Genomic DNA, 57,671 nt, shown 5'->3' with positions numbered 1-57,671 from the left:
CGTGTGTCCCAGTCTAGCGCTAATTCATAGTCAGGAATCTTTTTGTTCAAGTAGCTATCTAAATAAGTAATCATGGTCTCTTTTGCCATTTTCAGTTCCTCCAGCCATTGTTTTCTTCTATTAAATTCTTTCGTTGATTGGTTATGTAAGGATTCCCGCGAACGACAAAGCGCAACAGTTTTTCCGTCCAGAGCCCTTTATTCGGAATCCCAATACGGGGCAGTGCCATTATTTCCTTTGGCAGCCGTCTCTTTTCTGGAACAAGATGCAGCGAACTAGAAAAAATCGATTCGCCATATAAGTCACGAGTGATTCCCAGCGCTTCAACTAATTTGCCCGGGCCATCCGAAACGACAGCACCCATTCTGCCATGACGATTCAGAACCATCTGTTCAATGCCTTCCACTGGTTCAAATCCGCGAATCATTACTCCTTGCGGCATCCCGATAGGCTGTGTGATCATGTTCAAAATCAAATGCGTATGCATCGTATATAAATAGATCGTTCCCGGTTTTTCGTACATCGCTCGAACCCGAGGCGTATCACGCATGCCGTAACTGTGAGCCGCTTCATCATCAGGACCTAGATACGCTTCGCAATCTACGATATAGCCGCCTAGTTTTCCTTCGGGTGTCTCGTGTTCCAGATACATTCCCAGTAAATATTGGGCGATATTTTCAGTTGTTTCGGTATTAAAATAATTGATTACCTGTTCCATTTTTCTCACCTTCTCCATGATACACAATAATCCTGCCACACGCTACGCCCAGCGATCAAAACTCAGCAAACACAAAGGAATAATGCTATAATGAGAACATACATTTGCTAATTAAGAGTCCTATTCTCTACTGTTAATTGAAAGTGGACCTGTATACTACTATAATAAATCAATTTCAAAAAAGGAGGTTCCTAATGCAACAGCCTTTAGCCTATCGCATGCGTCCTCGCAACTTGGATGAAGTTGTCGGACAACAGCAATTAGTTGGATCAGGGAAAATCATTCGCCGGATGGTCGATGCGCGGATGCTTTCTTCCATGATCTTATATGGACCCCCAGGTACAGGAAAAACTAGTATCGCTAGTGCCATTGCAGGTTCAACTAATTACGCTTTTCGGATGCTGAATGCGGCAACCGATACCAAAAAAGATTTGCAGATTGTCGCCGAAGAAGCCAAAATGAGCGGCACAGTCATTTTATTACTAGATGAAGTCCATCGTTTAGACAAAACTAAACAAGATTTTCTGCTGCCTCATTTAGAAAGCGGTCGAATCATTATGATCGGTGCCACTACGGAAAATCCCTATATCACGATCAATCCCGCGATTCGCAGCCGGACACAAATTTTTGAAGTAAAGCCCTTAGATGAGGATGATATTATCACAGCCGTCAAGTCGGCATTGGAAGACAAGGAACGCGGACTTGGAGAATATCCAGTTGAACTGGATGCAGAGGCATTGAAGCATTTAGCTCGGGCGACAAACGGTGACTTGCGAAGTGCCTTGAACGGCTTGGAATTAGCAACAAAATCCACGCCGAAAAATGATGAAGGGAAAATCCATTTAACTCTTTCAATCATCGAAGAGTGTGTACAGCGAAAAGCCCTAACCCACGATAAAGACGGTGATGCCCATTATGATGTAATCTCAGCCTTTCAAAAGTCAATTCGCGGCAGTGATGTTAACGCGGCGCTGCATTATCTTGGACGATTGGTCGAAGCCGGCGACCTCCCGATTATTTGTCGTCGCTTAATGGTCATTGGCTATGAAGATATCGGCTTAGGAAATCCAGCCGCTGCTGCTCGAACGGTGCAAGCAGTCCAAGCTGCCGAAAAATTAGGCTTTCCTGAAGCACGGATTCCTCTGGCAAACGCTGTCGTCGATCTCTGTCTCTCGCCCAAGTCCAATTCAGCTTATTCAGCCTTGGACGCGGCGATCACGGATATTCGCATGGGAAATGCTGGCGAGGTGCCGGATCATTTGCGCGACAGTCATTACAAAGGAGCCGAAGCATTGAATCGCGGTGTCGGTTATCAATATCCTCATAGCTTTGAAAATGCTTGGGTCGATCAACAATATCTACCTGACAAGATCAAAGACGCTCATTATTACGAACCAAAATCCACTGGGAAATATGAACAAGCACTTGGTCAGCAATACCAGCGGATCGAGGAATGGAAGAAGAAGAAAAAGTAATTGTCTTCGGTCAGTTAGATTTCCTTCTCAAAATATGAATACATTACAAAAAGCGGGTATCGGAATACTCGCTTTTTTACATTATTCAAATCATGTCTGTTTTTGAGCAGCACAAATAAACCTGGCGCATTCGAACTTTATCCATACTAAATAAGCGTGATCATCCTGCGATTTTTTCACTGAACACTCTGAATATTCACTTATAGAAGCACTAACACCTAGGCATCACTTCCATTTCTTGCCTTTCTTATTCATTTTGTTTTTCTTTTTCCTCTTTTTCTTCTTAGGATCTAGCTGGGGCTGCCCTTTACTTTTCCCCTTACTCTGAGAAGTGGCGGCTTTTGAGGTAGGCGGCTGCTCTGTTTCAGCTGGATTAGGTGCGGCGGACCATCCTTTTAGCTCCGTCTGCGGTGCTGCTTGCGCTAGCTGGTACATCGCCTCTGCTTTATCCATGTACTTCTCATAGGATAATGTGCTTTTTCCTGTGCCATTTGCTGTGGTAGTAGTTTCTTTTTGAAGCATATTGCCAGTATTAATAGTAGAATCTGGCGTTGCATGTGTTTCTTCTGGCGTGCTTATAATTTGCGGATCTTGGGCAGATTCCTCCGATTCTGATTGCGCTTTTTTCGCTTTACGCTTCACGCCGCTGCGTCTTAGAGGACATTCATATTCAAAAAATTCCGTAAAGCGACGATTTCCTTTAGCATTCTGAAAGATCGTTAAAGTTGTCATAATAGGCAATAATTCAGCAACCTCATCAGCTTTATTTGGTGAATCATCGGAAATTTCCTTCGTATCTCGCAAGATCCATTTATATTTTTTCCCACTCGCGTCTGTAAAAGTCGATACGATATCGAATGTAAATTCAGATGATCCAGGTTCCTCACTGGTTATTTTCTCTAAAAGCTCTTTATATCTACGCGATTCCTTGGTAAATTCGCGGTATTCTGCTTCATTCGTGAAAAGTCGGTCGATAACAGTTGTCCATTCTTCCTTACCATCCGCCGCTTTGCCCGTAAAGAATTTTTCAAAATATATACAATGCTTCCGCAATGTATTATTGGGTTCGGCCGTAAGGAAAATTTGGTGGATGAGGTCTGTCAACAGATCAATAGAGTAATCTTTACGGCACAAAGCGTTCCTCAGCAGGATAGCAACAAGTGCTTCCACGACCTTTGAGGCATTTTGGGTTTGTTCGAAATACTGCCGAACTCTTTTCATAAGATTTTCCTTGGTCATTCTTCCAAAAATCTGAATAAAATCCAATTTGACTATTTCCATACTGAACACCCTTTCATTTTCCACTTGAACATAATACGATTACACACTTTTCATATAGACAGAGTACCAGTTAAATAACCGATCTGTAAATAGCCTGAATTGGCAAACATTTTAGAAAAATTAAAAACTTTGAGTAATATAAGCAATTATTACCTATCACTATGATTGGAATATACTAAATAGAGAACATAAAATAACTATAATTAGCAATTATCATTTATTGTGATTAATAGCGGAAGCATGTGCATTTGATTTTTTCGAATTTATGCTAATAACTGAGTACGCGGAATGATTATAATTTTTTTGCAAAAAAAGTGATCATCCGTAAGAAAGATGATCACTAAAGAATTGTCTAATTTCTCTTAGAAACCTTTTTTTCTGCTTATCTCTACCCTTTGAAGGCATTCCGATTATTCGTTGATACTTTTGGCTTTATTCGTCAGAAAAATACTAGGAATAAAGATCAACGTCAGAACAACAACTGAAACGAAAAAGCCGGCATGATAAGCAGATAGTTCGTGGGCAATGGTCGGTTGTGACCCCTGTAATGCGGTCGCCACGACTGTTGCGATCATCGCTGAACCGAAGCTTGAACCTAGATTTTCGATAATATTGATTCCGACGCCAGCATCCGGCAGCTCTTCATCAGCAAGTCCAGTATAGGCATCGCTAGTCAATGGCAGATTGATCCCACCAAAGCTGGTCCCACGAATGAATAAGATCAACGCGATCCAGACCATACTCGTCTTGTCTGTGACAAAAACAAGTGGAATCGTACCCACTAAAGAAATGATCAGGCTAACGATCACGACATATTTCGCACCAAGTCTATCAATCAGCTTCCCAATCAATGGACGTGTAACCAGCATACCGATCCCCTGGGGAATTAGGGCGATCGCTGCCTCCATCGCAGAAAAGTGACGGAAGTTTTGGAAGAACAGTGGCAGAATCAGCATTGGGCCCATGATGGCAATGTTCGCGAAGAATAGACCCACACTCGATGCCTTGAAGCTTCTGTGAGAAAAAATCGTCAGCGGCAACACCGTTTGATGATTTTTTCTGCGGTCGTAAAGAATGTAGACAATTAGCAACGCAAGACCGACACCCGTCCAAATCAATGATTCACGATTATTGAAGGTCGCATGATCCGCAGCTTTCGTAATACCATAAATCAAGACCGCGCTCATCATGGATAGGTCAAGGATACCAAAAACATCCAGTTTGCTTTCACGATTGAATGGTTCAAAGTTTGGCAATGTGCGCGCCATCAACGGTGCAGCAGCTAACACGATGAAAACATTGATAAAGAATATCCAGCGCCATGAGGCTGCCTGAACAATAAAGCCGCCTAGTACCGGGCCAAGGATCGGACCGAAGATCATTGGTGTACTGACGATCGCCATCACACGGCCAATATTTTCTGGTCCTGCCGTCTTAACTAGTAGAGTTGACATCAATGGTGTGATGATCCCAGCAGTAAAACCTTGAAGCAAGCGAAACAAAATAAAGCTAGTGACATTCCAGCTGATACCAGCAAGGACAGAGGTGATACCGAAGAGAATCACGGTACCGATGAAGATCTTTTTGCCGTCAAAGCGATTCATCAGCCAGCCAGCGATCGGCACAGCAATCGCCAAAGCTAGGACATAGCCAGTGATCGCCCACTGGATGATCGATAGTGTCGTGTGAAAATTCTTTGTTAATTGATCGATAGCGATATTCACCATCGTAGAGTCGAGCATTGGTGCAATGGCGCCAAGAGCGATCGCCCAAGCAGCCGATAAAACTTCTTTAGGTAATTTATTTGATTGAGTCATATACGGACTCCTTTCATGTAATTGTTGGATTTATACTCTGTTTTCAAACGCTAAACAGATTCTCGAGGCTTCTCTTTGCTGCAGTCGAAAAGAAGCTTTTTTGTTTCCTAGGAAACTATACAATTATTTTGTTTCCTCGTCAACAATAATGTTACGAAAAAAGACAGCCTCTTTTTGAGACTGTCACCAATGCTATTTGATTGTCAGATTTTGTTTTTTGATTTCTTGGTCCAGATGTTGATTATAGCGTTCAAGAAATTTTAGAAAGGCATCATATTGTTCATCCTTGATGGGTTCAAAAACGACTTGATCGCGATCTTCAAATTCTTTATGCAGCCGTTCATGGATATCAAAAACTTTTTTTCCTTCAGCTGTCAGCTTAAAATAGATTTCTTTTTTGTTATCCGCTTTTTGATAGCTTTCAATATACTGCTTTTTTAACATTTTCTTCGTTAATTTGCTGATAGCTCCACGAGTCATATACATCGATTCTGCCATCTTCGTGACATTCGGATCTTTATGCTTCCCAATAAAATCAATGCAATGAACCTCGGAGGCTGCATATCCGGCTAACTCCTTCTCCATCTTGACCTTATCCAGCCATGCTCGCTTATTGAACACCTCAGCAAAACCGTCTAGGACTTCCTTTTTTTTATTCATAATTTTTCTCCTAGTATATAATAATGAATTTATTTCTCTAAAAAGAACAAACGAACTTTTATCCGCTTTGTTTCTCGATTAAGCGCAAGACCATTCTAGATTGTTTTTGTTTCTTTTTCAACAAAATTATTCAATATTCTCCAGCATCGCTCTCTATAATAGCCCGTAGGAGTGACGTAAGTAGGTAAAATTTTCTCTTTCTATTTCGCCTCAAAAAAAACGTACAAAAAGATTTTTATCCAAAGCGAAAAATAAGTAATTTGTTTTGACAGACTTGCCTCTTTTTTTATACAATGTACCTATAGAAGACGTAAGTAGTTTGAGTTGATTCGATTTTATCGATGGAGGCCACTTCGTTGCGTCTCAATAATGACTGTGCTATGATTGAGATGGAAATTCTGTGATGTGCGCGTTGCCTATTTCAGTGTTGACCGAACATTTTTATTGATATCTTGGGATCTGTCTTGTGTCAAAGTTGGTAACATGCCTTTACATTTGGTAGTTCAATGCTTAGACCATGGAACCCACCTGCTAGATTTTGCGGGATCAATACTATCGGGTGAATAACGGCATCGACGGAATTTTCCATTTTTATGGAATGAAAGCAATTTGCGTACTGCAAATTGCTTTTTATTGTATAGGAGGAAAAAAATGATCCGCATTTTATTATTTTTACTAGCACTTATTTTATTATTCTGCAGCTATTATTTGATTAAAAAGCCACAAGGATTGCTCGTTCTCTTCAGTAAAGAGTCCCAAACTGAGTCCCGCAGCTTTTTACGCCAATTTGGAATTATTTATGCCGTACTAGGAATTATGGCAATTTTGGTCGGCGTGATAAATAACCGCTCCTATTCAATGATGTATTTAATCCTACTCTTGGTGGTCGCAGCTGTCTTCGCCTTGTTGATGGGTTCAAAAACAAAAAAAGGTTAACAGTACCATTTTCAAGAAATTTGATTTAAAATAAAGATGTGAAAAGAATATCAGACCAACTATTTACAGTTTTCATATGTGCTTGTAAAAAAGTTGAATGATACGCATCTTGAATTTGAGATTTATTTTTCTAAACGGAAAAACAAATACTCTGAAAAGAAAAAAGGAGTTGGAAACGATGGATCAAGAATACAGTAAAATCATGGTAGCAGTCGACGGTTCTAATGAAGCAGAATTAGCATTTAAAAAGGCAGTAAATGTTGCTAAGCGTAACCAAGCGGAATTATTACTTGCTCATGTCATTGATACACGTGCGTTTCAAACAGTTTCTTCTTTTGATAATGTGCTTGCTGAACAAGCCACAGACATGGCAAAGCAAACCTTAGATGATTACGAAGCTGAGGCTCAAAAAGCTGGTGTCAAAAATATCAGTAAAGTTATTGAATATGGCGCACCAAAAGTAATGATCGCCAACCAAATCCCTGAGAACAATCAAATCGATTTGATTATGCTGGGAGCAACTGGTTTGAATGCTGTTGAACGCTTATTTATCGGTTCAGTTTCTGAATATGTCATTCGCAACGCAGACTGTGACGTATTGATCGTCCGGACAGACTTAGACAACAAGGTTCCTGAAGAGGAAGACTAGCTTTAAAACGATCAAAGAGGGTGTGCCGCTTGGCACACCCTCTTTTTCTTGAATATGAATTTAATCCAACATTGATTTGTAAAGTCCAACGATCTCTTCCACTGTCGCATCGCGCGGATTCCCTGGTGAGCAGACATCGCGGAAAGCATCTTCTGCGATTTTTTGGACATCTTCTTCCTTCATGCCAATCTCAGTCAGGCTTTGCGGAATACCAACATCGATTCCTAATTGCTTCACTGCTTGAACGGCCGCGTCGCGAACTTCTGCCAACGGCATATCCGCTGCGCCCTCTACGCCCATGGCAACAGCGATCTCGCGGTATTTTTCGCCAGTATAATCCTTATTAAAGTCCATGATCAATGGAAGTAGTGTCGCACAAGCCACCCCATGAGGCGTATCATACCAAGCGGATAATGGATGCGCCATTCCATGAACTAAACCTAATCCAACATTAGAGAAGCCCATACCGGCGATATATTGACCCAACGCCATTTTTTCCCGCGCTTCCTGATTACCAGCAACAGAATCCCGCAACGCATGGCTGATAATTCCGATTGCTTTGATATGGAGCATATCTGTCATTTCCCAAGCGCCTTTGGTAATGAAGCCCTCGATCGCGTGTGTCAATGCGTCCATTCCTGTTGCGGCACATAATGCGGTCGGCATTCCCATCATCATATCGCTATCAACGAAGGCTACGACTGGAATATCATGCGGATCGACACAAACAAATTTACGTGAATTGGCTTTGTCAGTGATCACATAATTGATTGTTACCTCGGCAGCTGTTCCCGAAGTGGTCGGTACTGCTAAAATTGGTAGAGACGGTTTTTTCGTCTCAGCTACTCCTTCAAGACTGATGACATCCGAGAACTCAGGATTGGTAGTAATAATTCCGATTGCTTTGGCTGTGTCGATCGGTGAACCGCCGCCAATAGCTACAATATAATCCGCTCCGGCTGCTTGACAAGCCTTGACCCCAGCTTGAACGTCTTCAATAGAAGGATTCGGTACGATTCCGTCAAAAATCTCGTAGCTTAACCCCGCCTTGTCTAAAATCGCTGTGACTCTCGTTGCTACTTCAAATTTCAATAAATCCTTATCTGTCACAACTAATGCTTTTTTGAACCCACGTTTTTTGGCTTCGTTGGCCACCTCTTGAATCGCGCCTTTTCCAAAATAAGACGTTTCATTCAAAATCATTCGATTGACTACCATAGTATCTCTCCTTTTGTTGTGTTTTATTTCACAATCGATTATCCCATAAAAAGTAATCGCTTTCTATGACATCTAATTGTAAATTTTTGCCCTAAACTTCGTTAAGCTGCTATCTTTTGCTAACATAAAATTATAATGAGGAAATTATCTGAATTTGTCTTCATCAAAGCTTACATAACCCTCGTATTCTCTGGATTAGAAAAGAGAATAATTAATCGCCCCATGAGCCCTTAACAACTCGCATATTTCTGATCATGATTCATTGGGGCATTTAGATTCTTCTATACTCTTAGAAAAAAGCTTCAGACGAATCTTTTTTCATACGTTCGTTATCCCATAAAAAAATCTGGATTCGGTGTTACACCGAATTGCTTTGCCAACGCGATAAAGTTTTCATCAGTAATGCTTTGCTTCACACCACCTTGTGCTTGTACGTAAGTATAGACCTGAGCAGCTTTTTCCGCCGTTTCGATCAAACCGAATGTTTCATCCATCGTACGTCCTGCGCCATATACACCGTGGAAAGACCATAGAACCAAACGAGCCTGTTTCATTTTTTCTGCCGTCGCTTCTCCGATTTCATTAGAGCCTGGAATGAGCCAAGGCAAAACTTGTACTCCTTCAGGGAAAACAACCATACATTCCGTACACATTTCCCAAAGTGTTCTGCTAATTGCTTTTGAAGTCAATTCATGGCTGAAGGTCATCGCTAATAAATGAGTTGCGTGGCAATGCATAACGATTCTATTTTCTGGATCAACTTCTAATCGAGCGATATGGCTCATCAAATGCGCTGGCAATTCGCTGGTAGGAACGCCTCCATCAGTGTAGCCCCAGAGCAGGTCAACACATTGTCCGTCTTCTGCCACACGCAGCACGCCTAGATTATTTGCTGGATCTGCAGCTACATTTTTGAAATATTTGCCTGATCCTGTAACGATAAAGTATCTCCCTTTAAGCGCCGAACCATCAAAAGCCATTGGAATATTGCGTAGAATATTCGTTGTATCTAAATAGGTGCTGACTGCTTCTTCATCTAGCAAATACGAGATATTCCCGCCATTTCTCTCATCCCAGCCTAAGCGATATAGATTGCTGGTTACTTCCACCATTTCTTGTACAAAAGGTGCTTCTAAAATATTTTTCACGATTGATTCCTCCAAAATTTTATCTACAACTACTGACCCGCCAATTAATTAGTCAATTGATGTGATCAATTCTTTTTCGCGAGCAGATAACACCTCACGCTCATAATTCATCACTTCGTCGTACCAGTTCATGCCAACGGGTACATTGTTTACTTCACAGAAGTAGTTCCATACATCCGCATAAGGGAAGTCCTTCAATTCTTCTGTCAATGCTAGGCGTTTCGTATAATCACAATTCAATTCCATTTCTTTTAAATCGTTGATTGGTTCAAGTAACGCTTTTAATAAGGCTTTTTGGGTATTACGCGTACCAACGACCCATGCTGCTACACGGTTGATAGTTGCATCAAAGAAGTCTAATCCAATATTGGTTTTATCTAATAGATCATTCCGAACAATTTCTTTACCAATTTCCTGCAACTCATCGTCCATAATCACCACATGGTCAGAATCCCAACGAACAGGACGAGAAACGTGAAGCATGATGCCTTTAGAGAACAGTGCTAGGGAAGATAATTTATTTGAGATAACTTCAGTTGGGTGAAAATGACCCGCATCTAAACAAATCAATTTGTCGCGAGTTAGACCATAGCCCATATAAAACTCATGGGAGCCAACTGTGTAAGCTTCTGCACCTAGACCGAATAATTTACTTTCAACGGCTTCTTGGGTATATTCTTCGTTTAAATCCTCCGCAAAAATCGTATCTAATGACTCCATCATCCGTTTCCGCGGACTGTAACGATCGATTGGATTGTCCTTCATGCCATCTGGCATCCAGAAATTGTTGATACAGGTTTGACCAGTTTCTTTTCCAAGATATTCAGCAATCTTGCGGCTGCGTTTGCCATGCTCGATCCAGAAGTCTCGTACAGCTTGATCGGGGTGAGCCAAAGTCATACCGTCTTTCATCATTGGATGAGAGAAAAAGGTTGGATTGAAGTCCAAACCAACGCCTTGCTCTTTGGCCCATTTAGCCCAGTTTTCAAAATGTTTTGGTTCAATTTCGTTTAACTCAACCGCTTCATCTGTGTCGAGATAAATCGCGTGCAGATTTAATTTATGTGTTCCGGGAATCAAAGAGAAGGCCTTCTCAATATCTTGGCGCAATTGCTCAGGCGTATGCGCAGCCCCTGGATAGTTGCCAGTTGACATGATCCCGCCAGTTAACTCACCATCAGGATTCAAAAAGCCTTTTACATCATCACCTTGCCAGCAATGCATCGAGATTTTTACATCCTGCAATTTTTTTAATGCTGTGTCAGTATCCACACCAATCTCAGCGTAACGAGCCTTTGCATTTTGATACCGTTCTTCTACTGTTTTGCTCATTTTACTTTTCTCCTTTTATGAAATATTTTCTTTTATAATAATGATTTTGTTAACGCTCGATATTTTTCCATCGCTAAACAAGTGTCTGCTTTCGGTTGAAACTCCTTTAGCGGGAACGACTCCTTGATTGCCTCTCGCCCCTCTTCTAATGTGCCAAACCCTTCTGTAGCAACCATTTGAACAATGATATTTCCAATGGCGGTTGCTTCGCCAGGTCCTGCCAATACATTGATTCCACAAACATCCGCTGTTAATTGATTTAAGAAATCATTGTTTGAGCCGCCGCCAACAATGTGGAGCTGCGTGATCGTGCGTCCAGTTATTCTCTCAAGCTTTTCAAGCTCCACTGCGTAACACAATGCCAAGCTGTCGTAAATGCAGCGAGCTAATTCGCCAGCTGTTTCTGGTACTTTTTGGTTCTTTTCACGACAATAGTCTCGGATCTCTTCAATCATGTTCTTCGGGTTCATGAAGCGCTGATCGTTCACATCAATTAAGCTGACGAATGCTTCTTCCTGACTTGCCAATTCAGCAAGCTCAGGATAAGAATATTGATAATCCTGCATCCGAGCGACTTCCTGAATCAACCACATCCCCATGATGTTCTTCAGGAAACGGATTGTTCCTTGAACGCCCCACTCATTGGTGAAGTTGGCATCAAATGCTTCTTGGGTTGAGATGCCATTTTCGATTTCTACACCCATCAATGACCACGTCCCTGAGCTGATATATGCCCAATTGTCGCCTATTCCTGGTGTTCCCACTACTGCTGAAGCTGTATCGTGAGAAGCGATCGTGATAACTGTCGCATTTGGCAAATCATACTCAGGAAATTTTCCTTTCAAAATCGGTCCTAAAAACGATCCTGGCTCCACTGGATCAGGAAACAGCTTTTTATCAACTGCTATCGCTGTTAGAACGTCTTCATCAATTTTTCGTGTCTCCAAATTCATCAATTGCATGGTTGAAGCATTGGTTTTTTCCAATACGGCCTTTCCTGTAAGAACATATCCTAGGTAATCAGGCATCAATAAAAGCTGTTCTGCCTGTTTTAACTTTTCTCGATCTTCCTTAAACAATTGAAAAACGGTATTAAATGGCTGAAGCTGGATGCCGGTCTTTTCATATAAGACCTCTAAAGAGAAGATGCGATCAAAATCTGCCACCGCATTATCTGTCCGGCTATCTCGATAGCTAATGGGTTGACTCATAACTTGTCCATGTTTATTCAATAAACAATAATCAACACCCCATGTATCAATTCCGACATAACAGTTCTCTATTCCTTGCTGTTTCACCTTTTCCAAACCAATCAATAGTTCTTTAATTAAATGATCTGCATCCCAATAATCCGTCCCATCCATATTTGTAAAACCATTTTTGAAGCGATGAATTTCTTCCAACCCGATCTTACCGCTGGAATCCTTTTCAGAGAGAATCAATCGGCCGCTTGATGCGCCAATGTCTACTGCAATGTATGTTTCCGTCATGTTCAAGCTCCTTGTCTTTGAAAATACTCTAATTGCTACCAAACAAATTTATCAATCATTATTGTGCCAAAATTACATCAAGCGAAAAGAACGAAGCTTATCTCCATTCAAATAAATCGCTAATAGGTACAAGAACTGTCATTATAGATATTGATTCGTTATACAGCAGGACTTCTTTTGCTATAGTACAGCTGTAAACCGCTGCTATTTTTATTTACAGACCTATTATCGTAATTTTTGGTTGCGTTCTCAATGACGGGAAGATAGAATGATTGTAACGAATTTACAGGGATGTGTGATTATGCATAAAATTGTCGAAGATTATCTTCGCCATCATAACCAAATCGAAGAAGCGCAATTAAATAAAAAAGAATTCGTAATGGATATCCCATCCATCTCTTTTCAGACTGCTGAAGAAAATATGATCTTGCTCAAAGAGTATTTTCTAAAAAATAATTCTATTTATGTTAGTAAGCATCCTAGATTTGCATCCTATCCAGAGCATAGCCACCATTTCTTAGAATTGAACTATGTTTACTCTGGAAAATCTATCCAATATATCAATGGCCGCCGCGAAATCATTCGTCAAGGCGAAATATTACTAATGGACCGCGGTTCCTCCCATAGTATAGGCGAACACGGAGAAGATGATATTCTCATCAATATCATCTTTCCAAACGACAAGGTCGATATCGATTGGCTCTCTAGTCTGAATGATAAGAATAGCGTGCTCTTTAACTTCTTAGCCCAAACGATGGCAACACGCTCTCGTAAAGAATATCTGATTTTCCGCTGCTCAGAAAACGAACACGTGCAGATGATTCTCGATCAAATGATCGATAAATATTTCATTGAACCTGTCTTCGCTAATGAGATCATCTCCTTATACATTCCAATTCTATTTACGGAGCTGATCGGCAACTGTAAATATGACTTCTACGAGGAGAAAAAAGATAAGACCAACCATCAGGTCGTGATTGATACCTTAAAACTGATCGAGAGGGATTATGCGAATCTGTCTCTGGAAAGTGCCGCTCAACAGCTTGGCTACAATAAAAATTATCTAAGCAATATCATCAAAAAAAAGACCAATGAGACGTTTTCGGAGCTGCTAACCAAGCAGCGCATGAAGCAAGCGAAATTTTTGATTGAAGGTTCCACGCTCCCGATCAGTTCCATTATTGAAATGGTCGGCCTGAAAAACCGCAGTCATTTCTATAAGCAATTTAAAGAAGCATACGGCGTTCTGCCGAATGCTTTCAGAGAAAACAAAAAAGAAGCAGCGTCAAAAGTCTAAAAGACTTTTGCGTTGCTTCTTTATAGTTTGGATCCAATCACGATGCCGATAAAACTCAACAGCAAGCCTAATCCGTAGGAACCGAAAAAATAGCGGTAAAACATGGAACGATCATTCTTCCATAAAACAAATAATTCAAAGTTATAAGTAGAAAATGTCGTGTAGCCGCCCATAATCCCTGTGCCTAAAAATAAATAAACCGTATCGGATAAGTGCAGTCCAAAAAAGATTCCTAATAAGAGGCTGCCCGTCAAATTAATAAAGAAGGTTGACCGCGGCAAGCTTTTGGTCTGGGGTTCAAAATAATTGTTCAAGGTAAAGCGCAGCATCGCACCGATCGCTGCACCGCTGCCGACTAACAATGTTTCGATCATTGATCCGCCACCTTTCTGTGGTAGATTGCTTCACCTAGTACGGTCATGGCTAATCCACCGACAAACGATAGAACCAAATAAAGAAACGCCAATCCAATTTGTCCTGACTGGACTAGTTTCATCGTGTCCAAGGCAAATGACGAAAATGTCGTCAAAGCACCACAAAAACCAACGCCGATTCCTAAAACTAAACGCGCTGAAACATCGATATCACTTAGGATATGTTTGACAATCCAGCTAAAAATGAAGCACCCTAATAAGTTCACCAGCAGCGTCCCTAATGGAAAACCGCTCACAGCAGGAATCCACACGCCTAACCAATAGCGTGCTGTACCGCCGATAAAAGCAAAGAGTGCAATGACTAAGTAGTCCAACATGCTTTTCATCTCCATCTTTTTATTCTTACCTACTATAAAACGATTGATTTGAAGTTGCAAACAAACCTATCTTTTTCATCCGCTTTTTATAAAACATGATAAACTAGGGTTATCTTTGGAAAAAGTGAGGGGTATTTATGAAAGGCATTATTTTTGATTTTAACGGGACAATGTTTTTAGATTCCGATTTACATGAAGCAGCTTGGCTGAAATTGATCCAGAAATATGCGGATAAAGAAGTGACCGAAGAAGAAATCATGAAAAATTTCCATGGCAAAACCAACGATGTGATTTTGCGTAAGTTCGTCTCGTCAACGCTGACAAACGAAGAGGTTCAAAAATTATCGGATGAGAAAGAAAGCTATTATCGTGAAGCACTCATTGCCGCTCCTGATCGTAAACATTTTACGAAAGGGATTGAGGAAGTATTAGACTATTTGAAAGCAGAAAAAATCCCAACGACGATTGCGACAGCATCGCCAAAGGTCAATCTGGATTTCTACTATGACTATCTGGACTTAGGAAGATGGTTCGATTATGAAAAAATCGTTTACTTCAACGGTGAATTTCCGGGCAAACCTGCGCCGGATATGTTCTTGATTGCAGCAGAAAAGATCAAGATGAAGCCAGAAAATTGTCTCGTGATCGAAGATTCTTATTCAGGCTTGCAGGCGGCTCATAATGCCAAGATCGGTACGATCGTCGCGATTGATCCAGAAGGGAAAAACCGCGGAGTCTTTAAAGCAGAGGGTTTAGCACAGGATGGGATCATTGAGGATTTCACCACCTTTATAGCAGACTATTTAAAATAGAAAAAGGCCGTAAGAGTAAGATTACAAACTCTAACTCTTACGGCTTTTATTAAACGATTTTTGCGCCCAATGTATTTTTGAAATGACTCAGCGCCCACGTATGGCCCGTTGCATCGAAGCTGGCAACTGCTTTTTCTGGGATCACTAATTGATACCCCAGATTATAAGCATCTACAGCGGTATGCAGCACACAAATATCCGTGCAGACTCCTGTCAGGCAAAGCTCAGTAATCCCCCGCTCACGCAACCGGATGTCCAGATCAGTCCCGCTAAAGGCTGAATAATGACGCTTGTCGATCCAATAAACGTTTTTCTCTGCGTTGTTTGCTTGATAAAAATCAGCTAGTGATCCATATAAATCGCGACCGGCCGTACCGATCACATTATGTGGGGGAAAAAGTTTATTCTCAGGATGGTACTGATCGCTTGGATCGTGACCATCAATCGCAAAAACGATGAAATCGCCTTGATCAAAATATTCCTTCGTCACAGCTACTAAATCTTGTTCAATCGCCTGACCCGCTTCACCTGTAGTCAGCTTCCCGTCAGTGGCAACAAAGTCATTCGTGTAATCAATTGAAAGTAATGCACGCATCATAAGCTCCTCCTTGATCTAAAACATTTCACTTATCCTTAAACTAAATGATTAACAAATTCAATCACTAATTGAGCGGACAATTCGCCCGTGCGATTAACAAATTCCTCATGGGTTTCCGTCGCTTCACTGTCAGCTGTGTCGCTGATCGCTCGCACGATCAAGAATGGAATACCAAATTGAGCAGCCGTATGCCCAATCGCTGCTCCCTCCATCTCAACGGCTAACGCATCCGGAAAGGCCGCTTTGATCTCATAGATTTTTGAGGGGCTGCTGACAAATGTGTCACCTGAAACTACCAACCCAACGTGGGCAGTTTGATTCATTTTTTTGGTAGCTTCGAGCATCTCGCTTTTCAGATAGGTCGAGCTTTCAAAATACAACGGCATTCCCGGCACTTGACCAATTTTATACCCAAAGGTCGTGGCATCCACGTCATAATAAGCTACCTTATCCGCGACAACTAAATCTCCAACCGCCAGACCCGCACCGATCCCGCCGGCAGTCCCTGTGTTGATAACCATATTGACCTTGTATTGTTGGATCAAAACAGAGGTCGTGATTGAAGCCAATACTTTACCGATCCCTGATTGAACGACGATCACTTCATGATTGCCCAGACTTCCTGAAATGAACAATGCGCCTGATTGCTCCCAAGATAATGGATGCTCCAAGACTTCGCGTAGTGCCTTTACTTCTGGTTCCATTGCACCAATAATACCGATTTTCATAATTATCCCTCAATTTCTTTTAGTTTCATTTTACAGCTTAAATGAAGAAAACAGCCAGCATGACCACGATCAACAATAGTAATACTATGATTATCGCTTTATTCAAAAAGCTGCTGCGTTCCTTTTGCTTTACCCGCTCACTGCTGCGGGATTTTGTGACTGGCTTGTTCTTCTTCAGCTCTTTGCGATACACGTTGCTGATTTCTTTTTCTCTTTTTTCATAGGCTTGTTCCGCAGCTTTGCGTTGTTCCTCTGCCAAACGTTCCTGTTCTTCTTTTCGTTTTCTCAGCTCGCTGCGCGTCACCAAGGGTGATTGGCTCATGCGTGATCTCCCCTTCTACATTGCAGCAATTCCCAATAATTGACTGCAAAGATTGTTTTCGCGTCACAGATCGATCCCTCTTGAATCGCCTGCTTCGCCTCTTCCAATGTTAATTCATATAGCTCCAATACTTCATCATCATCTTGTGGTCGCGGATTTTCTACTTTGACCAGATCGGTCGCAGCATAAATATATAATTTTTCATTTGAAAATCCCGGTGATAGATACATTTCATTTATGTAGGTTAATTTCTCTGTGCGATAACCAGTCTCTTCTTCTAATTCCCGCAACGCTGTCTTTTCCGGATGTTGACCTTCACCAGGATCGATTTTTCCAGCAGGAATCTCCAAAACAACTTTTTCCAACGGCTTTCTGAATTGCTTCACCATAATGATTTTATTTTCTTTAGTAATCGGGATGATCCCTACACCGCCATGATGAAAAACCAATTCACGCTTTGCTGTCCCGCCCATCGGCAAGGCAACATCATCCAAATAAACTTCAATAATCTTTCCCTTAAACAATTCTTTACGATTTAACGTCTTCTCTTCAAAATCTTTATACTCTAACATAGCGACACCTTTCCTCCAAGTAGCTTCAACTCAACGGTTCTGCCTTATTGTATCACAGAAAATTCTTATGTTTTTTCTAAATCTGAAAAATCCATCTTTAGTCCGATACTATTTCTATAGAAATTCATGCTATGATGAGCGTGTAAAGAAATCAAGTAATTTGAATAAATAATGTGAAGGATTATTACTAGACTAGGAGGATTATTATGCGAAGGAAAATATTCCCTATCATCATCGCAGCAATCGGTATTCTCTCCTTTTTTGAAGGAGACTTTGGCGACTATATCGTCTTTTTAATGCTGGTCGTTGGTTTTTGGTTGATTTATCGTGGATTCAAAGGAAGAAAAATCCGTCCACAACAAAAAGAAGAATTACCATTTCTTACTAAAGAAAAAGAAGCTTATTATAAAAAATTGGGTATGAGTGAACGTGAGATCGAATTGTTCCGCGAAACAATGAATCTTTCGAAGCAGCAAGTCTTGCAATTGCAGCAAAATATCCAAAAAAATGCCAAGCTTAAGGCCATTGACCTTCGTCATGAAACATTGAAGGCGGCAAAAGCTTTGTTTAAAGAATTGGTAAAAGATCCAAAACGTTTACCAGAAGCAAGTCAGTTTCTTTATACGCACTTGCCGAACATCGTGGATTTAACGGACAATTATGTCGAAATTAACGGACATGAGGTCAAGTCAAAAGAAGTTTATGGTAAACTAGAGGAAAGCGCTCAAATCATTGATCAGATGGCGGATTTAATCGTAAAAGACTATCAACAATTCGTGGCCGAAGATTTAGAAGACATGGATGTTGAAATCTCGATCGCGAAGAAAAATCTTGACCAAGATCCTGATTTGACCACAAAATAAAAAATTAAAGCTAAACAAAAAAATCTAGCTTAAGCTAGATTTTTTTCGAACAGGAGGACACACAGTGGAACCAGAAAATAAACCAGAGACCAAACCGGTCGACAGCACTTTAGACGATCTACTTAGCAACCCGTTTGGCACCGACGCTTTAACCCCCGTTCAGCAACAAGAAATCTCCCACCTGCAGTCGCAAGAACAAGCAGACCGTTTAGTGGATAAATTGCCTGAAGAACGACAAGCACAAGCGCGGGAACTGGCCAAAAAAATCGATGTCAACGACTCACAGGCTGTAATCAGTTACGGTTCAACCGCTCAAACCAAATTGAGTGAATTCTCGCAATCGATGTTGAATACCGTATCTTCACAAGACATCGGTCCAATCGGCGACTCACTGAACCAATTAATGTATCGCTTAAATGAAGCCAATCCTGATGAATTACGTGTTGGCGAAGGCAATATTTTCCAAAAAATGTTTGGTAAAGTGAAGCAATCGATTTATGAAATCACGACGAAATACCAAAAAATCGGTGCACAAATCGATAAGATCGCAACAAAATTGAACGTCGAAAAAGATGGTTTGTTACGTGACAACCAAATGCTGGAAACTCTTTACAATAAGAACAAAGATTACTTTGATGCGTTGAACATCTATATCGCCGCAGCTGAATTGAAGGTCGAAGAAATGAAGCTGACGACGATTCCAGAAGCGACAGCCAAAGCCCAAAGCTCTGGTGATCAAATGGATGTCCAAGTCGTCAACGACTATACTCAATTCTTGGATCGTTTAGATAAACGAACCCACGATTTAAAATTGGCTCGTCAAATTACGATCCAACAAGCGCCGCAGATTCGCTTGATTCAGAACACCAACCAAGCATTGGCTGAAAAAATCCAAGCTTCGATCAATACAGCGATTCCTTTATGGAAGAACCAAGTAGCGATCGCTTTGACCCTGTTACGCCAAAAAGACGCTGCTACAGCGCAACGTCAAGTTTCTGAAACAACCAACGATCTGCTGAAGAAGAACTCAGAGATGCTGAAGATTTCAACGATCGAGACTGCCAAAGAAAACGAACGCGGGATCGTCGATCTGGAAACATTACAGCAAACTCAAAACGACCTGGTGGAAACACTGGAAGAAACCTTGCGTATCCAAAAAGAAGGTCGCGAACGTCGCCAATTGGCCGAGATCGAGATCGGTCATATGGAAAACGACTTGAAGCAAAAACTAATGGAATTGAATTCCGGACAATAAAAAGCTTTATCGGATATCTCTCTGGAGGTATCCGATTTTTTTATTTTCAAAAAAAGACCCGCCGGCTCAAAGCTGACAGGTCAATACTCAGCAGCAACTACATTTGCTGCTGCATTATGCTTTCATATAGCCTAACACGACACCGCCGACGATGATCAGCAGACAGCCGATAATGACATAGTACATTTCTTTTTTTGTCTTACGTTCGCCCAACAGGAAGATCCCGCCTAACGTTGAGATAATAATCCCCATTTGCGACAAGGAGAAACCAATCGCAAGGCCGATATTTTGAACACTTAAAAGCATGCAGACATTCCCGATGCCCCACAATAAGCCGGAAGCCATATTGCGCCAAACATAACGATCGACTTTCGCTTTACGAAAGGCAAAGAAGCTGGCTCCGACTAACATGCCGACACTTTGCGGCAAGATGATCGCCAACGGATCAAGACCTGCCCAAGTAATGATGATCGTGTAGACACCATAACCTAGTGTCGAGAAGATCAATGATCGGAAACCTTTGCCGAAGTTCAACATACTGTCATCTGTCTCTACACCGCTTTCGTCATCCTTACGCGCTGTTAAGTAGGCACCCAAGACAAGTAATGCTAATGCGATAAAACCAAAAATATAATCTTTAGTCTTTGTCCATTCATGAAAGAATACGGCACCGGCGACGGTATTCAAAATCAATTGAAACCCGGTTGAGATCGGCAGACCAACCGAAACACCCATATATTTCATCCCGTGAAACTGACCGTTCTGACCGATTGACCAAAAGAGACCTGACAAGAAACCAATTAACAAAATCCAACCGCTCATTGCCGGCTGTACGATAAAATAGGTCACTAATGCAAAAACAAAAGCACCCATCGTCATTCCTAAGGTTTGCTGATTGGCGTCGCCGCCTAATTTTCCACTCACCAAAGCAATGCTTCCCCATGCTACCATCGGTATTAGGGCAATCAAAATACTCATAAACTTACTCCCTTCAATTCACAACTGGAATAGTTTAGCGAAAAAAAGGAAATTTAGCAATCAAAAACAAAAAATTTAAAAAAATTAGCGTTCTTCATGATAATAATCTAATCGAGGGAAAAACAACGTCATCGTGGTTCCCTGATTCATTGTCGATTCTGCGGAGAGTTCGACCCCAAGTTTTCCCGCTAACGTTTTGGCTAGATACAATCCCAGTCCTGTCGAATGCTGTTGTGCTTTACGTCCATTTTCTCCAGTAAAGCCCTTATCAAAGATTCTTCCCAAATCCTCTGAGGGGATGCCGATTCCGCTATCTTGCAGCTTCAAGGCGATCCCGCCGCTTTTCTTCTCGATCGTGATATTGATCTGACCATGATCTGGTGTATACTTGATTGCATTACTTAAAAGCTGCCGGAAGATAAATTCGATCCACTTCGCATCCGTCAGTACTTTTGCATCCTCTTCTGTCAGGGTTAATTGCAGATTTTTTTGAATAAAATAGTTGGCTTGACTGCGAATGATCGGCTGAATGATTTTTTTCAATGAATACTCCTGAATCAAATAATCATTTACAAATTCATCGGAACGAGAATAATAGAGAACCTGCTCGACATACTCATCAATCTGCTGAATCTCATTCTGCAGCAGGACAAACTTGTCATCAGGAATGTCAAATTCAATCGAGTTCAAGATCAAATCAACCGCCGCTAACGGCACCTTGATTTCATGGATCCATGAATCCATGTAATCCTTCTGATCCTTTTGGCTGTCTAGCAATTGCTCAACCATTAGATGATGCTCGCGCACTTGTTGATTTACATACTCCTGAATCAGCTGTTCTTCATTGTTGGCGGCAGATTCTACAAAATGCTGCAGGTGCGACTCCTCTTGCTTATCAAAGGTTCGGAACCACTTTTTTCGACGATAAAAATCAATCGTAAAAAAGAGGAAAACCAAAAATAATTGCAGAATCAGCAAATAACTGAGATTGTCCCAAAAGCCATGCAGATCCGGCGTCAGCCAAACCATAAAGACCAGCAATAAGCTCAAAACTGCCCAGCCTAATAAGACTAGCAGCCGATCTTTTAAATACTTGATAAATGTCATAGCAGCACCTTATGGGACGATATAGCCTTGTCCGACTTTCGTTTGGATATAATCATCAATCCCGGCTTGTTCGATCTTTCGACGCAGCCGATTGATGTTGACCGTCAATGTATTATCATCAACAAAGCGTTCATCATCCCAAAGCGCACGCAATAACTTGTCCCGACTCAAGATTTTCCCATGCTGCTTCATCAAGATAAACAATAGACGGTACTCATTTTTACTGAGATCAACCACCTCTTCATTGATCGTCATACTGCTGTTGTCGATATTTAACGTGATTCCGTTGTGCTCTAATTCTTCGCCGCTTTCCGCATAATTGTATGAACGCCGCAGCAACGCGTTAATCTTGGCTACTAAGATATCGACCTGAAACGGCTTGGTAATATAATCATCTGCTCCCATATTCATCGCCATGATTTGATCCATATTCGTATTTCGGGAAGAGATAAAAATAATCGGTACCTTGGAGACTTCACGGATTTTCTGGCACCAATAATAGCCATCATACACAGGCAGATTGATATCTAACAAAACTAGTTGCGGTGCAATTTGTTCGAATTCCTCAAAGACTTGATTAAAATTCGTGGTCTGATAAACGTCGAACCGCCATTTCGTTAACTCTTCACCAATCAACTGACGAATCACTGCTTCATCTTCCACGATCATGATTTTTGCCATTTTATTCCCCCGCTTTTTTCTTTTCATCATATCAAAAATCAAGAAAAAAAAGAAAGACGATCCTTTAGAAATTAATTTTTGGTAAAATCGATAAACCCTAAGTTATCATCAATCATGCCGCCTTCACCAGATAAGCTGAAGGTGCTGAGACGTGGATTAAATTTGATTCGCATTTCCTCCTGCAAATCTTCCTTCGAATACCCTTTGATCCAAAAATCACCGATCTCTGATGGAATTTTTTCATCATAGTCGGTTTTGTTCATTTTGTTGGAAATAATGTTAATGGAAAACTGTGTCTGCATGTGAATCATGGCATGCTGTGAATACGGACCTACCCCGTCTTCAAATGTTAACAAAAATACTTTATCTGCTCCTAAATAAGTAGAAAGTTTTTCTTTTGCTGCTTCATCAAATGTAATTTGCATGATAATCTTTCCTCCTGAAAAAAGCTCCTTCGTTCTGATTCTTATCATCGAACGAAGGGGCTTTTTTTGCAAGGATTCTTACTTATTCAATTGCTGATCCAGTTTCGTTAATTCAATTTGCGAATCTTGTGCCAAAATCTCACGAAAGATTGGTAATTGTTTTTGTATTTGATCGGCTTGATCGTTTTCCACCTGCATCACTAATAATGGTTCATGCAAGCTCAGACGCAGCAGCATCCAGCCTTTACCATAGGGGTCTGTCACAGAAAAACGCACGCCCTCTTGATTCTCAAGATTCTCTGCAAACCCAGCTTGCTTCGGCAACTCGTTACGGAACTTTTCGATCATTTGCTGGCCGACTTCTTTATAGTTTTCACCGTTGATCGTATAGCGAATTTCTAAGGTTTCCACCGGCTGCTCCAGTTCGGCCATCAAATCAGTCAGCTCTCGGTTTTCTTTTTGTAATTTCGGCAACAACATTAAAACTTTCGCGATGACATAAGCCCCATCATCCAAGAAATAATTTTCTTTGAAGGCTGCATGAGAGCTGGTTTCGATCGCTAGTTGGCAATCGATCCCTTCCTCATTCAATTCGATCGCTTTATTGATGACATTGCGATAACCAGAGATATAACGATATTGCTTGCCGCCTTTTTCTTCAATGAAGTTTTTCAAATGATCCGATGTCGGCGAATTTGTCACGATCGTACTACCGGGATGTTCCTGCAAAACGATCGCAGATAATACGGCGATCAAGTTATTGCGGTTGATCATTTGACCATCTTTAGAAACAATTGCCGAACGATCGACATCCGTATCAAAGATCACACCAAGATCGGCTTTGTTCTCAAGCACTGCCTGCTTAATACTCGCCATCGCTTCTTTATTATCAGGATTCGGAATATGGTTTGGAAAATTCCCGTCAGGCTCCAGAAATTGCGAGCCGCTGGTATCAGCACCTAGAACCGCCAACACCTTATCCGCAAAATAGCCGCCTGCCCCGTTACCCGCATCAACAACGATCTTCAACCCCTTTAATGGCTGATCACTACCGCTGCCGCGTTGGATTTTTTCAACTAAGTCAGCCGCATAACGCGATAACAAATCCGCTTGCTTCACACTGCCAGCCGCTGCTTCACTTGCTTCGGTATGTGTCAAAATGTAGGCGATATCACTTTTCTCCGCGCCGCCTGACTGACTGAAGATCTTGATACCATTGAAATAAAACGGCAAATGACTCGCTGTCAGCATAATCCCCGCCTCGCAAGCAAACTCGTCAAACTGCGTTGCCATAAACAAAGCTGGCGTCGTCGCTAAACCGAAATCCAATACCTCACAACCCGCTGACTCAAAAACGGATACCAGTGCCCCCTTTAGCTCTGGTCCAGTCAGCCGACTATCATGTCCGATCCCAATTTTAAAAGGACGTTGCACACCTTTATCTGTTAACCAATTAAGAATCCCTTGTGCAATCACGCGAGCTTCTTCCACACCTAAATTTTTTACCTTATCCTCAGCCGTGATAGCGATTCCACGAATATCTGAACCATTTTGCAATTTCGTTAACTCCATTGATGAACCTCCTTCAATCCTACTTTTAGTTCATTATACCAAAAATCCCGAAAAAGAAAGCCTTTTCCGGGAAATTTTATCAATTTAAGTAATTCTTACTGTTTTAAATGACACGAGATTTAGGGTTCTTTTTCGCCTGCCGCTTCTTCTGCCAGCGAATTCGCCAATCTACTAATTTATCCATTACGAACGTTAACCCTTTAAACAGCCAGTAAATACCAAAGGTCAACGGAATCACAAAGAACAAATTCCGATTCCAAAGCTTGTCAAAATCGAAAAACTCTCTTAAGAATAGATAACAGCTTAGATAGGCGGTACTCAAGACAGCAATCAAAGCAATTTTCTTCTTATCTAACGGAAACGAAACTTTGTATAACACAAGCAAGCCGACACAGCCTGTCAAAAAGACCGACATAGTAGAAGTTGCCTGATAATCCAGATCAAATAATGCATTTGTCAGTTGGATGATCATTACCGAGCTGACGACTGTCAACGCTCCAGGGAGTGAGACACGCAAAATATTGTTTAAGAAATCTCCTTTGATTCGTTCATAGCTTGGTTTCAACGCCAAGAAGAAGGAAGGAATCCCTACCGTCAATGCATTGATTGGCGTCAGCTGAACCGGTTCGAAGGGATAAGGGCTAGTTAGGATCATGAAGATTACCGCTAACATTAAAGAATAGATCGTCTTTACTAAATACATTGAAGCCACACGCTCAATATTGTTGATCACTCGCCGACCTTCGTTTAACACATTCTGCATTCGGGCAAAGTCTGAATCCAACAGAATTACATCTGAGGCTGCGCGTGCGGCACTGCTTCCGTTTGCCATCGCCACACCGATATCCGCTTCACGCAATGCCAGCACATCGTTGACGCCATCACCGGTCATACAGACCGTGTGATTTTCCTTTAACGCGCGGATCAAGGATTGCTTTTGTTTGGGTGTCACTCGACCAAAGACGGTAGTAGTATCCACTAAAGCCTTGTAATCAATCGGCTCTTCTAAGCTGGACATATCAATAAAAGCTTCGGCATTTTTTATGCCGGCTTTTTGAGCGATTTTTGAGACGGTCAAGGGATGGTCTCCTGAAATCACTTTTAATTGCACATCCTGTTTCGCAAAGTAACCAAACGTCGCCCGCGCATTCTCCCTCAAATTATCTGATATGATCAACGTTGCTAGCAGACGCGGTTCGTAGACCAGCTCTTCTTCCAACGTTCCGGGATATTCCACTAATACCAAAACTCGCTGACCGGCTTCAAGATAAGGTTGGATCTTTGTTTGCATTTCGGCGGACATATTTTCGAAAATGAACTCTGGGGCGCCAAAGGCAAAACTACCTTGTTCTTTAAATGTTACACCGCTCCATTTCCGTGCAGAAGAAAAGGGAACGATTTTTTCCGCCTGCCAATCAGCCACAGCTGGAAAGGCTTCGCGTAAAGCTTTTGCAGTGGCATTTTGATCCTTTAACTGATCCATTAAAGCTCCCATGATCGTGTTCAGACGATGATCAGAGATTCCTTCAAGTAAGGCTTCTTCAAACTTCAATGTGCCGTCAGTGATCGTACCAGTCTTATCCAAACAGATCACATCTACACGCGCTAACGTTTCTATAGAGGGCAATGCTTGCACCAGCACCTTTTTCCGTGCTAAATTCGCCGCCCCTACAGCGAAGGCGACACTTGTCAACAGCATCAAGCCTTCAGGAATCATACTGACCAATGCCGCGACTGTACCTAATACTGCCTGTTTGATGGAATCTGAAGCTTGATATTGACTATAGAACAATCCTAATCCCACCGGAATGATCACAATCGTCAAAACAGCGATCATACGGCTCAATACTTTGGTCAACTCGGAGCTGCCTGTTTTTTTCGTTTTTGCTTCACTCGTTAATTGCTCAGCAAAATTGTCTTTCCCAACTGCCGTAGCTCGGTAAAAGCATTCGCCAGCCGTAACAAAGCTGCCGCTAAACAGCTTGTCACGCTTCGCTTTTTGAACCCGATCCGCCTCGCCGGTTAACAACGATTCATCGACTTCAATGCCGTCACCCGCCAGCAAATTCCCATCCACTGGAACCTGATCACCGTTACGCAGATAGAGCACATCGCCCAAAACGATCGCTTCCTGATCGATCTGCTTTAATTTTCCCTCGCGTAAAACGACCGCTTTTGTCTTCGCTAAGACTGATAATTTATCAATGGTGTGCTTCGCCCGTAATTCTTGAATGATCCCGATCAACGTGTTGATGACCACTACTCCGAAAAACAAGGTATTTTTTGGTGAGCCGACTAGTAGCACTAATAATGCCAAAACTAAATTCAGAATGTTAAAGATATTGATCGTATTTTCTTTGACAATTTCTTTATCCGATTTCAATAAGTTTTCTTCAACTTGATTGGTCTGACCTTGTTCAATTTTTAGTTGAACTTCTGAGGCTGATAACCCTTCAATGTCAGCTGGAATCTCCACCTCATCAAAATTTTCTTCCACCGTTTGAACGTCTTTCTTTTTTTTCATCCGGTTTCACCTCATCTCATTTACAACAATAAAATTTATTTCTATGTTTATCTTACCACTACTTCCATTTTAAATCGGGACAGAGCATTTCACTTAAGCAACTTGTAATCTATTGATTCTATATGTGGAACAAGCAGTTATCGACGTCTTAGCTTCGAATGGAATAGACATAATGAGGCATCTGAACCCCTCGATAATGCTTTACAAATTCACCACAACGCGTCATCCCATTTCTTTCAGCGACCTTTTGCGAGGCCAGATTCGTATCTCGGATGATCGAAAAAACCTCGGTCGCCTTTAGCTGTTCAAAAGCATAGTGCTTACAAGCGATAGCTGCCTCACTGGCATAACCATGGTGCCAAAACACTCGCTGAAATAAGTAGCCGATCTCTAAAACCCGACGTCCAGCAAAATCCTGCCAAGTCAGTCCACACTGTCCGATCATTTCTTCTGTTTCCTTTAGAATTACAGCCCATAGACCAAATCCGTCGCGACGATAGTTTCCGATTTGCTTCTCTAACCAGTCTTGAACCTCCTGATCGCTAAAGGCTCCCTCATAGGCATACATCGTTTGATCATCCTGCAAAATCTTGCTTAAGGAGCCAAGATCTGATGGCTGTAATTCCCGCAAATAAAGTCTTTCTGTTTCAATAATCATCTTTTCACCCCTCACAGCTAATTCATTTTAAAGTAGCCATTTTTCTAAACTCAAGAAAGCAGCTAATTCATTTTAAAGTATTCATTTTTCTAAACACCAGAAAAATGACTTTTATTTTCATTTCGCATACGATCCAACTATACTTCGTGTTCTATAGCTTGCTATCAAAAGTTTGTACTTGTCTCAAACAGAATAAACTGCGAAAAGTTGGACTCGCAAATAAGCCGCGAAAATTCGCGGCTTAGGCTTTATATATCTTTTGGTACATAGAAACTACGATTATCCATCCCGAAAATCCGTTCCGTATAGGTGCCTGGCTCAGCATTTTTCACGGCACTGGACATCATTTGCATCGATGCATCGATATTGTCGATTTGATGCAGGATCTCGGCTTCCATGATTCTTGGGCGTACTGGTGAACCATACTCTAACAAACCATGATGAGACAACACCATGTGGCGCAAGACCACGATGTCTTCATCCGCATCGCTGATCTTTAATTCTGCACAGGCTTTGGTGATCTCTTCATCCACTAAAACCAGATGACCAACTAGATTCCCAACAACAGTATACTCAGTCGAAGAAGGACCTGTCAGCTCAATCACTTTACCTAAGTCATGAATAATGATCCCCGCGTATAGTAATGACGCATTCAGCTGCGGATATTCCTTCACGATCGCTTTGCCAAGTCGCAGCATCGTCAATGTATGGAAGGCGAGTCCGCCGGCAAAAGCATGGTGATTACGTTTCGCTGCTGGAAACTCAAAAAATTCCTTTTGGTATTTATTTAGTAAAAAGCGGACGATTCGATTCCAATGGGCGTTCGTGATCTCAAACAAGGTTTTGTTGATCTCTTCTTCCATCTCATCCCGCTTGATCGGTGCACGCTCCATGTATAATGCAGGATCGTTAGGCTCTTCTGGCTTTGTTGTGCGAAGGTGCATGATCTTGACCTGCGGATTTCCCTGATAGATTTCCCGCTTGCCGTTCAGAAAGACGACCTGTCCTGCTTTATAGCGTTTGATCTCTTCTTCAGACGCGTCCCAAAACTTGCCGTCGACGGTTCCAGAAGTATCCTGGAACGTAAAGGCAATAAATTTTTTCCCGTTTTTGGCTAAACGAACATCGGCATTTTTGATCAACACATACATCTCAAACTGCTCATCGACCGTTAACTCTTTGATTTTTTTCATCGTTGGACTCCCTTCAATTCCCAGACTGGCTGGTGAAGCTCTTGATAATAGCTTACCATTTCTTGGTCAGATGACAAACAAATGACTTGATATTTTTCACTAAATTGCTGTAATAATTTGGCAAATTGATACTTGCGCTGATGATCGTAATGCAGCCAGCCATCATCGATGATCACTGGACACAGTGGATGCTTTTGCTGTAAAGCCAGATAGGCAAAGCGAAAAGCCATCATGACCTGATCCTTCGTTCCAGTCGAAAGATTGTACAGACTCAGTTGATCGACCGTCAACAGACCTTCTGAAAAATCCAACCGGCTATGGGCATTGTTGGTCAGCAATTGGAAATAGCTGGTCGCTTGCTTTAATAACTCCGGCAATTGCTGCTCTGACAATTCTGTCGCGATATCCTGTAATAATTGATTCTCTAATTTCGCCACCGCATAATCAGTCATCAATTTTTCTACCAATGCTCGCTGCTGACTCGCTTGCTGGTAAAGACTATCTAGTGTGCCATCTGATTGCATCTGCTGGATTTGCAAACGTGATCGTTGCTCTTGCTCCTGTAATTGATGGAGCTGCTGCTCACCTGTTTGATTCTCCTGTTGTAAGCTACGCAAGGCAGCCTCAATTTCTGCAAGTGTTGTCTCCTGTTCAAACAGCGGCGCAACACTTTCCGATAACTCTTTTAAGCGCATTTGCTTTTGGCGAACCTCTGTCTCATGCTGTAAAAAGGCCGGAATCTCTGATGGATAGGCCAAACGGAATTGCTCCAATAAGGCTTGATACCGATCTAAGAGTTGTTGCTGCTGCTTTTGCGTTTCGTGAATACGCTGCTGCAGAACAGTATTCTCTTGATAGGTTTGCGCAAAGCGAATCTGCTCCATTTCCTTGGCAAATTGCTCTAACGTCTCGAATTTTTCCGATAGATTTTTCTCCTGCAGCGGCAACCATTCTGACAAAAACTCAAAACGCTGCTCCTGCTGCATCAGATTTTGGCGTAACACCGATTGACGCTCCTGCAGCTCTTTACTAGCTTGAAGCTGCGCCAAATAATTTTGTGCTCGCTGATTGTCTTGGATCGCCGCAAACTCATTCTCGGCATTCGAAAGATTTCTTTGACGCAGTTCACTTTGAATCTGGTCAAATAGTCGTTGGACTTTTTGCTGGTTCTTGACAGTCTTTTCTGTCATTTCTGCTACTTGGCCTTCATACACATCTAATTGTCCTAATTTTTCCTGCCATGTGTCTTTATCCGCTGGCTTGTTTTGCTTAAGGGCACCGCCAATTCCACATAAAGCTGCCGCAACTATCAAAATATAGCGCAATGGTGCAGGTAAGAAGAAAGCGGCTATCAGTCCAACGCCTGCTGCAATAAACAGCCACGGCGAATTCTTCTTACTATTAAATAGTTCAGGATGTTTTTGCTCATAAGCATTCAGACTGGCCTCTGCTTGATCTCGTTGTTCCTTGACTAAGCCTAGACGTATTTTTTGTTCCTCCAGCTCCTTTTGCTGGGTCTGAAGCGGCGCAAAAAGTTTCTGAAGCGCGGCTTCATCAGCAAATGGCCGCGGCGGGTTTTGTTGCCAGTTTGTTGGGCTTGTAGCCGTTTGAGCTAGCTTGATCGCGATTCGCTGCTCTTCATCCAACATACGGGTGATGGCGACTTTTTCAGCTAATAGCTGCTGGATACGTGCTTCATTTTCTAAATAAAAATAATAACGGGCCGATTCTTGGTTGCCGCTATGCTGCTGCAGAGCCGTATGCAGTTTTTCCTGTTCCTTCATCAACTGCTGATACTCTTGATAGAAGGATTGAAGTTCCGCTTGTTCCGCTTCAGTCGCAGATTGGTGCAAGTCCATCTTTTGCAGTTCTAGATATTCTGCATAGCCTGACCAATTCATCCGCTGCTGCTCCAAAACTAGCTGCCGTTCCTGCAATTTGCGATTCTGGGCGGCCTGCTGGGCAACCTGTCGTTTTTCATTATCCGCTTGACGAACAAGTTGCTGAAAGCCTGCCTCTTGCGCCTCTTTTTCTTTGATCTTTTGCTGTAAACTTTGATAGCTCACTAAGGCTTGATTCAACGGTTGCTTACGTCCCCGCGGTCGATAAATTCCTTCATAATTATTTTTCAACCGGATTCTCTGCTCAAACAGTTCATTACTGCCGGATAAGCCTAAAGAAATCAGCGCTTCGTGCAGATTTTCTTCACTTAGCGCATCTAATTGCTGAAGCTGCTCCTGTTGAAAGGTAAAAACCTGACGAAACAGCTGTTGATTCAGTGGATAGAGAATCTTTTCCAATAAATCTTCTTCCCCCCGCTGTCCATCCTCCAGTAAAACTTGAGCTTTGCCTTTATTTTTGGCTTTATATCGTTCAACCGTTACCGCACCATAAGTCGGGTGGACAATTAGCAAGCGTCCGCCAAAACCACTACCGTCATTCGGTGTATAATCTTGACCTTTTTTCCGTTTTGCAGGAAACCCAAATAGAATCGCTTGAATGAACTGATACAGCGTTGATTTACCTGCTTCATTCAACCCATAGACTAATTGGTTTTTCGCTTCAAAAAGAAACGTTTGCTGACGCCATTTGCCGAAGCTGGTGATTTCTGCTTTTTTAATCCACATCAGCGTTCCCCCTAAACCGATAGCTTTGTGCCATCTTCTCTTTTAACAGCGTCACCGTATCGACTCTAAATTCCTGATTCATCGAACTGTGGAGCTGCGGATTTTGTTCCAGCTCATTCAGCAGTTCACTAAAAATCTCCGGTGTTTGATACGTCGCCATCAGCTGATCCACTAATTTCTCATCAACTGTCAGATAAGGGCGTTCTGTCGGTGAATCGGCTAAGCTTAATTGCCATAGACAGATTTCCTGCGAGCTTTCCTCCTGCAAAGCTTCCAATAGTTCTCCAGAAGCTACTTGATACGCCAGCTCTTCCCCTAAATTCCCAGTATCACTGAATTCTAAATGCAGCAACGTCGGCTTGTCTACCGCTAATCTTCGGACTAGCGGAAATAGCTCACGGGGTTGCCGAATACCTGCCAAAGAAAGTGTTCGTCTTTCCCAACGAATCACTTCAACGGGAATTGATCGCGGAAGCAGCTGATTACCCTGACTTTCAACAATCGTCACTCCAGCCAGATTTATTTCTTTTTGAGTATGCCCTTGGGGTGTCCCTGGATAAATCACATAGGGCTGTTGAGATAAAACCTGCGGCACATGGATGTGACCCAATGCCCAATAATCGTAGCCCTTTGCTGCCAGCTCCGTTACTTGAAACGGCGCATAAGGCAGCTGCCCTCCATGGTACATTCCGATTTGAAAATCAACCGCCCCTTTATGAGGAAAGCTTTCAAGCATCGCTGCTTCGATCGTTGGATGCTGGTAGCTAAAGCTGGTGATGCCGACCTGCTCACCGGCCTTTGTCACAAACTTCTTCGTTTCCACCCGCTCATCGTCAAATAACTGAATATTCTCTGGAAAAGCAAACCAATACCGGTCTGCTTGATAAAAATCATGATTGCCAAAATTCATAAAAACCGGAATGTCCGCTTCAGCTAAGCGATCCATTTCCTGAAAGAAATAACGCTGAGTTTTCAAGGTAGGACGGTTTTGATGAAACGTGTCCCCAGCTAGTAAAACGAAATCTACCGCTTGAGTAATCGCCGTATCAACAATATTCTTCAACATTTTTTGATTCGCCGTCACTAATTGCTTTTGAAAATACTCGGGTACGTTTGTTAAGCCTTCAAAGGAACGATCCAAGTGAAGATCAGCTGCGTGTAAAAATTTCATTTTCTCCCCTCCTCATCCTAGTATTGGACTAATTTTCAATAAATCCAATCCCATTTATTTTACCATAAAAAAACGAAAACTTGTTCGTATTTTGATAATAGGTATCTGCTAAAAAAATACTATACAAATATGGGAATCCATAGTATTATGACTATATATTATACATTGGTCACAATGTTTTTTTAACAAGTACAATTAGGTGATTGTCTTTTTTTACTCGCGTAATGACCAAATTTAACAAAATGGTCATTATAAGAATATGGAGGTGTTAAAATGACTACTTTTCAAATCAAAAATTTGTCAAAAATCTATGGCTCAGATGAGTCCAAAGTCGTCGCGCTGGATAATGTTTCTTTGATGATTCCTAAAAATCGATTCCTTGTGATTTTGGGCGAGAGCGGATCAGGTAAATCAACCTTATTGAATATGATCGGCTGCATGGACAAACCTACTTCAGGAAAAATTCTCTTTGAAGGGCAAGATCTCACCCAGCTTTCTAAGGCGCAAATGACTGAATTTCGCAAAAATAAAATCGGCTTTGTTTTCCAAAGCTATAATTTGTTGCCAGACCTGAGTGCTTTGGAAAACGTAGAATTCTCAACTGAACTGGTCAGTAAATCGAAGAACGAAGCAGAACAGGCGTTGGCGGCCGTCGGACTAAAGGATCGAATCACTCACTTTCCCGGTGAATTATCCGGTGGCGAACAGCAACGCGTTTCAATTGCTCGGGCGATCGCAAAAAAGCCGGAAATCTTACTTTGTGATGAGCCAACCGGAGCTTTAGATTTCGAGACTGGTATTAAGATTTTAGAGGTCTTAAAAGAAATCCAATCCGCCACTGAGAACACCGTCATCTTTATTACCCACAACAAAGAGATCGCTAAAATTGCTGATACGGTCATTCGGCTACGCAGCGGAAAAATCTTGTCTATCGAGGAGAACCTCTCTCCCTTAGCACCTACGGAGGTGGAATGGTAATGAAACTTCTAACTTCTCTTTCTTTTCGTAAAATGAAAACGAATCTTCCGCAAATGCTTGGCATGGGGCTGCTGATCGCTATCGCTGCCATGTTCTTTACTACTCTATTCACCTTCAAAACCATCTATGAAGAAGAAATGACTACTCTTTTTCGGCAGCAAAATTATGCAGATGTTACCCTGACAGGAAGTTTTACTGATGGTGGGCAAAACGAGCTAATGAATGATCAACGCTTTTCGGCCGTTGAAGGGCGGACTGTTCAGGATTTTAGAAGCGGTGAAAAAACCATTCGTCTGATCTCTCTTTCAACCAAACTGAACCAAGTAATCTTAGAAAAAGGACATCTACCTAAAACAAAATCAGAATGCGTAATCATCAGTCAGTATGCGCACAAAAACAAACTAGAATTGAAGGATACTCTGACTGTTAACCAACAAAAGTTGGAAATAGTCGGCATTGTCCGTTCCCCAGAATATGTCTATTATTCTCAAAGTGAACGCTCCTTTTCTGCCGACCCAAAGAAATTTGCGGTCGTCTTTGTCACAAAAGATTTCTTTCCTTTCACGAATCAGCTTCTGTTAGCCAGCCCGAAGAAGATAAGGGAAAAAGATGTAAAAAAACTACTTGATTATCAATCCTTTACTCCTCAAAAGGATCAAATCAACTATCAAATGTACGAAGGTGATCTGGAACAGTTTGTTTCTTTTGCTTATATCTTCCCAACTATTTTTTGGTTATTGTCTTTCGGAATCATTTTTATCATCCTAAGACGGACATTGTTAAAGGAACATAAGCAGATTGGGATACTGAAGGCCTTAGGAACCAACAATTTTTCAATCATCACTCTTTATACCAGACAATTTTTTCTGTTGGGCTTTTTCAGTTCGCTAATCGGCTGTTTACTAAGCTACCCGATCACCGAACTATTATTCCGTGTCTTCAGTACAATGATTGAGCTTCCAACCTTATCCTATCATTTTGAATTTCGCTACTGGGCAATCACGATTTTGATATCCACGCTTGGCTGCGGTCTATTTGCCTTGAGCTCCATGCTGGACATTTTACAAGAGTACCCAGCGATTTCGATGAAACAACGGGTTCCCAAAATAAAAAAGAGAAGCAGCACACGTCTGTTCCACTCATTCTCATTTAACACCCGTTATGCTTTTGCCACTTCCTTAAGAAATAAAGGACGTTTTCTGCTAATGGTGCTAGGCATGGCTGCTTCAACGGGACTACTGCTTTTCTCGTTGGGCTTTAATGATTCCATCAGCGGAGTAGCCGATAATTATTTCAAGACATTTGCTGACTACGACTTAGTTGCCCAGCTGTCAGCTCCTATCCCAATCGATCATAATATGAGGGATGAGATTCACGGAATCGATCAACAGGACCCTGCCCTTCAATTGACCGGAAAAATCAAAAAAGAGGATTACCCATTGATCATTACCCAATCAACGGTCTCAACGCTGAATTTGCCGACGAAAAAGCTTGATCAAGGATTGGTGATTCCAGACTATTACGCTAAAAAATGGCATGTGAAGGTTGGAGATCAACTAACAGTCAATGATCGTAAAGCGACTATTTCTGCTATCATCCCGCTGAGTATGGGGTTAGCCGTGTATACTTCTTACGATTACGCCAGTTCGCTGTTCAGCGATTTGCCTGAAGTTTACAATACCGTCTATTTGACCGCTGACAAGCCAAACAAAGTAATTGATCAATTAAAGAAAAAGCAGTTTTTTTATATGACTGCTGAGGAAGATCGAGAAGCCTTTAATTCCTTGTTGGAGAACATGGGGATCTTGATTATTTTACTGGTGATCTGTTCGGTGATTTTAGGTGTTACCGTGATTTTCTGTCTGAACCTAATGAATTTAACGATTCGGGAATTCGAGTACATGTTCATGAACATCATGGGCTACTCTAAACGTCTAATCTTGCAAGCCATTAATAAGGAAAATCTGCTGCAGCTTCTACTAGCCATTCCCTTAGGTTTTGTGCTCGGCAGTCAATTATTAGAAGTCATCAAGGATCAATTTTCCCAGAACAGCTTTGCTATGCAGCCAAATATTAAGATAGAATCATTTATTCTGACAGCTGTGATCATAATCTTTATCAGCAGTCTGCGTTTGTTGATATCGAATCAATATATTGATCGTTTGGACATCGTTGAAGGATTAAAAGTTCAAGATGAATAGCTCATTCTCGACTTTCAGTATATAATTACCACAGAACAGTATTTACTGAAGGACTAGTGAAGGGGTGTCAGCAGTTGCCGCGAGAATTAACGCCAGAGGAAAAAGCCCGCAACAAACAGATGTTGTTGGATAAAGGACGCACTTTAGTTTATCAATATGGCATCAAAAAAGTCAGCGTAGATGATGTGGTAGTCTCCGCAGGCATCGCAAAAGGATCGTTTTACCACTATTTTTCATCTAAAGACGACTTCATTTATGAGATCATTTATCAAATTCACCGAGAGCTGTTTGGCGGATTGAAAATTGTTGCAGAACGTATCAAGCCATTCGCTTCTCATGAACGAAGGCAAACAATCAAAGCCTTTTCTGACCAGTTCTTTTCTTCAAAAGATATGACCTTTTTCGTAAAGGAGCAGCAGGAAGTGCACAACTTTCTCATGCGCTATTCGAAAGAAAAAATGGTTGAGCTAGAAGAATTCGAAGTTCAAAACTATCGTACTTTTTTTGACATTTTGGAGATCAAAGAAAAACAGCCAGAGATTGTCCAGAATTATGTTCATTTGTTGGGCTTTGGAATGTTCCACCAAGAGATGATGATCGAAAGCCATCTGACTGAAACGGTCCATATCATGTTGGATGGTTTGATGGATTATTTGGAGCTTTGATTTTCGAGTAATAATTCTCGTCAAATCAGCGAAAATCATTTAAACTATGGCTGTAAAAGGGGAGGTTACTTGTATATGAACACAGATGAACTCATCAAGAAAGCCAAGGATTTAATGAACGAAGGTAACATTGAAAAGGCCAAGGAATTTATTGAGGACCATAAAGATGAATTAGGTGATTACTACGATAAAGCCAAGGTCTTATTGAAGTCTGAGAAATTTGACGGTTTGATGGATCAATTCAAAAAATTCTTTTAACCAAAAAAGTTAGAGATGCTGCTCATGCGAGTAAGCCTCTCTAACTTTTTTTTATGCCATCTGATTAAGCATCCCATAAATAGCATCGGCCGTTTGTCCTAATGACTGCACTTGATTCGTATTGGCCAATAAAATAATATCGGTCAAACCGGTATGTGTAAATGTATTAATCGTATTGAATCCGCCCAAGACGCCATGGCTGGAATAACTGCCGGGATTAACATAAAAGCCCATTCCATAGGTTGAGTCACTACCACTCGTCATCATCTTGTTTTTTTCGACTTCATTAATCAATTTCCCCTGCATCAATGCCTGATCAAATAAATAGAAATCAGTCGCAGTCGTATAAATATCACCCGCTCCGAATAATTGTGAAAGATTCGGCAGCTGCGCTTTTTCGATTTGACCATTTTTCTCTTTATAGCTCTCTGAGAGATTCTCCACTGCAGCATCGTTTTTAAAGAAGCCTGTATTCTGCATATTGGCTGCTTCAAAAATGTGCTCTTGAATATACTCCTGCGCATCTTGCTTGCTGACAAGTTGCAGGATATAAGCCAACACTGCATAGTTACTATCCGAATAATGCCAAGTTCCTATGGTTGAATCGCTGCCTGCCGCTTCAATTTCTTGAATGATCTGTTGAGGAAGTATTTCTTTACTCCCCTCTGTTCGTCCCGTCAATCCACTAGTATGATTGAGCAGATTTTTCAATGTGATTTGCTGACCATTGGGAAAATCTTTGATATATTTCGCAACAGGATCTTCAATTTTTATTTTCCCTGCCTGCTCTAATTGCAAAATCGCAGTCGCGATGATTGCCTTTTGTGCTGAGCCGATATAATATCGGGTGTTCGGAGTATTTTTAATCTGCTTTTCCTGATTAGCCAAACCGTATGATTGATTCAAAATCACTTTACCTTTACGAACTACTAAAGCAGTCCCTGAAAAATGCTGACCAATCAAATAGTTCTCCAACTCTTGATTGGTGGTCACTGGTAAACTAACTGGTGCTTTCTTTTCTGGCTTCACTTCAACTTTCTCAGTTGATGTAGTCTTAGTAATTGTAGTTGATTCGGTTGTAGATTCTGATGTTTTTGTAGCTTGAAACGTTTGTGAGTGCACATACCAAGCCAGCAAACAGGTCACTAACAGCAGCAGTATGCCGCTGCCTCCAATAACAATCTTTTTCATTTTATTCTCGCCATCCTTATGGCTTGAAGTATAGCAATTTTTAAGGAAAAAAACTGTTTATTTTTTCCTATCTTACATTATTGTTCGTTCGCATGCGATTTCTCTGTTCGTGCTAAAGCGCGAAGAGAGACTCGCAAAAAAAAACTGAACCAATCAGAATTGGCTCAGTCTTCTTCGTCTTATTTTATTAACCTTCGTACAATTCACGAATTGGTGTCATGATGATGCGGTTCAAGTCATTGATGATCACGCTAAAGGCTTGTTCCTTCACCATTAATTCGTTGATCAACTCTTCTTGTTGAACCTTTTCAGCTAATGCTTGAGCTTGGGCAGCATCTTCATCACTGAAGTCTTCCCCGCGCATTTGTTTTTCTTGCAAGCTTTGTTGGAAAGCTTGGAAGTCTTTGAATGCCGCATATGCTGTGTCATTTTTCTTTAGTTCCGCAAAAGCTTCTTCTAAAGATTTAAATTCTGGTAGTTCGCGGATTTCACGTTCCAATCCGTTCGCTGAATCGTAAATGTTTGCCATTTTTTTATTCCCTCATTTTCTATAAAAGTTACTTTTCTATTGTAACATGAATGGAAACGGGTTCACACCCTAATTTCCTGGTTGGTATTGCTGCCACAATTCTTGGGCCTTGTCCTTCAGTTTATTTGCGCCTTCTTTGGCTTTCTCGAAGAAATTCGCTGCCCCTTCACTGGCCTTGCCACCAATATCCTTCAGCTCTTCCCGCCATTTGCTGGAATCGCCATTTTGCGCGCCTTGATTGACTTCATCAGCCGCTACAACTTTACCACCTGTGACATAGGCATCTGCAACCTCAAAGGAGTATTGTCCGGCATAAGGCAGGATTGATTCAGCTTCCGCCCTAAAGACCTGTCCGACTTCTGAACCACTTGTCCCACTTAAATAATGCGTCTCACTAACCTTTTCAAAACCTAACCAAGTTGAGATCACGATATTCGGTGTATAACCAATGATCCATTGGTCGTTGACCTTATTCGCATCGAAGTTCGTTTCCGTCGTACCAGTTTTACCAGCAACGGTAAATCCAGCGGGAGCAGCTTGAGTCGCTGTTCCGTTAGAAAAGGTTCCTAGTAACATGCTGGTCATTTCGTTGGCTACTTCTTTTGAAATCACCTGCTCATATTTCGGTGAACTATTATCTTCAATCACAGCTCCGGTTGAATCAATGATTTTCGTAATCAAATGCGGATCGTACATTTTCCCCTCATTGGCAAAAGCACCATAAGCTGCCGCCATCCTCAACGGTGAGGTTCCTTTTTCCAGACCACCTAGTGCCAATCCATAATACTTATCTGATTTGCTTAATGGAATGCCAAACTCTTCGGCTTTGTTGTAGCCTTTGCTTAATCCCATCTCATGTAATAACCAGACCGCCGGCAGGTTCAAGCTTTGTGCTACGGCTTGATACATCGGCACTTCTCCTTGAAAGGTACCATCATAGTTTTTCGCTTCATAATAAGATTGCGGTTCATCCTTTAAAATACTATCCGGCTTGTATCCTGATTCTAGCGCCGAAGAATAGACACTTAATGGTTTCATTGTAGAACCCGGTGAACGCCGCATTTGTGTTGCAAAATTGTAGCTGCGGAAGATATGCTCACCACGACGGCCTACTAACGCTTGCACACCACCAGTTTTTGGATCGAGTGCAACAGAGGCTGACTGTGGCATTGCTCCATCCGCAGCATTTGCTGGGAAGTTCGCATTGTTATCATAGACGGCTTCCATTTGCTTTTGGTAATCCTGATCCAACGAGGTATAGATTTTATACCCCTTGTTTAATAAATCTTTCTCAGACATGCCGTAACGCTCGACAGCTTCATCAATAACCGCATCGAAGTATGAAGGATAACGGTATCCAGCATCTGCTGAAGAATACGTATCATTCAACAGAGAGCCCAGATCAACAGCCTTTTCCTGAGCCTCTTGTTCTTTAGACAATTTGCCGTTTTCTACCATGACCGAAAGAACTGTATCGCGTCGATTTACCGCATTTTCCAAATTATCGATCGGGTTGTAGATACTTGGCCCTTTCAGCATCCCAACGATGGTTGCTGCTTCTCCGATCGTTACTTGACTGGCATCCACACCGAAATACTTTCTAGATGCATCTTGAACGCCCCAGACACCATTGCCGAAGTATGCATTGTTCAAATACATCGTCAAAATCTGATCTTTATCATATTTCTTCTCGATCTCGATCGCCATAAAGATTTCTTTGGCTTTCCGTTCCAAGGTCTGATCAAGACTCAAATAGGCATTTTTCGCTAGCTGCTGGGTCAAGGTACTTCCCCCGCCGGTAATATGACCGGAAGTGAGCAATCCTAATGCCGCTCGCGCGATCCCCTTAATATCAAATCCATGGTGATTGTAAAAGTTGCGATCCTCTGTCGAAACCACCGCGTCTTTTAGATACGGTGAAATCTGATCGCTCTCTACATAATTTCCCTTTTGCCCGTACAAGGAGCCAGCCTGTTCATTCTTCTCGTCATAGATGACGGTCGATTGCTTCAAGCTGGATTGCAGCGTCCCAACATTGACCGATTTTGCCAAGAAAAAGAGATAGACACTCATAACTAAGACACCAACGAGTGTTAATAAGAGCAAGATTTTATTGATATGATATTTTTTCCAAATACGTTTGCGCCAGTGGTGGAAACGAATCAAGTATGGTTTGATCCATTGCCAAAAAGTTTTTGTTCCACTGCGGAACTTTTGCCAAAAAACTTTTGCGCCACTTTTAAATTTGCGCCAAATTTCCTGAAAATCCATTTTTTGGTCTCCATTCTATACAAAATTCAGACACAGTGTATCACAAAGCGCCTAATCAAAGCTTGGGTCTTGAGACCGATACACACTTGGGAGTATTTTAGCATGGCAGCTCAAGGAAAAGCTGATTTTTTTCTTAAATATCCGTTAAAAGTGATACAATAAGCCGGATGGCAGCCTTTCTAAAAATCATTTAGCCAAAATAATAATACCACCCATTTATTTTGCAGATATAGATAAATTGGGGAAAAGATAATAATTTAAAACTAATCATACTATTTGAGTAGTTGGACAGCGAAACATCAAATAAAAAGGAGCAATTCAATGAAATTCACTATGACTTTGCCTGATCAAACAGCTGAAATGACGATCAAAGATTTATTGGAACGTGAGTGGCTAGTGCCTCGCAAAGTTCGTCACTTTATTCGGACACGCAAAGGGATCAAAATAAATGGTGAAGTTTGTCATTTTCAATCCCAAGTCCATCCCGGAGACGTTATAACTGTTACGATCGAGGCAAGTGATTATCCTGAACGAAACATCCTGCTGGGAGATAAAACGAAAATCTCTGTTCTTTATGAAGATGAACACTTGATTATTGTGAATAAGCCGCAGGGCATGAAGACTCATCCAAATCAACCAGATGAACAAGATACTTTGCTGAATCATTTAGCTGACTATTTAGCACCGGATGCTCAGCCCCATGTTGTTCATCGCTTAGACAAAGAGACTAGCGGTGCTATTCTATTCGCTAAAAATCCTTTCGTCCTTCCAATTCTCGGTCGCTTACTAGAACAAAAAAAGATCTATCGTCGTTATCAAGCGATTGTTCACGGGACAATTAAAAAGGATTTGACGATCAATAAAAAAATCGGACGGGACCGACATGATCGTCGCAAAAGGCGGATCGATCCAAAAGGCGGCAAGCCGGCAGTTACTCATGTGACTGTCGCAAAACATTTAGCAAATCAAACAGCGGTTTTTTGCCAACTAGATACCGGCAGGACACATCAAATTCGCGTACACTTGGCTAGTATTGGCCACCCGCTTATCGGCGATCCCTTATATAGCAAAAATCCCTATGGTCGCTTGATGCTCCACGCCTACGAGCTACATCTGTACCATCCCTTCACTAATCAAAAAATTGCCGTTCATGCGTTGCCGGGATTATGGGATTAACAACAAAACCAGCCGAGACAGATCAATTCCTGTTTTGACTGGTTTTGTTGTTTAGATGCGAAAAGTAATCCAATAAAAAAAGAGGACCACATTTTGATCCTCTTTGTTGCTATTCTGTATCCTAGTACCAGCCGTTTGCTTGCCAGAAAGCTTGTGCGCCTTCCCATGAGCCATAACGTGAAGTTACATATTGATCAGCTACGCGTTCTTGGTTTGCTTCTGAGTAATCACCATTTAAGTATGAAGCTGATAATTGGTAACGTCCGATGTATTGACCGTTCGTTGCTGAATAAGAGCCGCCTGATTCTTTTTGCGCAATCCATTCTTTCGCTGAAGATGTTGCTGCTGGTGCAGCTGCAGGAGCTGTTTCTTGAACAGGAGCTGCTTGTTGTACTGGAGCTGCTTGAGCTTGTTGCACAGGTGCTGCTTCTTGAACAGGTGCTGCTTGTTGTTGAGCAGGCGCTGTTTGCTGCGCAGGTGCTTCCTTAGCGTATTCTTTCACGTATAAAGTTGTTTCTTCCTTAGGTGCTTCCTCAGTTTTAGCAACTTCATTAATTGTTAATTGTTGACCTGCGTAGATCATGTCCACGTCAGAAATTTTATTCGCTTTAGCAATTGTGTCTACTAAGCTGTCGTTACCAGCAAACTTGTGAGAGATTTTTGATAAAGTATCTCCTGATTGAACAGTATACGTTTCTGAAGCATGCGCATCTGTAGCTCCCATCGCTAAACCTGCACCTGCTGCTAATACTGTACTAAAAAGAAATGTTTTCCCTAATTTCATTATGTAACTTCCTCCGATTTTTCGTATGTGTTTTATCTTCTGTCTTTTGACTACGAGAGTTACTTTACCATCCTTTTGTATTTCATGGGTAATATTAATGTAACAGTTCATTACAATAACATAAAACTATGTAACAAAACTCCAAGTAGTGTGTCATTTTGAAATATATTACTTTTACTATCATTAAGCAAAACCTTGCTATAATCGTGTTTTGATAAATGTAACTGTTTTATTATTGTATTACAAAAATTATCTTTAGAAACATTGACATCTTTTTGTAAAGAAATCGATAAAGATTTTCTTATTCTTTTTGAATTATTTTGCAAATAATTTTTACAGTTTTTGAATTCAAATGATTGTTTATAACAAAAAAATACTCCTACTCTAAGAGCAGAAGTATCATTTATTTGATTCTTAGCTGTCGGCGCCATTTTCTAGCCTGCGGTCCGACTAATTTATCTACTAATCGAATTTTTAAACTGAGATAAAAATAAACGAAGCCGCCAGCTCCCGCGGTTAATAAGCAAATGGCTAATGCCGACCAACGAGAAGACGGATCAAGCACAAGATAACTCACCTGACGCACGATCACAGCGACTACCAGCATCAGCAACGTTAAAATCAAAATCAACACACACCGTCGAAAGGCCAGCTGATAATTTGCACGAACGGCTCTTCGCAGTTTCCAGAGGCACAATCCGCAAGTCAGGCTCAACCCGATAAAGGTTGCAGCTAGCGGGCCATAAACCTCCAATAATTCAATCAACGGGATTTGGATCACCGCTTTTAATATAAGTCCTGCCAGCCAATATCTTACCGCAATGCGGCTATGAGAGATTCCCTGCAGCGTCGTGGAGAGCATCATGAACAAGGCTGATACTAGCCCCGCCCAACAGGCTGCAACTAACACGCGACTACCCAGAACATCGGCAGAATAAAAGACAGTATTCAACGGATAAGCCAATAAAATCATCCCAAAAATAGCTGGAAGCATTATGAAAGCAAAAAGTTGAATGTTCGTGTTGACTAGCTTAGCCAGTTCTGGTCGACGCCCTTGAGTGAAAAGCTCTGTCAGCATCGGCAAACTTGTCAAAGCAAGAGAAGTTCCCAACGCAACGACCACCATGGTCAGCTTATCAGGATTTGCACTGAACAACGCATAGAGATCCACCAATTGCTCGTGACTGTAATTTGTATTGGCATTCATCGTGTGGATGAAGGTCATTTGATCGATCAATTTGTAGAAGGTGATTCCGCTGCCAAGTAAGATGAAGGGAATCGCTTGGCGAACCGTTTCAAATAATAATTTCTTCGTATCGATCGTCGCTTTATTTAAACTTTGCTTCACCTGCAGGTCACTGCGTTTACGGTCTTTGAACCAATAAAAGAGCAACACGCCATAGGAGCCGATCATTCCGACTGAAGCAGCGAAGGTCGATTGAATCACCGCACTTAAATAATCCCCCTTCATGACCTTCATAATAATGAAGACACTTAAGAGCATGTACAAGACCCGAAGCGCCTGTTCGACTAATTGTGAGATCGCTGAAGGCCGCATATCCTGCTGCCCTTGAAAATACCCTCGCAAGACACTCATACAGGGAAAAGCAATCACCGCGATGCTCAATGCTTGGATCACGGGGATTAAGGCACGTCCGCCTCCGGATAAGCTTGCTAGCAATGGGGCAGAAAAAAACATGACCCCGCCGAAGACGATCCCTAGAATCGCTGTTGCTTGCAAAGCTTTGATAAAGACACGGCGGCTCGTTCCATATTCCCCCATTGAATTGTAACGGGCGATCTGCTTTGCGATCGCCCCAGGCAATCCAGCAGTGGAAATCATCATAAACAATGCGTAAAACGTGTAGCCCATATTGAATAGCCCATTGGCCGCACGGGCGTTTTCCCCCATCCAGGCATACCACGGGATAATGTAGATCGCACCTAGCAGTCGCGAAAAAATTGTTCCAATCGACATCCATGCCGAGCCTTGGATCATTTTTTCCTGATAGTCCAGATCGCTTGGTCGTGTCTCTTTCATGGGCTCCTCCTTCAAAAAATCACTACTCTTATAGTAAAGCTAAATCGTCCATCTGACAATCACTCTTTACTTTTTCTCTTACAAAGCTATGCTATAATAGCCTAGACTATATATTGGAGGTCTCAACATGCTGACACTTACCCAAATTCAACAAATTCTTGAAAAAGAAAATCTGCTGCGGGAGTTTATCACGCCGACTCATTGGACGCTGGCTGCTCCTTTTGACAAAAACTTTCAAAAAATCTCTTACGATTCACGTAAAGTGGATGCTGAAACACTATTTTTCTGTAAAGGCAATAATTTTCAGCAACGCTATTTAGAACAAGCGTTGACTGAAGGCTTGACCTGTTACATCGCCGAACAGCCCTATGAGGTCTCGGCCGAATTAGCAATCATCGTGACAGACATTCGCAAAGCATTGGCTGTTCTGAGCATGGCTTTTTACGATTATCCGCAAGAAAAGCTGAAACTGATTGGAATCACTGGAACGAAGGGCAAAACAACTGTCGCTTATTTCACGAAGAAAATCTTGGATATCGCGACAGATAAAAAGACCGCACTCTTATCAACATTAAATACGACCTTGGATGGCGTAACCTTCTTCAAATCAAAACTGACAACGCCGGAATCGCTAGACCTGTATCGAATGATGGCAGAAGCCGTGAACAACGGGATGACTCACCTAGTTATGGAAGTCTCTTCTCAAGCCTATAAAGTCGCCCGTGTTTATGGATTGACCTTTGATGTCGGAATTTTTCTGAATATCTCCCCCGACCATATCGGACCGATCGAGCACCCAACTTTTGAAGATTACTTCTATTGTAAAAGACAATTAGTGGCGAATTCTCGTCAAGTCATTTTGCAGCACGAGATTGACCATTTTGATCTTTTACAGGAAATGGCGGAAAAGCAAAACATTCCCGTCCTCACATACGGAAATGCGCAGGCAGATTATCAGGTGCAGCCTTTAGAGCACCCGTTAGCCTTTGCTTTAACAACTTCACATGATCGTTTCAAGTTGAATGGTGACTATGAGATTTTATTAGCTGGCGACTTCAACAAAGAAAACGCTGCAGCAGCTTTACTCGCCAGTGCTCTCGTGGGTGCCGATCAAGAAGCTGGTCGCAAAGGGTTAGCCGAAGCATTAGTTCCCGGACGCATGAACCTTTTATTGAAACCAAACGGTGCTCACATTTACGTAGACTATGCCCATAATTATTTAAGCATGAAATCATTACTGGCTTTCGCTAAAGAACAGCATCCAGATGGTGAGATTCTCGTCATCACCGGCTCTACTGGAAACAAAGCGGAATCCCGCCGTGAAGGGCTAGGCCAAGCAATCGGAGAGTACGCTGATGTGGCTATCCTGACCAGTGATGATCCTAACTATGAAGATCCGCAAAAAATTGCTGATGAGATCCAAGCAAGTATTCAAAATGATCATGTACGTGTGCATTTTGAATTTGACCGCAAAAAAGCCGTCAAGGAAGCCATCCAAAATGCTGCACCAAATGATGCAATCATTTTAGCTGGCAAAGGAACCGACAAATACATGACGGTCAACGGCGAAAACCTGCCATACGAAGGCGACTACCACTTAGCAGAGGAATTTATTAAAGACTAACGGCAATCCCGTTAGTCTATTTTTATACTCTGACTGATCGCTTCAGCCTCAGCATACATCGCTTCGATCAAAGCTTTTGCTGGTCTCAAATGCGTAAACAATCCAGCAATCTGACCGGATATGACAAATCCTTGATCAACAAATCCCTCATCCGCTGCCCGTTTTAACGCCTCTAAAGAAAAAGCATCACTAGATTCTTCATTTGTTAAGGTATTTTTCAATCCGCGAACTGCTCCGCCATGAGCTTTATGGAGCACCACCGTCGCGGTATCATCTGCCTGCAGAATCGCTTGCTGATAATTTTCATGGATCGGACATTCTGCTGCTGTCAGAAAAGCTGTTCCCAACTGAACGCCTCGTGCCCCTAATGCAAAAGCTGCCGCCATTCCGCGACCATCACCGATACCTCCAGCGGCGATTACAGGAATGTTCACCGCTTGAGCCACTTGTGGAATCAACGCCATAGTCGTAGTTGTTCCAATATGGCCACCGGCTTCCATTCCTTCCGCGATCACTCCGTCTACCCCCAAGTGCTCCATTTTTTGTGCAATCTTTACTGATGGAACTACTGGAAAAACTTTGATATCCGTTTTTTTCAAGCGATCCATATAAGCCTTCGGCGTTCCTGCTCCAGTAGTCACGATTTTGACACCTTCTGTAACCAATACATCGATTTGCTCTGAAATATTATCCATCTGCAGCATTAAATTCACAGCGAAAGGTTTGTCTGTTCTTTTATTGGTCTCACGAATTTGTTCCCGCAGTTCTTCACCTGTTAAACCACTGGCTGCGATGATTCCCAAGCCGCCTGCCTCAGAGACAGCACTTACCAACGGATAACGAGCAATATGAGTCATTGCTCCCTGCAAAATTGGATACTGGATACCTAACAGTTCGGTGATTGATTTCATCACTAAGTCCTTCTTTCCTTTTTTAATATCCTAGCATATTTAGCGTACCATCTCAGTAGCATTGACCAAAATTTGTCTTTCATTTGTTTAGATTCCGGTGATTTTTTAAACTGATACACAGCTATTCTCAAACTAAATAACTTCTAAATCTCTAGAGTTCTACCAATTTGCAATTTCAAAAAAACCTTACTCAATAACAAACTGCAAAAAGCCTAACTCGCAGCTAGCTCCTGAGCTAAAGTAATCATTTTCTCAAAAACCGAGAAAATGATTTTATTCTCGTACGCATATCATCAAACTAAACAACTCGCCCTATATTTACAATCATGTCTACTTGAAAACATCTCATCTGCAATAAATTGCAAAAAGTTTGACTGACAGCTAGCTCATTGTATTTGAAATCATTTTTCAAAAAAGCTGAAAAATGAGTCTATTTTCGTACGCATACGATTAGGCTAGACTGTTTGTCTATCAATTTGTTAAAAATCTGTAAATACGGTTCAAACTCAACAAACTGCAAAAAGCCTAACTCGCAAAAAATAGCTCCGCAATTATTATTGCGGAGCATCCAAACTAGTTGGCAACAATATTGACTAATTTATTTGGAACAACAATCACTTTACGGACTGTCTTTCCTTCGATATTGCGCTGGATGTGTTCGTCGGCCATCGCCAACTTCTCTAACTCATCTTTAGCAAGGTCAACTGCTACCATGACTTTAGAACGAACTTTTCCGTTCACCTGCAGAATGACCTCAATCTCGCTCTCGATCAACGCTTCTTCATCATAGGTTGGCCAAGCAACGTATGAAAGGCCGCCTTCATGTCCTAAGATCGCCCAAAGCTCTTCTGCAATATGCGGTGCGATCGGTGCTAATAACTGTACGAAGCCTTCCACATATTCATAAGTCAATGCTTCTGCCTTATACGCATCATTCACGAAGACCATCAATTGAGAAATCGCGGTGTTCAAATGCAGATTCTCCATGTCTTCTGTCACTTTTTTGACCGTTTGATTGTAGACTTTTGTCAAGGATCCATCGTTAAAGGTCGTGATATGATCACGCATCTTGCCTTCTTCATCAACGATCAGACGCCAAACGCGATCCAAGAATTTACGTGAGCCTTCAAGTCCGTTCTCACTCCAAGGAATTTGAGCGTCCAAAGGTCCCATGAACATTTCGTACATCCGTAATGTATCTGCACCATACTTATCTACGACATCATCTGGATTAACCACATTTTTCAATGATTTACTCATTTTCGCAGGCGCTTCTTCTAGTTCTTCGCCTGTTTCAATACTAAACCATTTGCCATCGCGTTTTTCCACCATATTTGTTGGCACTAGCGCACCACGACTATCGCGGAAGCTTTGGCCTAAGATCATGCCTTGATTGTAAAGCTTTTGGAATGGTTCGTTCGTTGGGACGACACCGATATCATACAAGAATTTATGCCAGAAACGAACATACAATAAATGCAGCACCGCATGCTCTGCTCCGCCGATATAAAGATCGACTGGCATCCAACGTTCCAATTTTTCATAATCCGCCAACGCTTCTTTGTTATGTGGATCGATAAAGCGCAAGTAATACCATGAGCTGCCTGCCCATTGCGGCATTGTATTGGTTTCGCGACGGCCTTTTTTACCAGTAATCGGATCAACCACATTGACCCACTCTTCGATGTTCGCTAATGGCGATTCGCCTGTGCCGCTTGGTTTTATATCTGTTGTCTTTGGTAATTCTAAAGGCAACTCATAATCAGGTACCAAACCAGTCGTACCGTCTTCCCAATGAATCACAGGGATTGGTTCACCCCAATACCGTTGACGAGAGAACAACCAGTCACGCAAGCGATAGCTGATTTCTTTCTTCCCACATTCGTGCTCTTCTAACCAAGCCACCATTTTATCGATGGCATCTTGTTTGTTCAGACCATCTAAAAATTCAGAATTGATGTGTGCCCCGTCACCAGTGAAGGCTTCGTTTTCGACATCGCCGCCTTCAAGGACCGGAATGATCGGCAAGCCAAAGGTTTTCGCAAACTCATAATCTCGTTCGTCATGGGCAGGAACCGCCATGATTGCACCTGTTCCGTAAGAAGCTAAGACGTAATCCCCGATCCAAATCGGCATTTTTTCACCATTGGCCGGATTAATGGCGTATGCACCAGTGAAGACGCCTGTTTTTTCTTTCGCTAAATCAGTCCGATTCAGTTCTGATTTTTTTGAAGCTTCTTCAATGTATGCATCCACCGCCGCTTTTTGTTCAGGCGTCGTAATTTTTTGCACCAATTCTAGTTCCGGTGCCAATACTGCATACGTTGCACCAAATAATGTATCTGGACGCGTGGTGAAAACAGTAAATGTTTCTTCGCTGTTTTCAATCTTAAAGCTGACATTGGCACCAATCGAACGGCCAATCCAGTTCCGTTGCATTTCTTTGATACTTTCTGGCCAATCTAGGTCTTCTAGATCATCTAATAAACGATCAGCATAAGCCGTGATTTTCAACATCCATTGACGCATCGGTTTACGGATGACATCATAGCCCCCGCGTTCGCTCTTGCCATCGATGACTTCTTCATTCGAGATGACTGTCCCTAATTCAGGTACCCAGTTCACTGGCACTTCCGCTTCATAAGCCAGGCCCTTTTCATACATCTGTTCAAAGATCCATTGTGTCCATTTATAGTAATCTGGATCTGTGGTATTCAATTCACGGTTCCAATCATAACTAAAGCCTAATGCGTTGATTTGGCGTTTGAATGTTTCAATGTTTTTCTTAGTGAACTCAGCTGGATCATTTCCTGTATCCAAGGCATATTGTTCAGCGGGTAACCCAAAAGCATCCCAGCCCATTGGATGTAAAACACTATAACCTTGTGCGCGTTTCATCCGTGAAATCACGTCAGTCGCAGTGTAGCCCTCTGGATGCCCAACGTGCAAGCCTTGTCCAGATGGGTAAGGAAACATATCTAACGCATAAAATTTTGGCTTCTCAGGATCATCTTGGGTGACAAAGACATTATGCTTTGCCCAATACTTTTGCCATTTTTTCTCAATCGCTTTGTGATCGTAACTCATGTTGTTCCTCCTAAAGTTGAATTAATCGATTTAAATACAAAAAAATCCCATGAAAGTTCTCAAAACTCTCATAGGACGTTATCAACGTGGTACCACCTATTTTTATCTGCCAAAGGACAGACCTCAAAAGAAATAACGGTCTTTAACCGGATCGTTCGATCATGCTCCAAGGTAAGTTCGAATGTCTCGCATACACACTCTCAGCACCGTGCGCTCTCTGAAATGCGTTCCTTTCTACTACTCCTCTTCCAAGCAATAATATTCAAAGTAGTTTCATCTTAGCAGATTCCAAAATATTATTCAATTGAATTCCTCTATTGAGAAGCTTTTAAGAAATCATTGAATAAATGGTCCCTTGGGTGAAACATGATATAATACTTCTGTTTAGAAAGGATGAATCAGGAGAAAACAATGAAAAATAAATCAATCTATCAATTAATCGGCAGCTTCACTTTGCTGTTTTTTGCGGCGCTTTGTTATATCGTGCGTTTTTATCCAAATACGCTAGCCGGATTTGATCGCGGAATCATTCATGCAGTCCATCAGCTCCATCCACAAATGAACGGTTATTTTTTATGGGTAACAAAATTTGCCAACCCTATCACCGTCATCATTTTGTCGGTGGTATTTGTCGGTCTGTTCTATTTCAATAAACAAAAGATCACTGCTCTCTGGTTAGCGATCAGTATGGCATTAGTAAGCGGACTTGGAAATCATCTGTTGAAACTGTTCTTCCATCGAGAACGGCCAACGATCTTGACTCATATGGTGACAGAACACAGCTTTAGTTTCCCCAGTGGACACGCGACAGCCAGTACCTTGCTATACGGCACGCTGATTTTCGTTATGGCACTATTCTTTAAGGAAAAAACACCGCGCTTGATTGCCCAGATCGTTGTTGGAGTATTGATTCTCAGCATTGTGATCAGCCGGATCTATCTTGGGGTTCATTACCCAAGCGATGTCCTTGGCGGGATGCTTTTCGGAAGCAGCTGGCTATTGTTCACATACCCGTATTACAAAGAAAAAAAATTAGTTTACGATCTAAAAACGATTAGGAGAAAATAAATGGCTTTTCAATATAGTGACGACCAAACCAAACGCTATCACTCTTGGAATTATGCGTTACGTCAGGAATTTGGCGGAAAAATCTTTAAAGTTCCGGTGGATGGCGGTTTTGATTGTCCCAACCGTGACGGCACGGCTGCCCATGGCGGCTGTACCTTTTGCAGCGTCTCTGGTTCCGGCGATATGATCGTGGCTCCAAGTGATCCGCTGCCTCAACAGTTCCATAAAGAAATCGACATGATGCATCAAAAATGGCCTCACGTTGATCAATACATCGTCTATTTTCAAAACTTTACCAATACACACGCTCCTGTGGAAGTAATCCGCGAACGTTTCGAACAAGTCGTTAATCTCCCTGGTGTGGTTGGCTTATCCGTGGGTACCCGTCCCGATTGCTTGCCGCCGGAAGTCGTGGAGTATTTAGCCGAATTAAATCAGCGTTTATATCTATGGGTAGAACTTGGTCTGCAAACGACCTACGAGAGTACTAGTGACATGATTAATCGCGCCCATGATTATCCGACTTACGTTGATGCGGTCGCGCGTCTACGCAAACATGATATCAATGTTTGTACTCATTTGATCAACGGTTTGCCAGGTGAGTCGTTAGACATGATGCGGGAGAATGTTCGCCGAACGATTTTGGACTCTGACATTCAAGGAATCAAACTGCATCTATTGCATTTAATGCGCAATACGAAGATGCTAAGAGATTACGCAGAAGGTCGTCTTCAATTAATGAGCAAAGACGATTATGTCTCTGTTATCTGTGATCAGTTAGAGATGATTCCCCAAGAGATCATTATTCATCGCTTGACTGGTGACGCGCCATGGGACTCACTGATTGGTCCGATGTGGAGCTTGAAAAAATGGGAAGTCTTGAATGCGATTGATCAAGAATTGATCCGCCGAGATTCCTATCAAGGAAAATTCGCTGTGAGAAAGGAATTTGACCATGCTGCTAACCGCTCTGCGTTATAGTCATCAATTGCTGAAGGAAATCGTGAGCGAAGGCGACCACGTGATTGACGCTACGATGGGCAACGGCAATGACACGTTATTTCTAGCGGAACTCGTTGGCGAAACAGGTCAGGTCTATGCGTTTGATATCCAAGAGCAAGCCCTGCAAAATACGCGTGAGAAAATCGCTGATTATAAAGAACGTACAACATTATTTCTTGCCGGTCATGAAACAATCGAAGAAAAAATCGCCGCGGATCAGCCCATCAAAGCCGCGATTTTCAATCTTGGTTATTTACCAAAAAGCGACAAACAAATCATCACCTTACCTGAAACGACTAAACAGGCGATGCAAGCCATTTTGAAACGTCTGACTACTGGCGGACGAATGATTATCGTAATTTATTATGGTCATGAGGGCGGCGAAGCAGAAAAAAATGAAGTAATCGATTTCTGTCAAAAATTACCACAAGAGGAATTTCGTGTGCTGAATTATCAATTTATCAATCAGAGAAATAGTCCGCCAATTTTATTGTGTGTAGAAAAAAAGAGTGACTGATCAAAAATTGATCAGTCACTCTTTTCATTAAACCATTCCAATACTCGCTTAATCCAGGTATCCCAGAAGAGCCAATCATGTTTCCCAGGGCCTTCTTCAAAGGTCACATCAAGCTTCTTTTGTTTCATCTTATGAGCCATATATTGGCTGGCAGGATACAAATCATCCTCTGTTCCGCATGCTAAGAAAAAGCGCGGAGCTGCCTTTCCACTCTCCACTAGTTCATCCAGCAGCCGCAGCGGATCATTCTTTGAGCCCTTAATCTGATCTAAGGGACCAAATATCCCTTGCCAATAGGCTTCATTTCGCACCAATAACAAACTGTCTACATCGGATAAAACGACAGCCCCTGATAAGGATGCAACAGCCGCAAAATTCTCTGGCTTCGCTAAGCCTAATTTTAATGCTCCATAACCACCCATTGATAAGCCAGCGGCAAATGTTTTCTCCCGCTTACATGTCAACTGTGGAAACAGCTCGTGAACAATCGTCGGCAGTTCCTCTGAAACAAATGTCCAATAGTTCATATCATAAGTCGTATCGGTATAAAACCCAAGATCAGTGGAGGGCATCACCACCGCCATCTGATACTCAGCCACATATCGTTCAATCGATGTCCGACGCTCCCAGACACTATGATTGCCGCCCATACCATGCAATAAATACAAGACTGGTACATCTTCTGTCATACCAGCTGTTTCTGTTCCAATCTTCTTATGGGTTGTCTGCGGCAAGATCACATTCATTGCCACTTCCATTTGCAAAACATTCGAATACACATTTACCTGTAAAAAAGCCATTCAGCGAGATCCTCCAGTTCTTTTATTCTTCGTTAAGTTTAACACTTCTCGCTTGTTTGCCAACCATAAAGCTAAAAATCAATGCGAAAATAATCAATAGCAGTCCAGCAAAATAGACCCAATGAAGACTATCAAAAAGAATTTTGCGTAATTCTGCCCGCAATCCCGATTCAATCTGTAATGCTGTGTGAGGATTAATCAGACGATTCATAATATCCAAGTTAGCAATTCCAGCATTGGTTAATTGATGTCCATTCGCGATGTTTAAGATGATCCCAAAAAGTGAAACCATGACTGTTTGTCCGATCGTCCGAGACAACGTATTAAATGAAGTCGCCACACCGATCTCTTCCTTCGATACACTGGCCTGTGCCTCCACTGTCGTAGTTGTGACAGATAACCCATAACCAATACCTAAAACTCCCATTATAATGAAGAATACCCAAAAGGGACTCTGTTGCGGCAGCATCAATAATGTTCCTCCACCAGCTAAAATAATCAGCAAGCCAGCTATAATGATTCGTTTGGCTGAATGCTTACGTAATAGTTGTCCAGATAAAAACGATCCGTACATCCAGACAATCGACATTGGTGCTAATACTAACCCGCCTATGCCAGCTGGTTTGCCTAATACCCCTTGCATCCACATAGGAATATAAACATCCAACCCCATCAAGAATCCACTGATCAAAGCAGCAACGACATTCACACTAGCAAACGTCTTATTATTGAACAAATTCAAATTAATTACCGGATCCTCTGCTCGTTTTTCTGTTCGAATAAATAGGAGCAATGAAACGATACTCGCTACAAATAACGCTGCAACAGAAATTGATAAGCCTTCATCCCCTAATAACTGAAAACCCAATAGCAGACTTACCAGCGTCAGCATTAAAAACAAGCTGCCAAGAATATCCATCTTTTTCGCTTGATGCTTCTTTTTCTCCTCAATGAAGAAGTATTGCAGCAGACCGATCAAGCCCAAACCAATCGGTACATTGATGAAAAATATCCAATGCCACCCGACCGTATCTACGATCAAACCTCCCGCCAAGGGGCCAAAAACACTTGCAACACCCCAAGCAGCACTTGTCAGACCTAGTACCTTGGCTCGCTTCTCAATATCATAAAGATCAGCGATAATCGTTAAAGAGACCGGCATGATTGCCCCAGCACCAACTCCTTGAATTCCCCGAGCAATAATCAGTGTCAGCATTTCATTGGACAGCCCGCATAGTGCTGAACCTAAGACGAATAATGAAATCCCTATAATAAAAATCGGCTTTCTACCGACTTTATCCGCTAGCTTTCCATAGATCGGTGTAATCATTGCATTTGTTAACAAATAAATCGAAAAGACCCAGTTCATGATTTCGATTCCGTGTAACGTACCAACAATCGTCGGCATAGCAGTCGTCACGATCGTTCCTTCGATCGCTGACATAAATGTCGCGATAAATATCCCCGCAGTCACAACCTTCACATTCGTTTTTCTTTTCATCTTTTCCTCCAATTTCATTTCAAATTTTTTCACTAGCATATAGTTCTAGCTTTTTTGATCACTTCAATCAACTACAAAACTACAAAAAGAGACGGTCCATCGATCAAAGATCAATAGAAACCGCCTCGTGAACTCCATAAATAATTTATGTCTGTACGATTTACACTAAATTCAAACTTTTCTTCAATGCCTCAACTTTGTCGATATGTTCCCACGGCAGATCGACATCTGTTCGACCAAAATGACCATAGGCAGCCGTATCGCTATAAATCGGCCGTAATAAATCAAGCATTTCAATAATTCCCGCTGGACGAAGGTCAAAGTTCTCGCGAATCGCACCAATCAGTGCTTCTTCAGTCACTTTCGCTGTTCCAAAGGTATTTACTGAAATAGAAACAGGTTGCGCCACACCGATCGCATAAGCAAGCTGTACTTCAACTTTATCAGCCAAACCAGCAGCAACAATATTTTTGGCAATATAACGAGCCGCATAAGAAGCTGAACGGTCGACTTTGGTTGCGTCTTTCCCAGAAAAAGCGCCGCCACCATGACGTGAATAACCACCGTAAGTATCAACGATAATTTTACGTCCAGTCAAGCCCGCATCCCCTTGAGGTCCACCAATTACAAAACGGCCTGTTGGATTGATAAAATATTTTGTTTTATCATCTAATAGTTCAGCAGGGATTTCGTGTTTGATCACTTTTTCCATAACGTCTTTTTGAATCGTTTCATTATCAACCGCATCATTGTGCTGTGTACTGATAACCACCGTATCCACACGTAATGGTTTCCCATTTTCATCATATTCTACTGTTACCTGAGATTTTGCATCCGGTCCAAAATAAGCCACTTCACCAGATTTACGCAAATCTGCCAAACGCTTCACTAAGTGATGACTCAATGAAATAGGCAACGGCATCAATTCTGGTGTTTCGTTTACCGCAAAACCAAACATCAACCCTTGGTCTCCAGCACCAATGTCATCAAGTAACTCTTCTTTGCCACGTGTTTCTAACGCATCATCCACGCCTTGTGCAATATCCGGTGATTGTTCATCAATCGCTACTAAGACAGCGACATTATCACCATCAAAGCCAAATCGTGATTCTGTATAACCAATGCGTTTAATGGTTTCACGCACCACTTTTTGGATATCTACATAAGCCGAAGTAGATATTTCTCCAAAAACTAAAACTAATCCAGTGGTTACAGACGTTTCACATGCAACTCTGGCTTTCGGATCCTTTTCCAAAATCGCATCTAAAATTGCATCACTGATTTGATCAGCAACCTTATCCGGATGTCCTTCTGAAACTGATTCAGATGTAAATAAACGACGTTCTTCCATTATAAATATTCCCCCTAATTTTTATTCGGTTACAAGGAATCTCTGAGCTTTTTCAGAGCCTATCGGGAACTTGCAACGACTCGATTATAACAGAAAAATAGCGGCTGTCACCAATAAACGACTAATAAACCTGAAAATTTACCAAAATCGATTTTCAAAGCAAAAAAAAGAGACGTTCAAAAACGTCTCAGAATGACCCGTACGGGACTCGAACCCGTGTTACCGCCGTGAAAGGGCGGTGTCTTAACCGCTTGACCAACGGGCCAATATAATAAAAAACGGAGAAGGAGGGATTTGAACCCTCGCGCCGGTTTCCCGACCTACACCCTTAGCAGGGGCGCCTCTTCAGCCACTTGAGTACTTCCCCAAAAAACCAAAAAAGATTTTTAATGGGCCTAAATGGACTCGAACCATCGACCTCACGCTTATCAGGCGTGCGCTCTAACCAGCTGAGCTATAGGCCCTTCATAAAAACTAAAAAGCGGGTGACGAGAATCGAACTCGCGACAACAGCTTGGAAGGCTGTGGTTTTACCACTAAACTACACCCGCAACTCTGATGGCGCGGGACAGAATCGAACTGCCGACACATGGAGCTTCAATCCATTGCTCTACCAACTGAGCTACCGAGCCAGAAGCGGTCCCGACGGGATTTGAACCCGCGATCTCCTGCGTGACAGGCAGGCATGTTAACCCCTACACCACGGAACCGTATTTTTTTTAGTTTTTAATTGCGGGAGCAGGATTTGAACCTACGACCTTCGGGTTATGAGCCCGACGAGCTACCAGACTGCTCCATCCCGCGATAATAATATTAAAAAGGAGGATAAGGGATTCGAACCCTTGCACGGTTTTACCC

At 42.0% G+C, this 57,671-nt stretch carries 52 protein-coding genes, 7 tRNA genes, 1 other RNA gene, 1 riboswitch and 1 other annotated feature (1 of these 62 running past the window's edge); of the genes, 17 read left to right on the top strand and 43 right to left on the bottom strand.

From position 1 onward, the window contains the following. Together E6139_RS15960 and E6139_RS15955 are read right to left on the bottom strand one after the other, a co-directional pair. A protein-coding gene (locus E6139_RS15960) for a DUF3013 family protein (protein WP_316404171.1) crosses the window boundary here: on the bottom strand, positions 1 to 89 show its 5' portion. 388 nt of this gene lie to the left of the window's left edge; the window shows 89 of its 477 coding nt (coding positions 1-89); it begins with the start codon at positions 87 to 89; its stop codon lies off the left edge, out of view. A gap of 2 nt (positions 90 to 91) precedes the next feature. Continuing rightward, positions 92 to 718, bottom strand: coding sequence for a DNA-3-methyladenine glycosylase (locus E6139_RS15955; RefSeq protein WP_316404170.1), 627 nt, complete (start codon positions 716 to 718; stop codon positions 92 to 94). Between the two features lie 194 nt (positions 719 to 912). On the opposite strand from E6139_RS15955, the gene E6139_RS15950 reads away from it, so the two are divergent. Next, positions 913 to 2,193, top strand: coding sequence for a replication-associated recombination protein A (locus tag E6139_RS15950; protein ID WP_316404168.1), 1,281 nt, complete (start codon positions 913 to 915; stop codon positions 2,191 to 2,193). Positions 2,194 to 2,418: 225 nt separating this feature from the next. Here E6139_RS15950 and E6139_RS15945 read toward each other — a convergent pair whose 3' ends face one another. From E6139_RS15945 to E6139_RS15935, 3 genes are all read right to left on the bottom strand, one after another. Beyond that, entirely contained in the window at positions 2,419 to 3,474 is a 1,056-nt protein-coding gene (locus tag E6139_RS15945; RefSeq protein WP_316404166.1) for a hypothetical protein, read from the bottom strand. A 410-nt stretch (positions 3,475 to 3,884) separates the two neighbouring features. Beyond that, complete coding sequence (locus E6139_RS15940) at positions 3,885 to 5,291, bottom strand: MDR family MFS transporter (RefSeq protein ID WP_316404164.1); 1,407 nt, start codon at positions 5,289 to 5,291, stop codon at positions 3,885 to 3,887. A gap of 192 nt (positions 5,292 to 5,483) precedes the next feature. Continuing rightward, positions 5,484 to 5,951, bottom strand: a complete 468-nt coding sequence (locus tag E6139_RS15935) for a MarR family winged helix-turn-helix transcriptional regulator (RefSeq protein WP_316404163.1) — start codon at positions 5,949 to 5,951, stop codon at positions 5,484 to 5,486. A gap of 392 nt (positions 5,952 to 6,343) precedes the next feature. Between E6139_RS15935 and ssrS the strand changes: the two genes are divergently transcribed. From ssrS to E6139_RS15920, 3 genes are all read left to right on the top strand, one after another. Continuing rightward, positions 6,344 to 6,537, top strand: a non-coding RNA gene (gene ssrS / locus E6139_RS15930) — 6S RNA. 65 nt (positions 6,538 to 6,602) lie between these two features. Continuing rightward, positions 6,603 to 6,887 (top strand): hypothetical protein, encoded by a 285-nt coding sequence (locus tag E6139_RS15925; RefSeq protein WP_316404161.1) that lies wholly within the window; start codon positions 6,603 to 6,605, stop codon positions 6,885 to 6,887. A 178-nt stretch (positions 6,888 to 7,065) separates the two neighbouring features. Then, positions 7,066 to 7,536 (top strand): universal stress protein, encoded by a 471-nt coding sequence (locus E6139_RS15920; protein ID WP_316404160.1) that lies wholly within the window; start codon positions 7,066 to 7,068, stop codon positions 7,534 to 7,536. A gap of 60 nt (positions 7,537 to 7,596) precedes the next feature. Here the strand turns inward: E6139_RS15920 and fucO are convergent, their stop codons facing one another. The 4 genes from fucO to rhaB form a co-directional block, all read right to left on the bottom strand. Beyond that, the gene (gene fucO, locus E6139_RS15915; protein WP_316404159.1) at positions 7,597 to 8,754 is read right to left on the bottom strand and encodes a lactaldehyde reductase; all 1,158 of its coding nucleotides are present in this window, start codon (positions 8,752 to 8,754) and stop codon (positions 7,597 to 7,599) included. 329 nt (positions 8,755 to 9,083) lie between these two features. Continuing rightward, positions 9,084 to 9,902 (bottom strand): rhamnulose-1-phosphate aldolase, encoded by an 819-nt coding sequence (rhaD, locus tag E6139_RS15910; RefSeq protein WP_316404158.1) that lies wholly within the window; start codon positions 9,900 to 9,902, stop codon positions 9,084 to 9,086. Positions 9,903 to 9,950: 48 nt separating this feature from the next. Next, a complete protein-coding gene (gene rhaA, locus E6139_RS15905; RefSeq protein WP_316404156.1) occupies positions 9,951 to 11,234 on the bottom strand; it encodes an L-rhamnose isomerase in 1,284 nt (427 codons plus the stop codon). A gap of 32 nt (positions 11,235 to 11,266) precedes the next feature. Beyond that, positions 11,267 to 12,724 (bottom strand): rhamnulokinase, encoded by a 1,458-nt coding sequence (rhaB, locus tag E6139_RS15900; protein ID WP_316404155.1) that lies wholly within the window; start codon positions 12,722 to 12,724, stop codon positions 11,267 to 11,269. Positions 12,725 to 13,025: 301 nt separating this feature from the next. On the opposite strand from rhaB, the gene E6139_RS15895 reads away from it, so the two are divergent. Continuing rightward, entirely contained in the window at positions 13,026 to 14,021 is a 996-nt protein-coding gene (locus tag E6139_RS15895) for an AraC family transcriptional regulator (RefSeq protein ID WP_316404153.1), read from the top strand. A 20-nt stretch (positions 14,022 to 14,041) separates the two neighbouring features. Here E6139_RS15895 and E6139_RS15890 read toward each other — a convergent pair whose 3' ends face one another. Both E6139_RS15890 and crcB read right to left on the bottom strand, forming a co-directional pair. Further along, positions 14,042 to 14,395, bottom strand: coding sequence for a fluoride efflux transporter FluC (locus E6139_RS15890; RefSeq protein ID WP_316404151.1), 354 nt, complete (start codon positions 14,393 to 14,395; stop codon positions 14,042 to 14,044). Beyond that, entirely contained in the window at positions 14,392 to 14,772 is a 381-nt protein-coding gene (gene crcB, locus E6139_RS15885; protein ID WP_316404150.1) for a fluoride efflux transporter CrcB, read from the bottom strand. Before crcB ends, E6139_RS15890 begins: the two co-directional genes overlap by 4 nt. 137 nt (positions 14,773 to 14,909) lie before the next feature. Between crcB and E6139_RS15880 the strand changes: the two genes are divergently transcribed. Next, positions 14,910 to 15,584, top strand: a complete 675-nt coding sequence (locus tag E6139_RS15880; protein ID WP_316404149.1) for an HAD family phosphatase — start codon at positions 14,910 to 14,912, stop codon at positions 15,582 to 15,584. Positions 15,585 to 15,633: 49 nt separating this feature from the next. Here E6139_RS15880 and E6139_RS15875 read toward each other — a convergent pair whose 3' ends face one another. Genes E6139_RS15875 through E6139_RS15860 form a run of 4 tightly spaced genes read right to left on the bottom strand, consistent with a single transcriptional unit; the run spans position 15,634 to position 17,804 of the window. Continuing rightward, positions 15,634 to 16,179, bottom strand: a complete 546-nt coding sequence (locus tag E6139_RS15875) for an isochorismatase family cysteine hydrolase (protein ID WP_316404196.1) — start codon at positions 16,177 to 16,179, stop codon at positions 15,634 to 15,636. A gap of 38 nt (positions 16,180 to 16,217) precedes the next feature. After that, a complete protein-coding gene (locus tag E6139_RS15870) occupies positions 16,218 to 16,910 on the bottom strand; it encodes a 5'-methylthioadenosine/adenosylhomocysteine nucleosidase (RefSeq protein WP_316404147.1) in 693 nt (230 codons plus the stop codon). A 37-nt stretch (positions 16,911 to 16,947) separates the two neighbouring features. After that, positions 16,948 to 17,232, bottom strand: a complete 285-nt coding sequence (gene macP / locus E6139_RS15865) for a cell wall synthase accessory phosphoprotein MacP (RefSeq protein WP_316404146.1) — start codon at positions 17,230 to 17,232, stop codon at positions 16,948 to 16,950. Continuing rightward, complete coding sequence (locus E6139_RS15860; protein WP_316404144.1) at positions 17,229 to 17,804, bottom strand: NUDIX hydrolase; 576 nt, start codon at positions 17,802 to 17,804, stop codon at positions 17,229 to 17,231. Before E6139_RS15860 ends, macP begins: the two co-directional genes overlap by 4 nt. A 206-nt stretch (positions 17,805 to 18,010) precedes the next feature. Here E6139_RS15860 and E6139_RS15855 point away from each other — a divergent pair, with 206 nt between their 5' ends. Next, the gene (locus E6139_RS15855; protein ID WP_316404143.1) at positions 18,011 to 18,667 is read left to right on the top strand and encodes a 5-bromo-4-chloroindolyl phosphate hydrolysis family protein; all 657 of its coding nucleotides are present in this window, start codon (positions 18,011 to 18,013) and stop codon (positions 18,665 to 18,667) included. Between the two features lie 64 nt (positions 18,668 to 18,731). Further along, a complete protein-coding gene (locus E6139_RS15850) occupies positions 18,732 to 19,922 on the top strand; it encodes a toxic anion resistance protein (protein WP_316404142.1) in 1,191 nt (396 codons plus the stop codon). Positions 19,923 to 20,036: 114 nt separating this feature from the next. On the opposite strand, the gene E6139_RS15845 is transcribed toward E6139_RS15850, so the two are convergent. From E6139_RS15845 to E6139_RS15800, 10 genes are all read right to left on the bottom strand, one after another. After that, positions 20,037 to 20,900 (bottom strand): GRP family sugar transporter, encoded by an 864-nt coding sequence (locus E6139_RS15845; RefSeq protein ID WP_316404141.1) that lies wholly within the window; start codon positions 20,898 to 20,900, stop codon positions 20,037 to 20,039. An 84-nt stretch (positions 20,901 to 20,984) separates the two neighbouring features. Further along, positions 20,985 to 22,007 carry a two-component system sensor histidine kinase SapS gene (gene sapS / locus E6139_RS15840; RefSeq protein WP_316404140.1) on the bottom strand — a complete coding sequence of 341 codons (1,023 nt, stop codon included), beginning with the start codon at positions 22,005 to 22,007 and terminating at the stop codon, positions 20,985 to 20,987. Positions 22,008 to 22,016: 9 nt separating this feature from the next. Continuing rightward, on the bottom strand, positions 22,017 to 22,688 hold the full coding sequence (sapR, locus tag E6139_RS15835; protein WP_316404139.1) for a two-component system response regulator SapR: 672 nt from the start codon (positions 22,686 to 22,688) through the stop codon (positions 22,017 to 22,019). Between the two features lie 71 nt (positions 22,689 to 22,759). Beyond that, positions 22,760 to 23,113, bottom strand: a complete 354-nt coding sequence (locus E6139_RS15830; protein WP_316404138.1) for an iron-sulfur cluster biosynthesis family protein — start codon at positions 23,111 to 23,113, stop codon at positions 22,760 to 22,762. Positions 23,114 to 23,191: 78 nt separating this feature from the next. After that, a complete protein-coding gene (locus tag E6139_RS15825; protein WP_316404136.1) occupies positions 23,192 to 24,685 on the bottom strand; it encodes a phosphomannomutase/phosphoglucomutase in 1,494 nt (497 codons plus the stop codon). A 103-nt stretch (positions 24,686 to 24,788) separates the two neighbouring features. Further along, a complete protein-coding gene (locus tag E6139_RS15820) occupies positions 24,789 to 27,209 on the bottom strand; it encodes an HAD-IC family P-type ATPase (RefSeq protein ID WP_316404134.1) in 2,421 nt (806 codons plus the stop codon). A gap of 148 nt (positions 27,210 to 27,357) precedes the next feature. Next, positions 27,358 to 27,867 carry a GNAT family N-acetyltransferase gene (locus E6139_RS15815; protein WP_316404133.1) on the bottom strand — a complete coding sequence of 170 codons (510 nt, stop codon included), beginning with the start codon at positions 27,865 to 27,867 and terminating at the stop codon, positions 27,358 to 27,360. 248 nt (positions 27,868 to 28,115) lie between these two features. Further along, positions 28,116 to 29,060 carry a 3'-5' exoribonuclease YhaM family protein gene (locus E6139_RS15810; protein WP_316404132.1) on the bottom strand — a complete coding sequence of 315 codons (945 nt, stop codon included), beginning with the start codon at positions 29,058 to 29,060 and terminating at the stop codon, positions 28,116 to 28,118. Then, complete coding sequence (locus E6139_RS15805) at positions 29,057 to 31,687, bottom strand: ATP-binding protein (RefSeq protein ID WP_316404131.1); 2,631 nt, start codon at positions 31,685 to 31,687, stop codon at positions 29,057 to 29,059. Before E6139_RS15805 ends, E6139_RS15810 begins: the two co-directional genes overlap by 4 nt. After that, entirely contained in the window at positions 31,677 to 32,858 is a 1,182-nt protein-coding gene (locus tag E6139_RS15800) for a DNA repair exonuclease (RefSeq protein WP_316404130.1), read from the bottom strand. The genes E6139_RS15805 and E6139_RS15800 overlap by 11 nt, the downstream gene beginning before the upstream one ends. Before the next feature lie 273 nt (positions 32,859 to 33,131). Here E6139_RS15800 and E6139_RS15795 point away from each other — a divergent pair, with 273 nt between their 5' ends. The 4 genes from E6139_RS15795 (at position 33,132) to E6139_RS15780 (ending at position 36,960) form a co-directional block, all read left to right on the top strand. Then, positions 33,132 to 33,836 carry an ABC transporter ATP-binding protein gene (locus tag E6139_RS15795; protein ID WP_316404128.1) on the top strand — a complete coding sequence of 235 codons (705 nt, stop codon included), beginning with the start codon at positions 33,132 to 33,134 and terminating at the stop codon, positions 33,834 to 33,836. Then, positions 33,836 to 36,037 carry an ABC transporter permease gene (locus tag E6139_RS15790; protein WP_316404127.1) on the top strand — a complete coding sequence of 734 codons (2,202 nt, stop codon included), beginning with the start codon at positions 33,836 to 33,838 and terminating at the stop codon, positions 36,035 to 36,037. Before E6139_RS15795 ends, E6139_RS15790 begins: the two co-directional genes overlap by 1 nt. Positions 36,038 to 36,111: 74 nt before the next feature. Continuing rightward, positions 36,112 to 36,702 (top strand): TetR/AcrR family transcriptional regulator, encoded by a 591-nt coding sequence (locus tag E6139_RS15785; RefSeq protein ID WP_316404126.1) that lies wholly within the window; start codon positions 36,112 to 36,114, stop codon positions 36,700 to 36,702. A gap of 75 nt (positions 36,703 to 36,777) precedes the next feature. Next, the gene (locus E6139_RS15780) at positions 36,778 to 36,960 is read left to right on the top strand and encodes a hypothetical protein (RefSeq protein WP_316404125.1); all 183 of its coding nucleotides are present in this window, start codon (positions 36,778 to 36,780) and stop codon (positions 36,958 to 36,960) included. A 51-nt stretch (positions 36,961 to 37,011) separates the two neighbouring features. Here E6139_RS15780 and E6139_RS15775 read toward each other — a convergent pair whose 3' ends face one another. From E6139_RS15775 to E6139_RS15765, 3 genes are all read right to left on the bottom strand, one after another. Then, the gene (locus E6139_RS15775; RefSeq protein ID WP_316404124.1) at positions 37,012 to 38,151 is read right to left on the bottom strand and encodes a serine hydrolase domain-containing protein; all 1,140 of its coding nucleotides are present in this window, start codon (positions 38,149 to 38,151) and stop codon (positions 37,012 to 37,014) included. A gap of 187 nt (positions 38,152 to 38,338) precedes the next feature. Further along, positions 38,339 to 38,680 (bottom strand): YlbF family regulator, encoded by a 342-nt coding sequence (locus E6139_RS15770; RefSeq protein ID WP_316404123.1) that lies wholly within the window; start codon positions 38,678 to 38,680, stop codon positions 38,339 to 38,341. Between the two features lie 69 nt (positions 38,681 to 38,749). Continuing rightward, positions 38,750 to 40,951 carry a PBP1A family penicillin-binding protein gene (locus E6139_RS15765; RefSeq protein WP_316404122.1) on the bottom strand — a complete coding sequence of 734 codons (2,202 nt, stop codon included), beginning with the start codon at positions 40,949 to 40,951 and terminating at the stop codon, positions 38,750 to 38,752. A 321-nt stretch (positions 40,952 to 41,272) separates the two neighbouring features. On the opposite strand from E6139_RS15765, the gene E6139_RS15760 reads away from it, so the two are divergent. Beyond that, positions 41,273 to 42,127 (top strand): RluA family pseudouridine synthase, encoded by an 855-nt coding sequence (locus tag E6139_RS15760; RefSeq protein WP_316404120.1) that lies wholly within the window; start codon positions 41,273 to 41,275, stop codon positions 42,125 to 42,127. Between the two features lie 121 nt (positions 42,128 to 42,248). Here E6139_RS15760 and E6139_RS15755 read toward each other — a convergent pair whose 3' ends face one another. The 3 genes from E6139_RS15755 to E6139_RS15745 form a co-directional block, all read right to left on the bottom strand. Next, complete coding sequence (locus tag E6139_RS15755) at positions 42,249 to 42,911, bottom strand: LysM domain-containing protein (protein ID WP_316404119.1); 663 nt, start codon at positions 42,909 to 42,911, stop codon at positions 42,249 to 42,251. Positions 42,912 to 43,021: 110 nt separating this feature from the next. After that, positions 43,022 to 43,342 (bottom strand): hypothetical protein, encoded by a 321-nt coding sequence (locus tag E6139_RS15750; RefSeq protein ID WP_316404117.1) that lies wholly within the window; start codon positions 43,340 to 43,342, stop codon positions 43,022 to 43,024. Then, a complete protein-coding gene (locus tag E6139_RS15745; RefSeq protein WP_316404116.1) occupies positions 43,315 to 44,952 on the bottom strand; it encodes a polysaccharide biosynthesis protein in 1,638 nt (545 codons plus the stop codon). The genes E6139_RS15750 and E6139_RS15745 overlap by 28 nt, the downstream gene beginning before the upstream one ends. A 127-nt stretch (positions 44,953 to 45,079) precedes the next feature. Between E6139_RS15745 and E6139_RS15740 the strand changes: the two genes are divergently transcribed. Then, positions 45,080 to 46,576, top strand: coding sequence for a UDP-N-acetylmuramoyl-L-alanyl-D-glutamate--L-lysine ligase (locus E6139_RS15740; RefSeq protein ID WP_316404115.1), 1,497 nt, complete (start codon positions 45,080 to 45,082; stop codon positions 46,574 to 46,576). 11 nt (positions 46,577 to 46,587) lie between these two features. On the opposite strand, the gene E6139_RS15735 is transcribed toward E6139_RS15740, so the two are convergent. Beyond that, entirely contained in the window at positions 46,588 to 47,487 is a 900-nt protein-coding gene (locus E6139_RS15735; protein ID WP_316404114.1) for an NAD(P)H-dependent flavin oxidoreductase, read from the bottom strand. A gap of 573 nt (positions 47,488 to 48,060) precedes the next feature. Then, complete coding sequence (leuS, locus tag E6139_RS15730; RefSeq protein ID WP_316404112.1) at positions 48,061 to 50,574, bottom strand: leucine--tRNA ligase; 2,514 nt, start codon at positions 50,572 to 50,574, stop codon at positions 48,061 to 48,063. A gap of 68 nt (positions 50,575 to 50,642) precedes the next feature. Then, positions 50,643 to 50,834, bottom strand: a binding site (T-box leader). Positions 50,835 to 50,985: 151 nt separating this feature from the next. On the opposite strand from leuS, the gene E6139_RS15725 reads away from it, so the two are divergent. Genes E6139_RS15725 through E6139_RS15715 form a run of 3 tightly spaced genes read left to right on the top strand, consistent with a single transcriptional unit; the run spans position 50,986 to position 53,161 of the window. Next, positions 50,986 to 51,642 carry a phosphatase PAP2 family protein gene (locus E6139_RS15725; protein WP_316404111.1) on the top strand — a complete coding sequence of 219 codons (657 nt, stop codon included), beginning with the start codon at positions 50,986 to 50,988 and terminating at the stop codon, positions 51,640 to 51,642. Continuing rightward, positions 51,643 to 52,623, top strand: a complete 981-nt coding sequence (locus tag E6139_RS15720; protein ID WP_316404109.1) for a TIGR01212 family radical SAM protein — start codon at positions 51,643 to 51,645, stop codon at positions 52,621 to 52,623. Then, positions 52,598 to 53,161: a class I SAM-dependent methyltransferase gene (locus E6139_RS15715; protein ID WP_316404108.1), complete on the top strand. Its 564-nt coding sequence runs from the start codon at positions 52,598 to 52,600 to the stop codon at positions 53,159 to 53,161. The genes E6139_RS15720 and E6139_RS15715 overlap by 26 nt, the downstream gene beginning before the upstream one ends. 11 nt (positions 53,162 to 53,172) lie before the next feature. Here E6139_RS15715 and E6139_RS15710 read toward each other — a convergent pair whose 3' ends face one another. The 10 genes from E6139_RS15710 to E6139_RS15665 form a co-directional block, all read right to left on the bottom strand. Further along, on the bottom strand, positions 53,173 to 53,961 hold the full coding sequence (locus E6139_RS15710) for an alpha/beta hydrolase family protein (RefSeq protein ID WP_316404106.1): 789 nt from the start codon (positions 53,959 to 53,961) through the stop codon (positions 53,173 to 53,175). A gap of 22 nt (positions 53,962 to 53,983) precedes the next feature. Next, the gene (locus E6139_RS15705) at positions 53,984 to 55,462 is read right to left on the bottom strand and encodes an MDR family MFS transporter (protein ID WP_316404105.1); all 1,479 of its coding nucleotides are present in this window, start codon (positions 55,460 to 55,462) and stop codon (positions 53,984 to 53,986) included. Positions 55,463 to 55,622: 160 nt separating this feature from the next. Beyond that, positions 55,623 to 56,813: a methionine adenosyltransferase gene (gene metK, locus E6139_RS15700; RefSeq protein ID WP_316404104.1), complete on the bottom strand. Its 1,191-nt coding sequence runs from the start codon at positions 56,811 to 56,813 to the stop codon at positions 55,623 to 55,625. Then, a riboswitch (SMK box riboswitch) is annotated at positions 56,811 to 56,894 on the bottom strand. (Overlaps the previous gene by 3 nt.) A 112-nt stretch (positions 56,895 to 57,006) precedes the next feature. Then, positions 57,007 to 57,078 (bottom strand) — tRNA-Glu (locus E6139_RS15695). A gap of 14 nt (positions 57,079 to 57,092) precedes the next feature. Continuing rightward, a tRNA-Ser gene (locus E6139_RS15690) sits at positions 57,093 to 57,180 on the bottom strand. A gap of 23 nt (positions 57,181 to 57,203) precedes the next feature. Continuing rightward, a tRNA-Ile gene (locus E6139_RS15685) sits at positions 57,204 to 57,277 on the bottom strand. Between the two features lie 16 nt (positions 57,278 to 57,293). Next, a tRNA-Gly gene (locus tag E6139_RS15680) sits at positions 57,294 to 57,364 on the bottom strand. Between the two features lie 8 nt (positions 57,365 to 57,372). Continuing rightward, positions 57,373 to 57,445 (bottom strand) — tRNA-Phe (locus tag E6139_RS15675). Between the two features lie 5 nt (positions 57,446 to 57,450). Continuing rightward, positions 57,451 to 57,523: transfer RNA gene (locus E6139_RS15670), tRNA-Asp, on the bottom strand. Between the two features lie 20 nt (positions 57,524 to 57,543). Then, positions 57,544 to 57,617: transfer RNA gene (locus tag E6139_RS15665), tRNA-Met, on the bottom strand. Positions 57,618 to 57,671 lie beyond the last annotated feature (54 nt).

Origin of the sequence: Enterococcus sp. (genome assembly GCF_032555305.1) — a bacterium.
Taxonomy (GTDB): domain Bacteria; phylum Bacillota; class Bacilli; order Lactobacillales; family Enterococcaceae; genus Enterococcus_A.
The sequence above is the reverse complement of the archived record's forward strand: the minus strand, read 5'-3'. Positions and strand labels throughout refer to the sequence as shown.

Excerpts from the sequence above, each read along its gene's own strand:
- E6139_RS15955 (WP_316404170.1), bottom strand. The coding sequence starts at position 718 with ATGGAACAGGTAATCAATTATTTTAATACCGAAACAACTGAAAATATC.
- E6139_RS15950 (WP_316404168.1), top strand. The coding sequence starts at position 913 with ATGCAACAGCCTTTAGCCTATCGCATGCGTCCTCGCAACTTGGATGAA.
- E6139_RS15945 (WP_316404166.1), bottom strand. The coding sequence starts at position 3,474 with ATGGAAATAGTCAAATTGGATTTTATTCAGATTTTTGGAAGAATGACC.
- E6139_RS15940 (WP_316404164.1), bottom strand. The coding sequence starts at position 5,291 with ATGACTCAATCAAATAAATTACCTAAAGAAGTTTTATCGGCTGCTTGG.
- E6139_RS15935 (WP_316404163.1), bottom strand. The coding sequence starts at position 5,951 with ATGAATAAAAAAAAGGAAGTCCTAGACGGTTTTGCTGAGGTGTTCAAT.
- E6139_RS15925 (WP_316404161.1), top strand. The coding sequence starts at position 6,603 with ATGATCCGCATTTTATTATTTTTACTAGCACTTATTTTATTATTCTGC.
- E6139_RS15920 (WP_316404160.1), top strand. The coding sequence starts at position 7,066 with ATGGATCAAGAATACAGTAAAATCATGGTAGCAGTCGACGGTTCTAAT.
- fucO (WP_316404159.1), bottom strand. The coding sequence starts at position 8,754 with ATGGTAGTCAATCGAATGATTTTGAATGAAACGTCTTATTTTGGAAAA.
- rhaA (WP_316404156.1), bottom strand. The coding sequence starts at position 11,234 with ATGAGCAAAACAGTAGAAGAACGGTATCAAAATGCAAAGGCTCGTTAC.
- rhaB (WP_316404155.1), bottom strand. The coding sequence starts at position 12,724 with ATGACGGAAACATACATTGCAGTAGACATTGGCGCATCAAGCGGCCGA.
- E6139_RS15895 (WP_316404153.1), top strand. The coding sequence starts at position 13,026 with ATGCATAAAATTGTCGAAGATTATCTTCGCCATCATAACCAAATCGAA.
- E6139_RS15890 (WP_316404151.1), bottom strand. The coding sequence starts at position 14,395 with ATGATCGAAACATTGTTAGTCGGCAGCGGTGCAGCGATCGGTGCGATG.
- crcB (WP_316404150.1), bottom strand. The coding sequence starts at position 14,772 with ATGTTGGACTACTTAGTCATTGCACTCTTTGCTTTTATCGGCGGTACA.
- E6139_RS15880 (WP_316404149.1), top strand. The coding sequence starts at position 14,910 with ATGAAAGGCATTATTTTTGATTTTAACGGGACAATGTTTTTAGATTCC.
- E6139_RS15875 (WP_316404196.1), bottom strand. The coding sequence starts at position 16,179 with ATGCGTGCATTACTTTCAATTGATTACACGAATGACTTTGTTGCCACT.
- E6139_RS15870 (WP_316404147.1), bottom strand. The coding sequence starts at position 16,910 with ATGAAAATCGGTATTATTGGTGCAATGGAACCAGAAGTAAAGGCACTA.
- macP (WP_316404146.1), bottom strand. The coding sequence starts at position 17,232 with ATGAGCCAATCACCCTTGGTGACGCGCAGCGAGCTGAGAAAACGAAAA.
- E6139_RS15860 (WP_316404144.1), bottom strand. The coding sequence starts at position 17,804 with ATGTTAGAGTATAAAGATTTTGAAGAGAAGACGTTAAATCGTAAAGAA.
- E6139_RS15855 (WP_316404143.1), top strand. The coding sequence starts at position 18,011 with ATGCGAAGGAAAATATTCCCTATCATCATCGCAGCAATCGGTATTCTC.
- E6139_RS15845 (WP_316404141.1), bottom strand. The coding sequence starts at position 20,900 with ATGAGTATTTTGATTGCCCTAATACCGATGGTAGCATGGGGAAGCATT.
- sapS (WP_316404140.1), bottom strand. The coding sequence starts at position 22,007 with ATGACATTTATCAAGTATTTAAAAGATCGGCTGCTAGTCTTATTAGGC.
- sapR (WP_316404139.1), bottom strand. The coding sequence starts at position 22,688 with ATGGCAAAAATCATGATCGTGGAAGATGAAGCAGTGATTCGTCAGTTG.
- E6139_RS15830 (WP_316404138.1), bottom strand. The coding sequence starts at position 23,113 with ATGCAAATTACATTTGATGAAGCAGCAAAAGAAAAACTTTCTACTTAT.
- E6139_RS15825 (WP_316404136.1), bottom strand. The coding sequence starts at position 24,685 with ATGGAGTTAACGAAATTGCAAAATGGTTCAGATATTCGTGGAATCGCT.
- E6139_RS15820 (WP_316404134.1), bottom strand. The coding sequence starts at position 27,209 with ATGAAAAAAAAGAAAGACGTTCAAACGGTGGAAGAAAATTTTGATGAG.
- E6139_RS15815 (WP_316404133.1), bottom strand. The coding sequence starts at position 27,867 with ATGATTATTGAAACAGAAAGACTTTATTTGCGGGAATTACAGCCATCA.
- E6139_RS15810 (WP_316404132.1), bottom strand. The coding sequence starts at position 29,060 with ATGAAAAAAATCAAAGAGTTAACGGTCGATGAGCAGTTTGAGATGTAT.
- E6139_RS15805 (WP_316404131.1), bottom strand. The coding sequence starts at position 31,687 with ATGTGGATTAAAAAAGCAGAAATCACCAGCTTCGGCAAATGGCGTCAG.
- E6139_RS15800 (WP_316404130.1), bottom strand. The coding sequence starts at position 32,858 with ATGAAATTTTTACACGCAGCTGATCTTCACTTGGATCGTTCCTTTGAA.
- E6139_RS15795 (WP_316404128.1), top strand. The coding sequence starts at position 33,132 with ATGACTACTTTTCAAATCAAAAATTTGTCAAAAATCTATGGCTCAGAT.
- E6139_RS15790 (WP_316404127.1), top strand. The coding sequence starts at position 33,836 with ATGAAACTTCTAACTTCTCTTTCTTTTCGTAAAATGAAAACGAATCTT.
- E6139_RS15780 (WP_316404125.1), top strand. The coding sequence starts at position 36,778 with ATGAACACAGATGAACTCATCAAGAAAGCCAAGGATTTAATGAACGAA.
- E6139_RS15775 (WP_316404124.1), bottom strand. The coding sequence starts at position 38,151 with ATGAAAAAGATTGTTATTGGAGGCAGCGGCATACTGCTGCTGTTAGTG.
- E6139_RS15770 (WP_316404123.1), bottom strand. The coding sequence starts at position 38,680 with ATGGCAAACATTTACGATTCAGCGAACGGATTGGAACGTGAAATCCGC.
- E6139_RS15765 (WP_316404122.1), bottom strand. The coding sequence starts at position 40,951 with ATGGATTTTCAGGAAATTTGGCGCAAATTTAAAAGTGGCGCAAAAGTT.
- E6139_RS15760 (WP_316404120.1), top strand. The coding sequence starts at position 41,273 with ATGAAATTCACTATGACTTTGCCTGATCAAACAGCTGAAATGACGATC.
- E6139_RS15755 (WP_316404119.1), bottom strand. The coding sequence starts at position 42,911 with ATGAAATTAGGGAAAACATTTCTTTTTAGTACAGTATTAGCAGCAGGT.
- E6139_RS15750 (WP_316404117.1), bottom strand. The coding sequence starts at position 43,342 with ATGGCGCCGACAGCTAAGAATCAAATAAATGATACTTCTGCTCTTAGA.
- E6139_RS15745 (WP_316404116.1), bottom strand. The coding sequence starts at position 44,952 with ATGAAAGAGACACGACCAAGCGATCTGGACTATCAGGAAAAAATGATC.
- E6139_RS15740 (WP_316404115.1), top strand. The coding sequence starts at position 45,080 with ATGCTGACACTTACCCAAATTCAACAAATTCTTGAAAAAGAAAATCTG.
- E6139_RS15735 (WP_316404114.1), bottom strand. The coding sequence starts at position 47,487 with ATGAAATCAATCACCGAACTGTTAGGTATCCAGTATCCAATTTTGCAG.
- leuS (WP_316404112.1), bottom strand. The coding sequence starts at position 50,574 with ATGAGTTACGATCACAAAGCGATTGAGAAAAAATGGCAAAAGTATTGG.
- E6139_RS15725 (WP_316404111.1), top strand. The coding sequence starts at position 50,986 with ATGAAAAATAAATCAATCTATCAATTAATCGGCAGCTTCACTTTGCTG.
- E6139_RS15720 (WP_316404109.1), top strand. The coding sequence starts at position 51,643 with ATGGCTTTTCAATATAGTGACGACCAAACCAAACGCTATCACTCTTGG.
- E6139_RS15715 (WP_316404108.1), top strand. The coding sequence starts at position 52,598 with ATGCTGCTAACCGCTCTGCGTTATAGTCATCAATTGCTGAAGGAAATC.
- E6139_RS15710 (WP_316404106.1), bottom strand. The coding sequence starts at position 53,961 with ATGGCTTTTTTACAGGTAAATGTGTATTCGAATGTTTTGCAAATGGAA.
- E6139_RS15705 (WP_316404105.1), bottom strand. The coding sequence starts at position 55,462 with ATGAAAAGAAAAACGAATGTGAAGGTTGTGACTGCGGGGATATTTATC.
- metK (WP_316404104.1), bottom strand. The coding sequence starts at position 56,813 with ATGGAAGAACGTCGTTTATTTACATCTGAATCAGTTTCAGAAGGACAT.